The organism is Streptomyces sp. NPDC002926, assembly GCF_053591755.1.
In genome coordinates, this window is the sequence record NZ_JBSFUK010000001.1 from 55,886 (window position 1) to 113,556 (window position 57,671).

The 57,671-nt window shown below is 70.2% G+C and carries 46 protein-coding genes and 1 pseudogene (1 of these 47 cut by a window edge); 29 read left to right on the top strand and 18 right to left on the bottom strand.

The features are described 5' to 3' along the window. Window positions 1–134 precede the first annotated feature (134 nt). The 3 genes from ACWDZ6_RS00245 to dhaM all read right to left on the bottom strand — a co-directional run bounded on the left by ACWDZ6_RS00245 (window position 135) and on the right by dhaM (window position 1,358). The gene (locus ACWDZ6_RS00245; protein ID WP_451501044.1) at window positions 135–602 is read right to left on the bottom strand and encodes an ATP-binding protein; all 468 of its coding nucleotides are present in this window, start codon (window positions 600–602) and stop codon (window positions 135–137) included. 89 nt (window positions 603–691) lie between these two features. Beyond that, the gene (locus ACWDZ6_RS00250) at window positions 692–982 is read right to left on the bottom strand and encodes an HPr family phosphocarrier protein (RefSeq protein WP_451501045.1); all 291 of its coding nucleotides are present in this window, start codon (window positions 980–982) and stop codon (window positions 692–694) included. Beyond that, the gene (gene dhaM, locus ACWDZ6_RS00255) at window positions 966–1,358 is read right to left on the bottom strand and encodes a dihydroxyacetone kinase phosphoryl donor subunit DhaM (RefSeq protein ID WP_451501046.1); all 393 of its coding nucleotides are present in this window, start codon (window positions 1,356–1,358) and stop codon (window positions 966–968) included. The genes ACWDZ6_RS00250 and dhaM overlap by 17 nt, the downstream gene beginning before the upstream one ends. A gap of 60 nt (window positions 1,359–1,418) precedes the next feature. On the opposite strand from dhaM, the gene ACWDZ6_RS00260 reads away from it, so the two are divergent. From ACWDZ6_RS00260 to ACWDZ6_RS00300, 9 genes are all read left to right on the top strand, one after another. Beyond that, window positions 1,419–2,195, top strand: a complete 777-nt coding sequence (locus ACWDZ6_RS00260) for an IclR family transcriptional regulator (RefSeq protein WP_451501047.1) — start codon at window positions 1,419–1,421, stop codon at window positions 2,193–2,195. A 378-nt stretch (window positions 2,196–2,573) separates the two neighbouring features. Further along, on the top strand, window positions 2,574–3,350 hold the full coding sequence (locus ACWDZ6_RS00265) for an MIP/aquaporin family protein (RefSeq protein WP_451501048.1): 777 nt from the start codon (window positions 2,574–2,576) through the stop codon (window positions 3,348–3,350). Continuing rightward, a complete protein-coding gene (dhaK, locus tag ACWDZ6_RS00270) occupies window positions 3,347–4,345 on the top strand; it encodes a dihydroxyacetone kinase subunit DhaK (RefSeq protein WP_451501049.1) in 999 nt (332 codons plus the stop codon). Before ACWDZ6_RS00265 ends, dhaK (ACWDZ6_RS00270) begins: the two co-directional genes overlap by 4 nt. A 132-nt stretch (window positions 4,346–4,477) precedes the next feature. After that, window positions 4,478–5,119, top strand: a complete 642-nt coding sequence (dhaL, locus tag ACWDZ6_RS00275; RefSeq protein ID WP_451501050.1) for a dihydroxyacetone kinase subunit DhaL — start codon at window positions 4,478–4,480, stop codon at window positions 5,117–5,119. After that, the gene (locus ACWDZ6_RS00280) at window positions 5,116–6,801 is read left to right on the top strand and encodes a phosphoenolpyruvate--protein phosphotransferase (RefSeq protein WP_451501051.1); all 1,686 of its coding nucleotides are present in this window, start codon (window positions 5,116–5,118) and stop codon (window positions 6,799–6,801) included. The genes dhaL (ACWDZ6_RS00275) and ACWDZ6_RS00280 overlap by 4 nt, the downstream gene beginning before the upstream one ends. A 170-nt stretch (window positions 6,802–6,971) precedes the next feature. Next, complete coding sequence (gene dhaK / locus ACWDZ6_RS00285; RefSeq protein ID WP_451501052.1) at window positions 6,972–7,964, top strand: dihydroxyacetone kinase subunit DhaK; 993 nt, start codon at window positions 6,972–6,974, stop codon at window positions 7,962–7,964. Between the two features lie 46 nt (window positions 7,965–8,010). Continuing rightward, on the top strand, window positions 8,011–8,667 hold the full coding sequence (gene dhaL, locus ACWDZ6_RS00290) for a dihydroxyacetone kinase subunit DhaL (RefSeq protein ID WP_451501053.1): 657 nt from the start codon (window positions 8,011–8,013) through the stop codon (window positions 8,665–8,667). Between the two features lie 709 nt (window positions 8,668–9,376). After that, entirely contained in the window at window positions 9,377–11,491 is a 2,115-nt protein-coding gene (locus tag ACWDZ6_RS00295; RefSeq protein WP_451501054.1) for a sensor histidine kinase, read from the top strand. A gap of 147 nt (window positions 11,492–11,638) precedes the next feature. Beyond that, complete coding sequence (locus ACWDZ6_RS00300) at window positions 11,639–11,770, top strand: UTRA domain-containing protein (RefSeq protein WP_451501055.1); 132 nt, start codon at window positions 11,639–11,641, stop codon at window positions 11,768–11,770. Between the two features lie 166 nt (window positions 11,771–11,936). On the opposite strand, the gene ACWDZ6_RS00305 is transcribed toward ACWDZ6_RS00300, so the two are convergent. Both ACWDZ6_RS00305 and ACWDZ6_RS00310 read right to left on the bottom strand, forming a co-directional pair. Then, window positions 11,937–12,587, bottom strand: coding sequence for a response regulator transcription factor (locus ACWDZ6_RS00305; protein ID WP_326650025.1), 651 nt, complete (start codon window positions 12,585–12,587; stop codon window positions 11,937–11,939). Window positions 12,588–12,591: 4 nt separating this feature from the next. Continuing rightward, the gene (locus tag ACWDZ6_RS00310; RefSeq protein ID WP_451501056.1) at window positions 12,592–13,764 is read right to left on the bottom strand and encodes a sensor histidine kinase; all 1,173 of its coding nucleotides are present in this window, start codon (window positions 13,762–13,764) and stop codon (window positions 12,592–12,594) included. A 108-nt stretch (window positions 13,765–13,872) separates the two neighbouring features. Here ACWDZ6_RS00310 and ACWDZ6_RS00315 point away from each other — a divergent pair, with 108 nt between their 5' ends. The 7 genes from ACWDZ6_RS00315 (at window position 13,873) to ACWDZ6_RS00345 (ending at window position 24,682) form a co-directional block, all read left to right on the top strand. Beyond that, on the top strand, window positions 13,873–14,805 hold the full coding sequence (locus ACWDZ6_RS00315) for an ABC transporter ATP-binding protein (RefSeq protein WP_451501057.1): 933 nt from the start codon (window positions 13,873–13,875) through the stop codon (window positions 14,803–14,805). Next, window positions 14,802–15,551, top strand: coding sequence for an ABC transporter permease (locus ACWDZ6_RS00320; RefSeq protein ID WP_451501058.1), 750 nt, complete (start codon window positions 14,802–14,804; stop codon window positions 15,549–15,551). The genes ACWDZ6_RS00315 and ACWDZ6_RS00320 overlap by 4 nt, the downstream gene beginning before the upstream one ends. Window positions 15,552–16,019: 468 nt before the next feature. Next, complete coding sequence (locus ACWDZ6_RS00325) at window positions 16,020–17,507, top strand: UDP-N-acetylmuramoyl-L-alanyl-D-glutamate--2,6-diaminopimelate ligase (protein WP_451501059.1); 1,488 nt, start codon at window positions 16,020–16,022, stop codon at window positions 17,505–17,507. A 261-nt stretch (window positions 17,508–17,768) separates the two neighbouring features. Next, window positions 17,769–18,704, top strand: a complete 936-nt coding sequence (locus tag ACWDZ6_RS00330) for a serine hydrolase (RefSeq protein WP_366730721.1) — start codon at window positions 17,769–17,771, stop codon at window positions 18,702–18,704. A gap of 121 nt (window positions 18,705–18,825) precedes the next feature. Then, entirely contained in the window at window positions 18,826–22,539 is a 3,714-nt protein-coding gene (locus ACWDZ6_RS00335; RefSeq protein WP_451501060.1) for an ABC transporter ATP-binding protein, read from the top strand. Window positions 22,540–22,680: 141 nt separating this feature from the next. Further along, window positions 22,681–23,025, top strand: coding sequence for a hypothetical protein (locus tag ACWDZ6_RS00340; RefSeq protein WP_451501448.1), 345 nt, complete (start codon window positions 22,681–22,683; stop codon window positions 23,023–23,025). 223 nt (window positions 23,026–23,248) lie between these two features. After that, window positions 23,249–24,682 (top strand): S28 family serine protease, encoded by a 1,434-nt coding sequence (locus ACWDZ6_RS00345; RefSeq protein WP_366730719.1) that lies wholly within the window; start codon window positions 23,249–23,251, stop codon window positions 24,680–24,682. A gap of 43 nt (window positions 24,683–24,725) precedes the next feature. On the opposite strand, the gene ACWDZ6_RS00350 is transcribed toward ACWDZ6_RS00345, so the two are convergent. From ACWDZ6_RS00350 to ACWDZ6_RS00360, 3 genes are all read right to left on the bottom strand, one after another. Further along, a complete protein-coding gene (locus ACWDZ6_RS00350) occupies window positions 24,726–25,364 on the bottom strand; it encodes a hypothetical protein (protein ID WP_451501061.1) in 639 nt (212 codons plus the stop codon). A gap of 156 nt (window positions 25,365–25,520) precedes the next feature. Continuing rightward, window positions 25,521–27,341, bottom strand: coding sequence for a glycoside hydrolase family 3 protein (locus tag ACWDZ6_RS00355; RefSeq protein ID WP_451501062.1), 1,821 nt, complete (start codon window positions 27,339–27,341; stop codon window positions 25,521–25,523). Window positions 27,342–28,604: 1,263 nt separating this feature from the next. Further along, window positions 28,605–29,510 carry a LysR family transcriptional regulator gene (locus ACWDZ6_RS00360; protein WP_451501063.1) on the bottom strand — a complete coding sequence of 302 codons (906 nt, stop codon included), beginning with the start codon at window positions 29,508–29,510 and terminating at the stop codon, window positions 28,605–28,607. 112 nt (window positions 29,511–29,622) lie between these two features. On the opposite strand from ACWDZ6_RS00360, the gene ACWDZ6_RS00365 reads away from it, so the two are divergent. Continuing rightward, window positions 29,623–30,537 carry an EamA family transporter gene (locus ACWDZ6_RS00365; protein WP_451501064.1) on the top strand — a complete coding sequence of 305 codons (915 nt, stop codon included), beginning with the start codon at window positions 29,623–29,625 and terminating at the stop codon, window positions 30,535–30,537. Window positions 30,538–30,578: 41 nt separating this feature from the next. Here the strand turns inward: ACWDZ6_RS00365 and ACWDZ6_RS00370 are convergent, their stop codons facing one another. From ACWDZ6_RS00370 to ACWDZ6_RS00380, 3 genes are all read right to left on the bottom strand, one after another. Next, entirely contained in the window at window positions 30,579–31,352 is a 774-nt protein-coding gene (locus ACWDZ6_RS00370) for a sugar phosphate isomerase/epimerase family protein (RefSeq protein ID WP_451501065.1), read from the bottom strand. After that, complete coding sequence (locus tag ACWDZ6_RS00375) at window positions 31,349–32,284, bottom strand: bifunctional helix-turn-helix transcriptional regulator/GNAT family N-acetyltransferase (protein WP_451501066.1); 936 nt, start codon at window positions 32,282–32,284, stop codon at window positions 31,349–31,351. Before ACWDZ6_RS00375 ends, ACWDZ6_RS00370 begins: the two co-directional genes overlap by 4 nt. Window positions 32,285–32,365: 81 nt before the next feature. Then, on the bottom strand, window positions 32,366–32,527 hold the full coding sequence (locus ACWDZ6_RS00380; protein ID WP_326650010.1) for a hypothetical protein: 162 nt from the start codon (window positions 32,525–32,527) through the stop codon (window positions 32,366–32,368). 128 nt (window positions 32,528–32,655) lie between these two features. Here ACWDZ6_RS00380 and ACWDZ6_RS00385 point away from each other — a divergent pair, with 128 nt between their 5' ends. Further along, window positions 32,656–34,482 (top strand): tetratricopeptide repeat protein, encoded by a 1,827-nt coding sequence (locus ACWDZ6_RS00385; RefSeq protein WP_451501067.1) that lies wholly within the window; start codon window positions 32,656–32,658, stop codon window positions 34,480–34,482. A 153-nt stretch (window positions 34,483–34,635) separates the two neighbouring features. Here the strand turns inward: ACWDZ6_RS00385 and ACWDZ6_RS00390 are convergent, their stop codons facing one another. Then, window positions 34,636–35,700, bottom strand: coding sequence for a LacI family DNA-binding transcriptional regulator (locus ACWDZ6_RS00390; protein WP_451501068.1), 1,065 nt, complete (start codon window positions 35,698–35,700; stop codon window positions 34,636–34,638). Window positions 35,701–35,838: 138 nt separating this feature from the next. On the opposite strand from ACWDZ6_RS00390, the gene ACWDZ6_RS00395 reads away from it, so the two are divergent. From ACWDZ6_RS00395 to ACWDZ6_RS00415, 5 genes and pseudogenes are all read left to right on the top strand, one after another. Then, the gene (locus ACWDZ6_RS00395; protein WP_451501069.1) at window positions 35,839–36,990 is read left to right on the top strand and encodes a Gfo/Idh/MocA family protein; all 1,152 of its coding nucleotides are present in this window, start codon (window positions 35,839–35,841) and stop codon (window positions 36,988–36,990) included. Further along, window positions 36,987–38,129: a dihydrodipicolinate synthase family protein gene (locus ACWDZ6_RS00400; protein ID WP_451501070.1), complete on the top strand. Its 1,143-nt coding sequence runs from the start codon at window positions 36,987–36,989 to the stop codon at window positions 38,127–38,129. The genes ACWDZ6_RS00395 and ACWDZ6_RS00400 overlap by 4 nt, the downstream gene beginning before the upstream one ends. Window positions 38,130–38,263: 134 nt before the next feature. Beyond that, complete coding sequence (locus ACWDZ6_RS00405) at window positions 38,264–39,061, top strand: sugar phosphate isomerase/epimerase family protein (RefSeq protein WP_451501449.1); 798 nt, start codon at window positions 38,264–38,266, stop codon at window positions 39,059–39,061. Between the two features lie 1,136 nt (window positions 39,062–40,197). Continuing rightward, window positions 40,198–42,399 (top strand): annotated as a pseudogene (recD2, locus tag ACWDZ6_RS00410) (SF1B family DNA helicase RecD2); the annotation flags it as partial. Between the two features lie 234 nt (window positions 42,400–42,633). After that, on the top strand, window positions 42,634–43,923 hold the full coding sequence (locus ACWDZ6_RS00415) for a citrate synthase (RefSeq protein ID WP_366730709.1): 1,290 nt from the start codon (window positions 42,634–42,636) through the stop codon (window positions 43,921–43,923). A gap of 380 nt (window positions 43,924–44,303) precedes the next feature. Here the strand turns inward: ACWDZ6_RS00415 and ACWDZ6_RS00420 are convergent, their stop codons facing one another. From ACWDZ6_RS00420 to ACWDZ6_RS00430, 3 genes are all read right to left on the bottom strand, one after another. Continuing rightward, window positions 44,304–46,511 (bottom strand): heavy metal translocating P-type ATPase, encoded by a 2,208-nt coding sequence (locus tag ACWDZ6_RS00420; RefSeq protein ID WP_451501450.1) that lies wholly within the window; start codon window positions 46,509–46,511, stop codon window positions 44,304–44,306. A 141-nt stretch (window positions 46,512–46,652) separates the two neighbouring features. Further along, window positions 46,653–46,964 (bottom strand): heavy-metal-associated domain-containing protein, encoded by a 312-nt coding sequence (locus tag ACWDZ6_RS00425; protein ID WP_389175742.1) that lies wholly within the window; start codon window positions 46,962–46,964, stop codon window positions 46,653–46,655. Between the two features lie 110 nt (window positions 46,965–47,074). Beyond that, window positions 47,075–47,869, bottom strand: coding sequence for a TetR family transcriptional regulator (locus ACWDZ6_RS00430; RefSeq protein WP_451501071.1), 795 nt, complete (start codon window positions 47,867–47,869; stop codon window positions 47,075–47,077). A gap of 163 nt (window positions 47,870–48,032) precedes the next feature. Between ACWDZ6_RS00430 and ACWDZ6_RS00435 the strand changes: the two genes are divergently transcribed. Continuing rightward, a complete protein-coding gene (locus tag ACWDZ6_RS00435; protein ID WP_451501072.1) occupies window positions 48,033–50,396 on the top strand; it encodes an MMPL family transporter in 2,364 nt (787 codons plus the stop codon). Here the strand turns inward: ACWDZ6_RS00435 and ACWDZ6_RS00440 are convergent. The 3 genes from ACWDZ6_RS00440 to ACWDZ6_RS00450 all read right to left on the bottom strand — a co-directional run bounded on the left by ACWDZ6_RS00440 (window position 50,386) and on the right by ACWDZ6_RS00450 (window position 52,502). Further along, a complete protein-coding gene (locus tag ACWDZ6_RS00440) occupies window positions 50,386–50,970 on the bottom strand; it encodes a GNAT family N-acetyltransferase (protein ID WP_451501073.1) in 585 nt (194 codons plus the stop codon). The genes ACWDZ6_RS00435 and ACWDZ6_RS00440 overlap by 11 nt on opposite strands. Before the next feature lie 207 nt (window positions 50,971–51,177). After that, window positions 51,178–51,375 (bottom strand): helix-turn-helix transcriptional regulator, encoded by a 198-nt coding sequence (locus tag ACWDZ6_RS00445; RefSeq protein ID WP_326650000.1) that lies wholly within the window; start codon window positions 51,373–51,375, stop codon window positions 51,178–51,180. A gap of 215 nt (window positions 51,376–51,590) precedes the next feature. Then, on the bottom strand, window positions 51,591–52,502 hold the full coding sequence (locus ACWDZ6_RS00450; protein ID WP_451501074.1) for a sugar phosphate isomerase/epimerase family protein: 912 nt from the start codon (window positions 52,500–52,502) through the stop codon (window positions 51,591–51,593). 128 nt (window positions 52,503–52,630) lie between these two features. On the opposite strand from ACWDZ6_RS00450, the gene iolC reads away from it, so the two are divergent. The 5 genes in view from iolC to mmsA are tightly spaced (at most 16 nt apart) and all read left to right on the top strand, a layout consistent with a single transcriptional unit that may run on beyond the window. Further along, the gene (iolC, locus tag ACWDZ6_RS00455; protein ID WP_451501075.1) at window positions 52,631–53,755 is read left to right on the top strand and encodes a 5-dehydro-2-deoxygluconokinase; all 1,125 of its coding nucleotides are present in this window, start codon (window positions 52,631–52,633) and stop codon (window positions 53,753–53,755) included. Then, on the top strand, window positions 53,752–54,636 hold the full coding sequence (locus tag ACWDZ6_RS00460; RefSeq protein ID WP_451501076.1) for a Cgl0159 family (beta/alpha)8-fold protein: 885 nt from the start codon (window positions 53,752–53,754) through the stop codon (window positions 54,634–54,636). The genes iolC and ACWDZ6_RS00460 overlap by 4 nt, the downstream gene beginning before the upstream one ends. A gap of 16 nt (window positions 54,637–54,652) precedes the next feature. Continuing rightward, window positions 54,653–55,537: a 5-deoxy-glucuronate isomerase gene (gene iolB / locus ACWDZ6_RS00465; RefSeq protein WP_451501077.1), complete on the top strand. Its 885-nt coding sequence runs from the start codon at window positions 54,653–54,655 to the stop codon at window positions 55,535–55,537. After that, window positions 55,534–57,456 (top strand): 3D-(3,5/4)-trihydroxycyclohexane-1,2-dione acylhydrolase (decyclizing), encoded by a 1,923-nt coding sequence (iolD, locus tag ACWDZ6_RS00470; protein ID WP_451501078.1) that lies wholly within the window; start codon window positions 55,534–55,536, stop codon window positions 57,454–57,456. Before iolB ends, iolD begins: the two co-directional genes overlap by 4 nt. An 11-nt stretch (window positions 57,457–57,467) precedes the next feature. Beyond that, on the top strand, window positions 57,468–57,671 hold the 5' end (the start) of the coding sequence (gene mmsA / locus ACWDZ6_RS00475; RefSeq protein ID WP_451501079.1) for a CoA-acylating methylmalonate-semialdehyde dehydrogenase. It continues 1,296 nt past the right edge of the window; only the first 204 of its 1,500 coding nucleotides appear in the window; the start codon lies at window positions 57,468–57,470; its stop codon lies beyond the right edge, outside the window.

Consider the following 57,671-nt stretch of genomic DNA (forward strand, 5'->3'; position numbering starts at 1 on the left):
CGGCGACGAGGGTGAGACCCCGGCCGCCTTCATCGTCGGATGGGGCTGAACGAGGTTCGGGGCGACCTGACGTGGCACGTCGCGCGGCTGGCAGCTGGCAGCTGGCCGAGTTCGCCGTGCACCGCACCACGTCTTCAAGGGCTTGCAGTGGCAGCACTGCCAGTGTGGCCGGACGCCACGTGGAGCTCCGCCCATCGGGTCATCCTGTGGAGGTGGCGGGAAATGCCGTGTCGCATGGAAAGGGCTGCGATGATGCCGGTCCCGCGGCCGTGTTCCTCATTTTCCGCAGGGTGCGGGCTCTCGGGTGGTCGGCGCGGTCGCGGCCCAGCATCCACGACCTCGATACGGAGGGCGTGACGGCCGCCGCCCTCGGGCATCGACAGCCGCAGTACTGCTGGGGGCAGTGCGTGGGCAATCGCGTTGGTGATCAGTTCCGAGATCACCAGGATGGCGTCGTCTGCTGTCTCCGTGGGCAGGGCCCAGTGGCCCAGGATCCTGCGTGCGCGGTGGCGCACGGCGGAGACAGCCTCAGGGATGTGCGGCAGCGGGAGGATGTACTCGGTCCGCGGGTGCGGTGCCACGCTGGTGTCAGACGTGGTCATGGCCGGAGTGGTCATCCTCGACCACCTCCACTTGTCTCGGCTTCTCATATCGAAAGCGGCGGCTCGTTCGGTGCGGCGGCGTGGCCGGGTTATTCGGCGGTGGCGAGGATCTCGGCCAACGCCGTGACGGCCTGGTCTGCGTCGGGGCCTCCGGCGCGAATGGTCACGGTGCTTCCGGCGGTGGCACCCAGGCCCATCACCGCGAGGACGCCGGTGGGGTTGACGGTGCGTCCGTCGTGTTCCAGCTGTATTGCGCTGGTGTACTCGGCTGCGGCGCGGGCGAGTCGGCCTGCGGGGCGGGCGTGCAGGTTGGCGGGCAGGACGACGGCGATTTCATGGTTCACCGTGGTCGTGACGTTGGACTCAGAGCTTGGGGACATGACGGGCCTCCTTGGCGGCGTTGGCGACGGTCTTGAGATCGGCGCCGGATGCGGCGGTGACGACGGCTGCGACGGCGCCTTCGACGAAGGGTGCGTCGACGATCGTTACGTCGGTGCCGGGATGGTCTTCCAGGACGGTGCGGGCGGTGAGGACGGAGCTGCCGAGGTCGGGAAGGACGACGACGCCGGCTCCGCGGTCGGCGTGCCGGATCGCGGCGAGAACGAGGTCGTAGCTGGTGCCGATCCGGCCGTCGTCGGTCCCTCCGGCGGTGGCGAGGGGGACTGTGTCGGAGCCGATCTGCTCCACCAGCAGGCGAAGGCCTGCGGCGAGCTCGGCGCTGTGGGACACGAGTACGATGCCGACAAGGTTGCTCATGAACAACCACGGTATATCTCGGAACATTGTTCATCAATACTGAACGAGGAGAATTCTTCGATGGTGCAAGCGGTGCATCGGGCGGTGCAGATCTTGCGGGAGCTCGCATCCACTGGGCCCCGGCTGGGTGTGACCGAGCTGGCCGACCGCTTGGGCGTGGCCAAACCCACCGTCCATGCGCTGCTGCGCACGCTGGAGCGCGAGGGGCTGGTGGTGCAGGACCGGGACAGCTCCAAGTACCAGCTCGGCCCGGACCTGGTGCAGCTGGGCAACGCCTACTTGGACACCCAGGAGCTGCGGACCCGCTCACTGACCTGGGCGGACCAGCTCGCCACCCGGGCGAACGAGGCGGTGTGGGTGGCCGTGCTCACCGGCGACCATGTCCTGGTGGTGCACCACGCCTTCCGGCCGGAGGGTGCCGTGCAGATCCTCGAGGTCGGAGCCAGCATCCCGTGGAGTACCTGTGCCCTGGGCAAGGCCGTCGTGGCCTTCGCTCCGGCGGCCGAGCGTGAGCGGCTGCTCGCGGGCGACCGGTCAGTGCTCACCGGCGCCAGCATCACCGACCCGGAGGAGCTGGCCGGCCAGCTGAAGGAGATCCTCAGGACGGGGTACGCGATCGAGGATCAGGAGTCCGCCATCGGGGACGCGGGTATCGCATCGCCTGTCTTCGACCGCTCCGGCGAGGTGGTGGGTGCCATCGGCATTGTCGGCCCCGTCGAGCGGCTACTGGCCGAATCGGCACGTCAGGAGCTTGCGGTCGCGGTCCGGGAGACTGCCCGCAACCTCTCCCGTGACCTGGGTGCCTCTCGGGGGACCGCCCGCATCGCCGCCCCCTGACCTGCCCGCCCCGCACCCACCACGCGGGCGCCTGACCTGCACACTCCGCATCCATCTGCGGCTCGGCGGCGGGGCCCCCGGCGTCCCGCCACCTGCCCCTCCGCCCAAGGCCCCTCGGCACATCGCCGGGGGGCCTTCTTCGTGTCCGCGGTGCCCGATAGTCGCCGAACCTCTTGACAGGCGTGAAACGCGGGCTTAACTTCCGGAACAACGTTCATCCATAGTGAACGCCTTCCCGGATTCCGCTGGTTATCCGGTTCCCCTGAGCCGGCCGCCAGGTGCCCGACCCCTGACCACCTGGCGGCCACCTCCCTTCATAGCCCGCTCCACGCGGAGGAGGTGAGACGCCCAAGCTGCCGCTCGGCGCTGGGCGCCATCATGGAAGAAAACTCTTACTCACAGAAGCTTGTGGCCGAGATGCTGGGCACCGCGGTGCTGGTGTTCATCGGTGTCGGTTCGGTCCCCGCAACGCTCATCGTCGGTGGCGATGCCCCGTTCACCATGGCGCAGCTGGGAATGATCTCGCTGGCCTTTGCCACCGCTGTCATCGCGATGGTCTATGCGATCGGCCATATCTCCGGCTGCCAGATCAACCCGGCTATCACCCTGGCGCTGGCCGCCACGAAGAAGATGCCCTGGCGGGACGTCCCCGGCTACATCGCGGCCCAGGTGGCCGGTGCGGTGCTGGGGGCGCTTGCGATCGTCGGGGTGCTGGGGAAGAAGGCGGTCGATGTCGGCCTCGGTATCGCCGCCTACGGCACCGGTGTCGGCGCCGGCCAGGCCTTCTTCGCCGAAGCCATCGGCACGTTCATCCTCGCGTTCGTCGTCTTCGGGGCCATCGACCGGCGCGCGGCCGGCGGCTTCGCGGGCCTGGCCATCGGCCTCGGCGTGTTCGCGATCATCATTCCTGTGGCGCCCGCCACCGCGGCGTCCATCAACCCGGCCAGGACGCTCGGCCCGATGATCACCGGCGAGCTCTTCAACGGCACGGTCCACTGGGACCAGCTGCCCGTCTACCTGGCCGCCGAGGTGATCGGCGCCCTCGCCGCCGGCGTCCTCTACACCGCCCTCAACGCCCACCGCAAGGCCGCCGCCGTAACCGGGGCTGAGAGCCAGGTCGTTGAGCCCGCCACTGCCGAAGGAGCCCTGTCGTGAAGAAGCTCATCAACGCCCCCGAGGCGGTGCTGGATGAGGCCCTGGCCGGTATCGCCGCCGCCCACCCCGAACTGAAAGTCGACGCGGAGAACAAGGTGATCACCCGCGCGGGCGGCACCAGAGCGGGCAAGGTCGCACTCATCTCCGGCGGCGGTTCCGGGCACGAGCCGCTGCACGGCGGCTTCGTGGGACTCGGCATGCTGGACGCCGCCTGTCCTGGGGAGGTGTTCACCTCGCCCGTCCCGGGCCAGATGCTTGCCGCAGCCCAGGCCGTCAACGGCGGCTCCGGCGTGCTGTTCATCGTGAAGAACTACACCGGTGACGTCCTCAACTTCCAGATGGCCGCCGAACTGGCCGCCGAGGAAGGCATCACGGTGGAGACGGTGCTGGTCGACGACGACGTCGCCGTCCAGGACTCCACCTGGACCGCCGGGCGCCGGGGCACCGGCGCCACCGTCTTCGTCGAGAAGATCGCCGGGGCCCTCGCCGAGCAGGGTGCCGACCTCGCCGCCGTCGCCGAGATGGCCAAGCGGGTCAACGCCGCCTCCCGGTCCTTCGCCGTGGCACTGACCGCCTGTACCACCCCGGCCTCCGGCAAGCCGGGCTTCGACCTGCCCGAGGACGAGATGGAGGTCGGCGTCGGTATCCATGGCGAGCCCGGCCGCCGCAGGGAGAAGCTCCGGTCGGCCAAGGAGATCGTGGCCACTGCCCTGGACGCCATCCTCGCCGACCAGCCGCTCACCGCGGGGGACCAGACCATCGTCTTGGTCAACGGGCTGGGCGGCACGCCGCTTATCGAGTTGTATGTGGTCTTCAACGAGGTCGCGGCCGCCCTGGCGGACAAGGGCGTGGTCATCGCCCGCAATCTTGTTGGGAACTACGTGACCAGCCTGGATATGGCCGGTGTTTCCATCACCGTGTGCAAGGCCGACGCCGACATGCTGTCCCTGTGGGACGCACCTGTGAACACCCCAGCCGTGCGCTGGGGCGCCTGAACCGAGCCGGGGGCGGGGCCGCGCGATACGCGGGGGCCGGGCGGGAGCCTTCCCGATCCAGCTCACCCGACCGCCCCTCGCATCCGCCCCCGCCCCCGGCTCGCCCAACCGTGAACCCGCCACGCACCAACCATGAACGGAGATTCCGTGGACACCGACCTCGCCCGCACGTGGGTGCAGGCCATCGCCGCCACCGTCGACAAGCACAAGGACCACCTCACCCAGCTCGACTCGGCCATCGGCGACGCCGACCACGGCGTCAACATGAAACGCGGCTTCTCCGCCGTCACCGCGGCCCTGGCCGACTACGAGCCGGACACCGTCGGGGCCGTGTTGGTCAAGACGGGCACCACACTCATCTCCAGCGTCGGGGGCGCCTCCGGCCCGCTCTACGGCGGCGCCTTCCGCGCCATGGGCAAGGCCCTTGACGCACCCACCGCCGACACGCAGCAGTTCGCCACCGCACTCGCCGCCGGCCTGGAGAGTGTCCAGAAGCTCGGCGCGGCCGCACCCGGCGACAAGACCATGATCGACGCCTACGCTCCCGCACTGGCAGCCTTCCAGCAGCACGCGGGCGCCGGAGCCGACTTCGCCGCCGCGGCCGGGGCCGCCGCCGACGCTGCCGAGGAGGGTATGCGCGCGACCACTCCCATGCAGGCGCGCAAGGGCCGGGCCTCCTATCTCGGTGCTCGTAGCATCGGCCACCAGGACCCAGGGGCCACCTCCACCGCCCTGATCTTCCGCGCACTCGCCGAGACGGTGGTGGCCCGATGACCAACCGCCACACCTACGCCGGGCATACCGCCGCACCCGGCATAGCCCTGGGGTTCCTCCACCGCACCGACCGCTCGCCCAGCAGAACCGCGCTCCCCCACCGCACCGGTGGCGACGCCGCACAGCAGATCACCGACGCCTTCGACGCCGTCGCCGCCCGCCTGCTCGAGCTGTCCACCTCGCTGCGTGAACGGGGCAACGACGAAGAGGCCGACATCATGGAGGTCAACAGCTACATCGCGCAGGACCACGATCTGCGCGAGCAGGCGATCAAGCGAGCGCAGCAAGGGCAGCCGGTACCCGTCGCTGTCCGGCAGTCCATCGACACCTACGCCCGGACCATCGCCAGCCTGGATGACCCCACCCTCGCCGAACGCGCGGCAGACGTACGGCAGGTCGGCCGCCGCGTCCTGGCTCACCTTCACGGCGACACGAGCCCCGCACCCGACCAGCCCCTCGTCCTGGTCGCCCACGAGATCGGCGCGGCGGACCTGCTGGAACCCGGCCAGACAGTGACCGCCGCCATCTCCGTCACCGGCGGCCCCAACTCCCACGCCGCGATCGTCGCCCGCTCACAGGGCATCCCCCTCCTACTGGCCGTCGACCCCGCCCTGCTCGACCTACCGGACGGGCAGGAAATCCTCCTCGACACCGACCAGGCCACCGCCGTCGCTCACCCCAACGACGACGAACGCACCAGGGCCCTGCACGCAATGGAGACCGCCCGCACCCGCAGGCTCGCCCTCGCCGAAGAGCGCCACCTGCCTGCCCAGACACTCGACGAGCACTGCATCGTTCTGCGGGCCAACGTGGCGACGCCGGCCGAAGCCCGCGCGGCCCTGACCACGGGCGCCGACGGTGTCGGCCTGCTCCGCACCGAACTGCCCTTCCTCAACCACCCAGCCTGGCCCACCCGCAATCAGCACGCGGCCACCCTCGTCCCCGTCCTGCGCGCGCTCACCGGGCAGGTCGTCACGGCTCGCACTCTCGACTTCGCCGACGACAAACTGCCGCCGTTCCTGTCCCGCATCCAGGGCGCGCGGATCGGCCGCGGCCTGCCCCTCATGCTCGCCCAACCGGACGCTTTCGGCGATCAGTTCCGCAGCCTCCTCGGCGCGGGAGCCGACACTGACCTGCGCATCATGATCCCCATGGTCGCGAGCATCGACGAATTGCGTGCCTGCCGACGCCTTCTCCAGGCCGCAGCCGACGAAGCCGGTGTCCCGACGCCACCCCTGGGCATCATGGTGGAACTCCCCGAAGCCGTCGCCGCAGCCGACGACCTCGCCCGCGAAGCCGCCTTCCTCTCCATCGGCAGCAACGACCTCACCTGCCAGATCCTGGGCCTGGACCGGCGCGACCCCACCGCCACCCCCGCCATGGCGGCGCACCCCTCCGTCCTCGACGCCATCGCCCAAGTCGTCACCGCCGCCCACCGCCACAACCGCAAGGTATCCGTCTGCGGCGACGCTGCCGCAGACCCCCTCGTCACCCCCCTGCTCATCGGCCTCGGCTGCGACATCCTCTCCGTAGCACCAGCCGCCGTCGACGAAGTACGCGCCCGCATCCGCCGCCTGCGCCATGACACCTGCGCCTCCCTGGCGGCCATCGCCCTCACCCGCGAAACCCCCGAAGAGGTCTGGCGTCTCGTCGAGCAGTGCTGCCTGCCGTCGCTGCCCTGACTCGAGCCGCGCACATGGCGCGATCAGTCGAGCATGGGCAGGTCCGACCGGACCGGCCCATGAAAGGACCTGTGTGACGGGCAAGATGACGCCCTGACAAATCCTACTGATAAATACCATTTGATTGATTTCTGCTGATGTTCCTATCCAGTCGAGAAGGGGCCTGAACCGTGAAGAAGCTCATCAACTCGCCCGATGAGGTGCTTGCCGATGCTCTCGTCGGCGTGGCCGCCGCGCACCCCTCGCTGATGGTCGACACGTCCGACCGCTACATCATCCGCGCGGGCGGGCCGACCGCTGGGAAGGTCGGCCTGCTGTCAGGTGGCGGGGCCGGACACGAGCCGCTGCACGGCGGGTTCGTCGGGTACGGGATGCTGGATGCGGCCTGTCCCGGTGAGGTGTTCACCTCCCCCGTGCCGGACCAGATACTCGCCGCCACGCGGGCCGTTGACGGCGGGGCGGGGGTGCTGCACATCGTGAAGAACTACACCGGCGACGTGCTGAACTTCCAGATGGCCGCCGACTTGGCCGCCGACGACGGCGTCCGGGTGGAGGGCGTCGTGGTCAATGACGATGTCGCCGTGGAGAACAGTACGTGGACGGCGGGCCGGCGAGGTACCGGGGCGACCGTGTTCGTGGAGAAGATCGTCGGTGCGGCTGCCGAACTTGGCGCGGACCTGGCCTCGGCTGCGGCTTGGGGCCGGGAGGTCAACGGCCGGTCCCGTTCGTTCGGGGTGGCGCTCACGCCGTGCACGGTGCCCGCGGCGGGCAAGCCCGGTTTCGAGCTGGGCGAGGACGAGATCGAGCTGGGCGTCGGCATCCACGGCGAGCCCGGTCGCGCCCGCGGCAGGCTCGTCTCCGCCAAGGAGATCGTCGCTGTCGCGTTGGACGCCATCCACGCCGACATGCCGCTCTCAGGCGAAGTGCTCGTGATGGTCAACGGCCTGGGTGGCACCCCGCTTCTTGAGCTGTACGTGGTGTATGCCGCGGTTGCCGAGTGGCTCGCCGACCATGGCGTGTGGATCACCCGCAACCTGGTCGGCAACTACATCACCAGCCTGGACATGGCCGGTTGCACGATCACGGTGTGCCGGCTCACGCCGCAGCTCACCTATCTGTGGGATGCCCCCGTCGAGACCCCCGCACTGCGCTGGGGACGCTGAACGGCCTCGGACACCACGACGGACACCACGAGGGAGAAGGACGACAATGGACGCGAGCATGTTCCGGGCCTGGATCCATGGGGCGGCCCGACTGGTAACCGAGAACGCCGATCATCTGACCCGCCTCGACTCCGCTGTCGGCGACGCCGACCACGGCATCAACATGCGCCGTGGCCTGCAGGCGGCGGTGGCGATGCTGGACGAAACCGACCCGTCCACCCCCGGTGCGGTGCTCGCCACCGTCGGCCGGGCACTGATCAGCAAGACCGGCGGCGCCTCGGGACCGCTGTACGGCACCGGTTTCCGGCAGGCCGCGGGGACCTTGGGCGAGGAACCCGACGTGTCTGCGGCACAACTCGGGGCGGCGTTGGCAGCTGCCCTCACCGGCATCCAGCGGATCGGCGCGGCACTCGAGGGTGACAAGACGATGATCGACGCCCTCGGCCCGGCCGTGACCGCCTACCATGCCGTCATCGACACCGGCGGCGACCTGAGCAACGCCACCCGCGCGGCATACGACGCCGCCGTGCGGGGCCTGAAGCAGACCGTCGGCATGCAGGCCCGGAAGGGCCGCGCGAGCTATCTCGGCGCCCGCACCATCGGTCACGAGGACCCCGGCGCGGCGTCGACCGTGCTCATTCTGTCTGCCCTTGCGACTGTCACCGCGGCAAGCGAGCGGCCAGGCGCAGGGACGGCGTCATGAACGTGGTGTCCGACCGGTGGGCCGACACGAGAGTGTCTCCCGGCACGGCCCTCATGGCGTCGTGGCGGGTCGAGCGACCGTGACCCGCTGGTATCTGGTCCTCGACCGCCCCCCGCTCGTACATGGCGATGAGGACACGCCGCGGCAACTCGGGATCGGTCGGTCAGGCGCTGGGCCGGCGCGGACAGTAACCCCTCTTGCATGTCCGGTTGGCCCACGGCGCCGAAGGCGGCCTCGCCGCCGGCACGGCCGAACTCGCCGGCGATGCCAGGCTCTAGCCGCTGACAGGCACAGATGACGGACGGCTGGGCACCGATCGCCACAGCGACCCCACCGAAGAAGTGGTTGCGATCTTGAACAGCTCCGAGACCGACGCGTAGTCAGCTGCCCCAGGCACCTGCCAGGGGGCGCACGAGGCCATGGCCTCTTCCAGCAACGTCACGACAAGCGCACTAGCGCGATGAGGGGAGCGTCCGCGATGCGCGCGCGCCCCTGAATCGCACACGTTCAATGGCGAGGAGAGGGTGCGAGGGCAGTGCAAACACAATCCACGGCGAATCGCCACGGCACGGAACCGGTGCAGACGCCCCAGGCGAGAGGCAACGGTTCCGACAACGGCAATACCGATCCGGGCCCCGCGCGTGCAGGTGGAGGGCGTCGCCCGTACAGGGGCAGCAACCATGCGGAGTTCGCCCCGAGTAACTGGAGTGTGCGTACCCAGCTGGTGGCTGTGGTGCTCATCCCGATCATCGTCACGCTCGTACTCGGCGGTCTGCGGATCGGCTCGGCCGTGCAGAACGCACAGGACGTCAACAACGTCCGCCAGCTCGTTCGTACCGTCGACAAGGGCACGGGGCTGTTGGAGGAGCTTGAGGACGAACGCGATCTCACCGCGCTCTACGTTGCGGCCGGGCGTACGGGCGACACGAGCCGGCTGGACACTCAGCGCTCCCAGGTCGACGCGGCGCTTGCCCGGGTCCGTACCGAGGTCGCCCATGTCCACCGCGGGACGAACCCCGTCCTGGCCAACCGGCTCGCGGTGCTCGACGCCTCTGGCGGGAAGGTGGCGTCACTGCGCGACACGGTAGCCCGCTCGAAAATGCGCTTGCTGCCCGTGGTCAACGCATACACGGAGTTGATCACCGAGCTCACCGACGCCCTTGACCTTCTCACGCCGGACATCGCCCACCGGACCCTTGCCGTGAGGGCCGGTGCGCTCGGGACCTTCGCACAGGCCACGGAGGCAGCCTCCCGGCAACGCGCGCTGCTCGGCGGGGTGCTGACCCAGGCACACTTCGATTCGAGCGAGGCCCAGGGCCTGACCCTCGCCGGCCGGCAGCAACAGGCGTTGATCGGCGAGTTCCGGTCCGATGCGCCGCCGGCCCAGCGTCAGTTCTACGAGCGCACCGTCACCGAAAGGGACGTCAACAAGGTTGAGATGCTCCAGAAGCAGGTGCTCGCCCGGCATGGCACCAGCCGCCTCCGCCTCGACGCCGGCGAGTGGTTCGACACCATGACGAGCAAGCTCGAGCTGATGCGTCTGGTCGAGAAGCGGCTCGTCGGATCGGTCGAGGACGAGAGCTCGCGCGAGCAGCACCAGGCCGAGCGCTCAGTGTTCATCACCTCGCTCGTCGTGCTGCTGATCCTCCTGCTCACGTTCGGTGTGACGCACGTCGTCATGCAGTCGATTGTCGGCCCGCTGCACACCCTGCGCGCCTCCGCGCTCGACATCACGGAACGCCGCCTGCCCGAGGTGGTCCGGCTGCTGCGGGGCTCCAGCGACACGCAACTGGAGGCCATCAAGGTCGAGCCCACGGGCATCAACTCGACCGACGAGATCGGCGGTGTCGCCCACGCGTTCGACGAAGTCCATCGCGACTCCGTACGGCTGACGTTCGAGCAAGCGCAACTGCGAGGCCGCATCAACGCGATGTTCGTCAACCTCTCGCAGCGCAGCCAGTACCTCGTGGAACGGCAGCTGGAGCTGATCGACCATCTGGAGAACGGCGAGCAGGACCCCGACCTGCTCGCCAGCCTCTTCAAGATCGACCATCTCGCCACCCGCATGCGCCGCAATGGGGAGAACCTACTCGTCCTCGCGGGCGAGAAGGCGGGCCGCCGCTGGAGCGCCCCGGTCCGGCTCGTGGACGTCCTCCGGGCCGCCACCAGTGAGATCGAGCAGTATCAGCGTGTGCAGCTACGCGGACTGGTAACCGCGGACGTCGACGGCCGGGCAGTGAACGACATCGTTCACCTCATCGCAGAGCTGCTGGAGAACGCGGCCACGTTCTCCTCTCCGGACACCGAGGTGCTCGTCACGAGCCAGCTGCTGTCCGGCGGCGGCGCGAAGGTCGAAATCCAGGACAGCGGCATCGGCATGACCGCAAAGGACCTTGAGGAGGCCAACGACAGGCTCCTGAACCCGCCGGTCGTCGACGTCTCGGTGGCGCGGCGCATGGGTATGTTCGTCATCGGCCGGCTCTCCGGCCGCCACGGCATCCGCGTCCACCTCCGCAGGTCATCGCACCACGGCATCACAGCAGTGGTCACGCTGCCCCAGAAGTTGGTCCGGGAACACGGAGATCACATGGATCCTCCCGGACTGTCAGCCAGGTACAACTCGGAAGGACGCCTCACCGGCTGGCGCAACTACGAGACGACCGAGCAACTCAACGACAGCGCGCTGGCCAAACGCGCGTACCGGACACGCCGTCACGGCGCCCGCTCGGCCAGCAAGGAGAAAGGGCTATCGCGACCCTCTCCGCGCCATGGGGATCCCCCGGGACGGAGTTCGGAGGATGCTGGGTCGGGATCCCACCGCTGAAGGCAGAGGGCGTACCCCAGGCTCCGCATGCCGGAACGGAGACCGAAACGCGGCACCGCGTCCTGGACACGTCCATGTCCAGTGACGGTCTCAACTTCGAGAACTTCGACAGGCACCGACGGCCCACTGCGGACGAAGCGGACCGACTTGGCGTGGCAGCGCACTCCGGTCGCCCTCATCTGCCGCACGGCCTTTGCCGAAAGAGGGCGAGCGGTCGAGCTGAACGACATGGTGCTGGACGCGTCCGCCTACATCCTGGAGTACGACTTCGAGGCGTGAGGTATGCCGAACACTCCCGTGGAAGCGATGTGGCATCGAACGGCGGCGGCAGTACGTCGAGCTGTGGGTCGCGGCGGTACGGCAACCGCATCCGGAGGGCAACCGGGTGGGCCGCCGCCACACCCGCCAGGCCTTGGTCGGCACCCCGGTCACCGCTGCCCCACCGTCAAGCCGGAGCCACAAACCCCGACTCGTACGCGGCGATCACCGCCTGCGTGCGGTCCCGCGCGCCCAGCTTCGACAACACCGCGCTGACATGGGACTTGACCGTCTCGGTGCCGACCACGAGCTGACCGGCGATCTCCGCGTTCGACAGTCCCCGCGCCATCAGCCTCAGCACCGCCGCCTCCCGTTCGGTCAGCGCCGCACGCTCCATCGCCGCGCGGGCGGTCCGGCTGCCGTATTCCGTTGCCAGGGAGCGCACCGCCGCGGGAAAGAGGAGCGACTCGCCCTCCGCGACCAGTCGCACCGCGTGCACGATCTCCGCGGGGCGCGCCCGCTTGAGGAGAAAGCCGTCGGCGCCCGCCCGCAGGGCGTCGTAGACGTACTCGTCGTTCTCGAAGGTCGTGATGACAAGGATCTTGGGCGGGTCGTCGACGGTGCGCAGTACGGCGCGGGTGGCTTCGATGCCGTCGAGGAGCGGCATGCGGACGTCCATCGCCACCACATCGGGCCGCAGTTGCCGCACCAGGGGGATCACGGCGGCGCCGTCCGCCGCCTCGCCGACCACCTCGATGTCCGGCTGGGCCTCGAGCACGGCTCGTAGCCCCGCCCGTACGAGAGGTTCGTCGTCGACAAGCAGCACAGTGATCGGCACCCGGTCAGCGTAGGCCGTCCAGCGGAAGCCCCACGTGCACCCTCCATTCACCGTTGAACGGACCGGTGTCGGCCTTCCCGCCGAGCAGCGCAGCACGTTCGCGTATGCCGCGCAGTCCGCTGCCGCGGGCGGCCGAAGTGACCGGTCCCGAAAGGGGGTTGGTCACCTCCAGCTCGAGCCGGCCGTCGGTGACGGTGATCCGTACGCGCGTCGTCACCGGACCCGCGTGCCGGAGCACATTGGTGAGCGCCTCCTGCACGATGCGGTAGCCCTCCCGGGAGACAGGGCCCGGGACCTGTTCCACCGGGCCCGTCACCGCGGAGTCGACCGTGGCGCCGGAGGCGCGCGCCGACTCCAGCAACCGGTCCGCGTCGGTGAGTGTCGGACGCCGGCTCACGGGTTGTCCGGATTCCCGCAGCACCAGCAGTACGCGCTCCAGGTCCTCCAGCGCCGCGCGGCCGGTCTCCTCGATGGCGTTCAGCGCCCGGTCGGTGAACTCCGCACTGCCCGCCGCCCTGGCCGCACCCGCCTGCACCACCGCCACCGTCAGTGCGTGCCCGATGGAGTCGTGCAGCTCCCTGGCGATCCGGTTCCGTTCCAGCAGTTGTTCGGTGCGCTCCTCCAGGGCGGCGAGCAGCGCCGCGGCCGACGGGCCGAGCAGTCGCCGCGCAATGGCCGTGATCAGCTCCCCGAGTCCCACAACGACCGCCAGCAGAGCGACGATCGGCAGCGGCACCAGCAGCGCGTACCACCAGTGATGTCCCGGTACGTCGACCAGCTCGCCCCCGCCCGTGCCGCCGCCCGCCGCGGCCATGGCCAGATCCACGGACAGCCCGAGCAGGCCCGCCGTGAGATATCCGGTGAGCAGGCCCAGCGCCAGCCGGATCTCCATCCACAGAGCCGTGCGCCACCGGTCGGCCCAGGTGCCGGACGACTCGGCGGCGATACCCGAAGCCGACTCCGCGTATCCGTGCGGGGAAAGCAGCAGCCGTGCCTGAAGTCCCTCGGCCAGCCGCACCGCCGGAATGAGTCCCAGCAACCCCAGCAGCACGACCGGTACATAGGGCCGCTCGGTGTCGACGAACAGCCACATGCCCCAGACGATCACGCCGATGAAGAGGTGGAGCCAGCGGGTGTACGTCACCGATCGGGTCAGCGGGCGCAGGAAGCGGTGCATTCGGTCATCGTGCCAGCGCCCCGGTCCCCCGCGGCTCCCCCGCACGGGGGAGCCGGTCCCCACCGGCGGGGGAGGCCCCGGTCACCGTCCGGCGGCCACGCTGGAGCCATGACCAGCATCGACGTCACAGACCTGACCAAGGAGTACGGAACGATCCGGGCCGTGGACCGGCTGACATTCAGCGTGCGGCCCGGCCGGGTCACCGGCTTCCTCGGCCCCAACGGTGCGGGCAAGTCCACCACCATGCGTCTTGTCCTCGCCCTGGACCGGCCCACCTCCGGCACCGCCACCATCGGCGGACGGGCATACGCCGCGATCGAGGAGCCGCTGCGCCACGTCGGCGCCCTGCTCGACGCACAGGCCGCGCCGGGCTCCCGTACCGCCCGTGACCATCTGCGCATCCTCGCCGCCGCCAACCGGATCCCGGCCGGCCGCGTGGACGCCGTGCTCGAGCAGGCCGGGATCGCGAGCGTCGCCGGCCGGCGGATCAAGACGTTCTCGCTCGGCATGCGCCAGCGCCTCGGGATCGCCGCTGCCCTGCTCGGCGACCCCGCGGTACTGATGCTCGACGAGCCGTCCAACGGACTCGACCCCGAGGGCATCATCTGGATTCGCGAACTGATGCGGCAACTGGCCCGCGAGGGCAGGGCCGTTCTCGTCTCGAGCCACCTGATGAACGAGACCGCTTCCTTCGCCGACCATCTCGTCGTCCTCGGCAGGGGCCGGCTGCTTGCCGACACCGGCATGCAGGATTTCATCGACGCCCGGACCACTCCGAGGGTGCGGCTGCGCACCACCGAGAACGAGCGGCTGCACAGGGCCCTGACGGGCAAGGGCTTCACTCCCGTCGAGGACGAGGACGGCCGCTGGACCGTGGAAGGCGCCCGGGTGACGGACATCGGGCCGCTCGCCGCTCACGAAGGCATCCCGATCCTTGAACTCGCCGATGAAGAGGCCACTTTGGAAGAGGCCTATCTCGCGCTCACCGCGGACGAGACCGAATTCGACGCACCCCGTCCGGCCGTGGCCCAGGAGGTATGACCGTGTCCATCACCCCCGTTCTCCACTCCGAGTGGCTCAAGATCCGCTCCGCACGTTCCCTCGGCGCGACGCTCGGGTCCGTCTTCCTCGCCACCGTCGCCTTCTCGCTGCTGATGTGCGCGACGCTCGGCACCGAGGAAACCGGCAAACCCGACTTCGACCCGCTCCGCTCGTCGTTCTTCGGCCTCAACTTCGGTCAGGTCGCGGCCATCTGCTTCGGCGCGCTGGCTGTCGCGGGGGAGTACAGGAGCGGTGCCGTCCGCATCTCGCTGGCCGCCGTCCCGCGCAGGGGTGTCTTCTACGCGGCCAAGCTCGCTGTCATCGGCGGCCTGGCGCTCCTCGTGGGACTCGCCACGAGTCTTACCTGTTTCCTGGCCGGCCAGGAGTTCCTCGGTGACCGGGGCGTGGGCCTCGGGGACCCGGGCGCCCTGCGCGTCGTCGCCGGCTGCGGGATCTATCTGGCGCTGATCACTCTGTTCTCGGCCGGACTTGCGGCAGTGCTGCGCAGCGGGCCCGCGGTCATGGGCATCCTCATCCCGTTCCTGCTCATGCTGTCGTTCGTGATCGGGGACATCTCGCAGGACGGCGGCATCGTCGAGTTCCTGCCCGACCGGGCGGGCCAGCAGGTGCTGCTGCAGGAGTCCACCGGCATGCTCGGGCCGTGGAGCGGGCTCGGGGTCCTCGGACTCTGGGTCGCCGCGGCGCTCTGGGCGGGCTGGCAGTCGCTGCACCGCCGGGACGCCTGAGGGGCGGTCCTCCGGGCCTCACCGGGCCGCACCGGGCAGCGGGGTCGCACCCCGGCCGACGTCACGGAGCGCCATGGTCGGGGCACACCGTCCATGCAGGCGCGGGGCGAAGCAGGGCGAAGCGAGGCGGACTCCGGGACGCCCTGTGGGACGTACACTCCCACCATGGGTTGCACGCACGCGGTGAGAGAGGGCCTTCGACAGGCACCTCGCGCGCTGTGCACCACCGGCCCCGGGGCCCGCTGCCGCGCTTTGCACGGCCACGGCTGACCGGCTCGGGCCCTCTCCCTCCTTCCGCCCCGCGCGTGGAGCTTTCTCCACGGAGCCGGGGCCTCTTTCCTGTTTCCGGAACACCGCTCCACTGATCTGTCTGCTGAGCACCACCCCCGCGACTCCTCGGCGTGCCGTCGGCGTCGCCCTCGGCGACGGCCGGACCACCGGCTCAGTCGCACCCTCGAGAGGACCCCTGTGAAGTTGAGCGAGTTGCTGGCCGGGCACGACCATGAGGTTCTCCTGGGTGATCCGGAGACGAGGATCACCGCCGGGACGTGCTTCGACGCCCACCGCGTCTCGCCGGGTTCGCTGTTCATCGCGGTGCCCGGTCACTGCGAGGGCGGCCCCGAGCTCGTCGGTCCCGCTCTGGCACGTGGCGCGGTCGCGGTGCTCGTCGACGACGCGGCGCCCGAGCTCCCGGCGGCGGTGTGGGCGTCGGCCGACGGAGTGTGTGTCGTACGGGTGCCGGACACGCGGAAGGCGGCTGCGGTGGTCACCTCCCGCTACTACGGCGAGCCCGGGCGGTCGATGGACATGGTGGCCGTCACCGGCACCAACGGGAAGACGTCCGTGTCGTACATGGTCGAGTCCGTGCTCCGGATCGCCGAGGGCGCACGGGTGGGAGTCATCGGGACGGCCGGCAGCCGCATCGGCGACGAACTGATCCCGATGCCGAGATCGGCGCTGAGCACGCCGGAGTCGCCGGACTTCCAGTACCTGCTGGGGTGCATGCGCGACCGCGAGGTGAGCACCGTGGTCCTGGAGGCCACGTCCATGGGCCTGTTGAACCACCGGGTGGACAGCGCGTTCCTCGACGTGGGGATCTTCACCAACCTCACGCAGGACCATCTGGACGACCACGGCACCATGGAGAACTACCGGGACGCCAAGCTGCGCCTGTTCCAGGGGCTGTGCCGGCGCGCTGTGGTCAACGCGGACGACCCTGTCGGTGACGGGATCCGGGCGATGATGCCTGGCGCGGTCACCACGTACGCGCTCGACGCGGAGGCCGACTACCGGGCGACCGACCTCAGCATGGACGCCCGCGGTACCCGCTTCACCCTCCACCACGCCGGACGCGAGTACAGTGCCGCGATCCCCGTCCCCGGGCGGTTCTCGGTGTCCAACGCGCTGGCCGCCGTGGCGGCCTGCCATCTCCTGGGGCATGACCTGGCAGGACTGGTCACCGCACTCGACCTGATGCCCCCGGTCCCGGGGCGCTTCGAACGCTTCGAGACCCCCCGCGGTACCTCGGTGATCGTGGACTACGCGCACTCTCCCGACTCCCTGGACAAGGTGCTCACCGCCATCCGGGACTTCGCCACCGGCCGGGTCATCACGGTCTTCGGCTGCGGAGGCGACCGGGACGTCACCAAGCGCGCGCGGATGGGGGAGATCGCCGGGACTCTCTCCGACCTGTGCGTCCTGACCTCGGACAACCCGCGGAACGAAGACCCCGAGAAGATCCTGGACCAGATCACACCGGGTCTCACGGCGACCGGCACCAAGTTCGAGCGGTTCGCCGACCGCCGCCAGGCGATCGCCTTCGCGCTGTCCGCCGCGGAACGGGACGACATCGTCCTGGTCGCGGGGAAGGGCAGCGAGCCTTACCAGATCGTCGGCGAACAGCTGCTCCCCTTCAGCGACATGGCGACGGTGCGCGAACTCGCGGCCGCGGGGTAGTACGCGGCGCGGGACAGTACGCCGGTCACCGCGCGCGGTGACCGGCTGCATCTCCTGTCCTCCGGTGACGACAACCGGAACGCCGCCAGACCACCCGTCTGAACCGGCCGACGGCGCGGGTGCCGGCGCAGCCCCACCACTGAGACGTACGACACCACTGAGACGTACGACCTCGTACAACTTTTCGGCGGCTCGTGAGTCATGTGTGGCGGGTGCGCCGGAGAGCGCGCCCGCCACAGCACAAGGGGACGGGAAGCCTCTATGACTCACCACCGAATATCCCGCCGCGCGCGGGCCGCCGCGGCGGTCCTGGCCGCGGGGATGTTTGTGCCGCTGGCCGCGGGCGCGACGCCCGCGGCCGCCGCCACGCCGACGGTCGCCTGCACCTCCAAGAAGGCGGGCCTCGCCGACAAGCTCCGCCTGGACATCACCGCGGCGCTCAAGGGCCGGAAGTCGACGACCGCAGTGCTCGTCAACGACCGGGTCAGCAAGACCAGCTGCGTACTGCGGCCGGACCAGAAGTTCGACTCGGCCAGCGTCGTGAAGGCGACCGTGCTCGCGGCACTGCTCCTGGACACGCAGATACAGAAGCGCGGATTCACCCAGCGCGAGTTCACGCTGGCCAACGACATGATCACCAAGTCGGACAACGCGGCCACCAGCGCCCTGTGGAAGCAGCTCGGCCTGACGAAGATCAAGAGGTTTCTCACGGCTGCGGGCATGACGCAGACCGTTCCCGGCGCCGACGGCTACTGGGGGCTCACCCAGATCACCGCCCGCGACGAGCAGAAGCTGCTGGCCACGCTGACCGTGCCGAACACCGTACTCACCGACGCCTCGCGGTCGTACGAGCTCAAGCTGATGCGCAATGTGATCGCCTCGCAGCGCTGGGGCACGCCCGCCGGAGCCCCCTCCACCGTCACCGTCCAGCTCAAGAACGGCTGGCTGTCGCGGGCCACGCACGGCTGGCGCGTCCACAGCATCGGCGCCTTCACCGGCAACGGCCACGACTACACGATCACCGTCCTGACGCAGGACAACGCGACCATGAACGACGGCGTGAACACCATCCAGGCCGTCGCCCGCGCGATCCACCTGGACCTCAACCCGACCGCGGACGCGCGCACGGCTGTCACGCCGCCGGCCGTCCCGCGCGAGGCGTTCCCGGCCGTGCCCGAGAAGGGCCCCGCGTCCTAGGACCGGGCCGCGAACGGTCCTAGGACGAAAGACCGTAGTTTGTTGCGGCGGGATGAAATCCGCTGCTCGCCGCGTTGGTGCCTTCCGGTAGACCAGAACTGGATCTCACGGGAGGCACCACGTGGCGGCGGAGCAGGGGTGGGCGCGGCGGCTGTCCGGTTACGCCTGGCGGTACCGGCGCAATGTGGTGCTCGCACTGGGGTCCTCGCTCGCCGGCATGGCCGTCATGGCCCTCGTCCCGCTGATCACCAAGGTCGTCATCGACGATGTCATCGGCGACCATTCGAAGCCCCTCGGCGTCTGGACCGGGCTGCTGATAGCCGCCGCGCTCGTCGTCTACGCCTTCACCTATGTCCGCCGCTACTACGGCGGACGCCTCGCCCTCGACGTCCAGCACGATCTGCGGACCGAGATGTACGGGACGATCACCCGCCTCGACGGCCGGCGCCAGGACGAGCTGTCCACCGGCCAGGTCGTGGGCCGCGCCACCAGCGACCTTCAGCTCATCCAGGGCCTGCTCTTCATGCTCCCGATGACCATCGGGAACATCCTGCTCTTCCTGATCTCGCTGGTGATCATGGCGTGGCTGTCGCTGCCGCTCACCCTGATCGCCCTTGCCGTCGCTCCCGCCCTCTGGTTCATCGCCAAGCGCAGCCGTACCAAACTGCACCCCGCCACCTGGTACGCGCAGAGCCAGGCGGCCGCCGTCGCGGGCGTCGTCGACGGCGCCGTCTCCGGCGTACGCGTGGTCAAGGGCTTCGGCCAGGAGGACCAGGAGACCGGCAAGCTGCGTGAGGTCGGACGCAAGCTCTTCGCGGGCCGGCTGCGCACCATCCGGCTGAACTCGAAGTACACCCCGGCCCTCCAGGCGGTCCCCGCGCTCGGCCAGGTCGCGATGCTGGCGCTCGGCGGCTGGCTGGCCACCCGTGGCCAGATCACGCTCGGTACCTTCGTCGCCTTTTCCGCCTATCTCGCACAGCTCGTCGGCCCGGTCCGGATGCTCGCCGTGGTGCTGACCGTCGGACAGCAGGCGCGGGCCGGTGTGGAGCGCGTACTGGAGCTGATCGACACCGAACCGACGATGCAGGACGGTACGAAGGAGCTTCCCGCGGACGCGCCCGCGACCGTCGAGTTCGACGACGTCACCTTCGGCTACGACGAAGGGCGTCCGGTTCTCGACGGCTTCTCGCTGGAGATCCAGCCGGGCGAGACCGTCGCCGTCGTCGGCTCCTCCGGCAGCGGCAAGTCCACCGTCTCGCTGCTGCTGCCCCGTTTCTACGACGTCACGCACGGCGCCGTCCTCGTCGGCGGCCACGATGTGCGCGAACTGACCCTCGACTCGCTGCGCGCCGCCATCGGACTCGTACCGGAGGACAGCTTCCTCTTCTCCGAGACCGTGCGCACGAACATCGCGTACGGAAAGCCTGACGCGACCGACGAGGAGATCGGGACCGCGGCGCGCGCCGCACAGGCCGACCGTTTCATCGCCGAGCTCCCGGACGGCTACGACACCAAGGTCGGCGAGCACGGGCTCACCCTCTCCGGCGGTCAGCGCCAGCGCATCGCGCTCGCCCGCGCGATACTCACCGACCCGCGGCTGCTCCTTCTCGACGACGCCACCTCCGCCGTCGACGCCCGCGTCGAGCACGAGATCCACGAGGCGCTCAAACAGGTCATGGCGGGCCGTACGACCTTGCTGATCGCCCACCGCCGCTCGACCCTCGGACTCGCGGACCGCATCGCCGTGCTGGACGGCGGCCGGCTCGCCGACATCGGCACGCACGAGGAGCTGACACAGCGCTCGGCCCTGTACCGGCGGCTGCTGACCGACCCGGACGAGCTCGGTGGCGTATCGCCGGGACACCGCCCGCCGCTGGATGCGGAACCGCCGGAGGACCACACCGTACGGGACGAGCTCGACGCCGAGTTCGACGTCGAGCGCGGCCTCACGCCCAGGCTCTGGGTACGGGAGGAGAACGCCGGGGAGTCCGCGGCCCCCGGTGCCACGCCCGAACTCCTGGCCCAGGTCGAGGCACTGCCGCCGGCCACCGACACCCCCGACATCGACGAGGCACACGCCGTCCGCCCCGAGCAGGCGTACGGGCTGCGCCGGCTGCTGAGCGGTTTCGGGCTGCCGCTGCTGGTCAGCCTGGTACTGGTCGCGGTCGACGCGGGCATGAGCCTGGTGCTTCCGATACTGATCCGGCACGGCATCGACCAGGGCGTCACCCAGCTCGCGCTCGGCGCGGTCTGGGCGGCCTCCGCGCTCGCGCTGGTGACGGTCGTCGTGCAGTGGACCGCGCAGACCGGCGAGACCCGGATGACGGGCCGCACCGGCGAACGCGTCCTCTACTCCCTGCGCCTGAAGATCTTCGCCCAGCTCCAGCGGCTCGGGCTCGACTACTACGAGCGCGAGTTGACCGGCCGGATCATGACCCGGATGACGACGGACGTGGACGCCCTGTCCACGTTCCTGCAGACCGGCCTCGTCACCGCGTTCGTCTCGGTCGTCACCTTCTTCGGCATCATGGTCGCGCTTGTCTTCCTCGACCTGCAGCTGGCGCTGGTGGTCTTCGCGACCCTGCCGGTCCTGATCGTCGGCACCTTCTTCTTCCGCCGCAAGAGCGTGCAGGCGTACGAGCTGGCCCGTGAGCGCATCAGTGTCGTCAACGGCGACCTGCAGGAGTCCGTGTCCGGGCTGCGGATCGTCCAGGCGTTCCGGCGCGAGCGCGACGGCGGGGAGCGGTTCGCCGCCCGCAGCGACAGTTACCGCCGGGCCCGGGTGCGCGGCCAGTGGCTGATCTCCGTCTACTTCCCCTTCGTGCAGCTGCTCTCGTCGGTGGCCGCGGCATCCGTGCTGATCGTGGGCGCGGGCCGGGTCCAGGCGGGCACCCTCACCGCCGGCGCGCTGGTGGCGTACCTCCTCTACATCGATCTGTTCTTCGCGCCCGTGCAGCAGCTGTCCCAGGTCTTCGACGGCTACCAGCAGGCCACGGTCTCCCTCGGCCGCATCCAGGAACTGCTGCAGGAGCCGACCTCGACCGCCGCGGCGAAGGAACCCCTGAAGGTGCTGTCGCTGCGCGGTGAGATCGCCTTCGAGAACGTCGACTTCGCGTACGGCTCCGCCGACGCGCCCGAGGAGGCTCTCACCGGCATCGACCTGCGTATCCCGGCCGGCCAGACCGTCGCCTTCGTCGGCGAAACCGGCGCGGGCAAGTCGACACTGGTGAAGCTCGTCGCACGGTTCTACGACCCGACGAGCGGCAGGGTCACGGCCGACGGCACGGACCTGCGAGCCCTCGACCTCACCGCGTACCGGCACCGGCTCGGCGTCGTCCCGCAGGAGGCGTACCTCTTCGCGGGCACGGTCCGGGACGCCATAGCGTACGGCCGTCCCGGCGCGAGCGATGCCGAGGTGGAGGCCGCGGCCCGGGCCGTCGGCGCCCACGACATGATCGCCACCCTCGACGGCGGCTACCTCCACGAGGTCTCCGAGCGTGGCCGCAACCTCTCGGCGGGCCAGCGCCAGCTGATCGCCCTGGCCCGTGCCGAGCTCGTCGACCCTGACATCCTGCTGCTCGACGAGGCGACCGCGGCCCTGGACCTGGCCACCGAGTCCCAGGTCAATCAGGCGACGGACCGTCTCACCGGACGCCGCACCACCCTGGTCGTCGCGCACCGGCTGACCACCGCCGCCCGCGCGGACCGGGTGATAGTGATGGACGGCGGCCGGGCGGTCGAGGACGGCACCCATGACGAACTGCTGGCGCTGGGCGGCACCTACGCGACGCTGTGGCGGACCTTCATAGGGGAGGACGAGCCCGCGGCGGTGTAACGGACTCACGGGCCCCGCAACCATTCCGAGCTCATGTGCGTCGTACGCATGTACGGGACCGTGGCGAGGGAGACAAGAGTGTTGACTGGGGCGGGGAACAGTAGGCTCGGGCGGCTGCTCGCGCAGTGCCTCGCCGTGCTCATGACGGTTGTGGCTCTCACTCTGGCGGGCCCCGGCGCCCAGCGCGCCGACGCCGCCGTCTCCCCGTGTGCCGGACGGCCGCAGAAGACCGTCAAGTTCGCCACCGGCGAGCTGCGCATATACAAGAACCGGCACTATGCCTGCGCCGTCACCATCGCCGGCAGGCCCGGCGCGAGGCGGGCCATGTCGGTCTCCCTCCAGGCGCGCGGCGGCCGCGCCGCCGTGGACAAGGGCCTCTTCACCCGCCAGGCGGGGCCCGTCACCGTGCACGCACTCAACCGCTGTGTACGGGCCACCGGCGCCATCGCCGGCACCTCCCGTTCGACCGGCTGGGTCCTCTGCTGACGGGTCATCACGCGGGCTGCGGACGCCCTCGCGCCCGCCGCTGACGGACCGTCGTGCCCGCCGCTGACGGACCATCGTGCCGACCGCTGACGGACCCTCGCGCCCGCCGCTGACGGACCATCGCGCCGACCGCTCACCGACAGCGCGCCCAACTGGGGCTGGCGGGCCGGGCATTGCCACCGCTAGGTTCACCGCGACCACAGGTGAATCAAGGGGAGGGTGAATGCGCAAGGCGCTCAGATGGCTGCTGTCGCTCGTGGTGCTCATTGGCACCATGAGCGCGGCCGGTGCGACGGCCGGGGCGGCTACCGCCGCAGAGCCGACGGCCGGCACGGACATCAAGGACCGGATCCTGGCGATACCGGGCATGAGTCTCATCGAGGAGAAGCCGTACCCGGGTTACCGGTACTTCGTCCTCAACTTCACACAGCCGGTCGATCACCGGCACCCGGACAAGGGCACCTTCAAGCAGCGGATCACCCTGCTGCACAAGGACACCAACCGTCCCACTGTCTTCTTCACCTCCGGCTACAACGTGAGCACCACGCCGCGCCGCAGTGAGCCGACAGCCATCATCGACGGCAACCAGGTGTCCCTGGAGTACCGTTTCTTCACGCCGTCCCGGCCCGACCCGGCCAACTGGTCCAAGCTGGACATCTGGCAGGCCGCCAGCGACCAGCACCGTGTCTTCACGGCGCTGAAGAAGATCTACGCCAAGAACTGGCTCACCACCGGCGGCTCCAAGGGCGGTATGACCGCCACCTACTTCGAGCGCTTCTACCCTGCCGACATGGACGGCGTCGTCGCCTATGTCGCGCCCAACGACGTGGTGAACAAAGAGGACTCGGCGTACGACCGGTTCTTCGAGCAGGTCGGCACCAAGGAGTGCCGCGACAAGCTGAACGCGGTGCAGCGCGAGGCGCTGGTGCGCCGTGCGCCGCTGGAGGCCAAGTACCGGGCCGCCGCGGCCACCGAGGGCTACACATTCAAGACGATCGGCAGCCTCGACAGGGCGTACGAGGCCGTGGTGCTCGACTACGTCTGGGGCTTCTGGCAGTACAGCCTGCTCGCCGACTGCGAGTCGATCCCGGTCGCTGCCACCGCCACCGATCAGGAGATCTACGACTCCGTCGACGCGATCTCCGGCTTCTCCTTCTACACGGACCAGGGCCTGGAGACGTACACGCCGTACTACTACCAGGCAGGCACCGAGCTGGGCTCGCCCGACATCAAGCAGCCCCATCTCAAGGGGCTGAGCCGGTATGGGTACCAGCCGCCGCGGAACTTTGTCCCGCGTGACATCCCGATGCGTTTCAAGCCGTGGGTGATGAGGGACGTCGACACGTGGGTCAGGCACAACGCCCACCACATGATGTTCGTCTACGGCGAGAACGACCCGTGGGGCGGCGAGCGGTTCCGTCTCGGCAAGGGCGCGCGCGACAGCTATGTGTACACCGCGCCCGGCGCCAACCACGGCGCCAATGTCGCGGGCCTCGTGCCGGACCAGAAGGCGGCCGCCACCGCCGCGATCCTGAAGTGGGCGGGCGTCGCACCGGCCGCTGTCCAGGAGGACCCGGCCAAGGCGAAGCCGCTGACCAGGTATGACGCGAAGCTCGACAAGCGGGACATCGAGCGGGAGCCGGCGCTGAGGCCGTAACCGCGCCTCTGCCGGCGTGGGCTGTGCCCGCCGTGTGTGGTCCTCACACGCGGCGGGCGCAGCCCACCGGTCTTTCTCCGCCCAACTGCACGTAGAGCGCCGTCGACGGCGGGCACTGCGACCTGTGGACCACCGCGGACGCCACCTTGAACTCCGGGGCCCGCGTGCCGGATCCGTCGCACGCCGTCTCCTTCACCTGACCGTTGCTCGCGTTGCGGACGCAGTCGCCGACGACGGTGTGCGGACCGCCGCCCCCGCCGGGGTCGCCGGGATGCGGTGGCTCCAGATTGCGCATACAGGCGTAGCCCTGTCCCACCTCGCCGTCGCCGTCCTCGTCGGTCGCCGGGCGGCTCTCGGAGATGTGCAGCACGAAGTCGGTGGCGACCGGGCAGGCGGGGCCGGCCGAAGGCCTCCCGCCGTACCGGGCGATCACCCGGGCCGCCGCCTTCTCGCTGGTGCAGGGGACTTCACGGAAGTCGCGGCCGCGTGAGCCGCAGTCGCCGGGGCCCAGAAAGACCAGGCCGTATCCGTACGGTGTGACGGTGGGGCTGCCGGCGCCGCCGGCCGGACCTGTGCCTCCCGTGGCCTGCCGGCAGGCGGCAGTGAGCGCCACCGCCAGTACCAGGACCAGTATCGGCGCCAGAGTTTTCACCGTCCCCGCGGACCGCCGCTTCGTGCTCATCTGCCACCCCCACCCCACCGGCCCTCCGTGCTCCCGGCCGGTCCCCGTCCAGCGTGACCCGCCGAGGCGGGCGCACGCCAGACGCACGGGGCGCTTCGGGACAATTGGGGGGAGCGCGACGGGGGTGCGCGGCCGTCCGTGTGCGACAGTCGTACGTCAGTCGTACGTCAGCCCGTATCCGATCGGGTAGAGCACGCGGGACGGATCGTCCGCCCGCTGCACCGGCACGGGCAGCCGTCCCCCGGGATCGGCCCGCCCCGCGATCACCCGTGCCGCGGCCCGCAGTTCGACATCGGTCCAGGAGTACGCGGCGAGCGCGGCACGGGCGCCGCCGAGCTGGGCGATGTCGTACGGATTGCGGATGGCGAGGACGACGACCGGGACGCCCGTCGCGATGAGCCTGGCCACCAGGGTGCGCTGGCTGCTGGTCGCCGAGACGTTGTACGTACCGACGATCACGGCGTCCTTGCCGCCGGCCGCCGCCACCGCCTCGTCGATCTTCGCCGCGGTCGGGGTGATACCGGTGGACAGCGCGGTGGCACTGAAGCCCAGTTCGGTGAAGGAGTTCGCCAGGACGGTGGTCGGTGGTCCGGTCGTGCCGGTGGGCGAGGCGGGGTCGGCGCCGACGATCAGGAGGTTGCCGTGTCCACGCCCGCTCAGTGGTAGCAGCCCGCCCTCGTTGACGAGGAGGGTGGTCGTCCGCTCGGCGATCCGGTCGGCGGCGGCGAGGTGCGCGCGGGTGCCGACGGTACGGTCCACCCCCCGGTGGGAGACGAACGGTTGGCGGAACAGCCCCAGCTTCTCCTTGAGCAGGAGGATGCGGAGGATCGATTCCTCGATGCGTGCCACGCTGATCTCGCCGCTCTTGACGGCGCTGAGGACGCCGTTCCAGGCGACGGCCAGATCCGGCGGATTGAGCAGCTGGTCGACGCCGGCCGCGAGCGCGAGCACCGGCACCCGGTGGTCGCCGTACTTGTCCCGTACGCCCTGCATATTGAGTGCGTCGGTGACGACCACGCCGTCGTAGCCGAGCTCTTCGCGCAGAATGCCGGTGAGGATGGGGCGGGAGAGCGTGGCCGGGTCGTTGCTCGGGTCCAGCGCCGGGAACTGGATGTGCGCCGTCATGATCGAGTCGATGCCGGCGGCGATCGCCGCCCGGAACGGCGGAGCGTCCGTCTCCTCCCACTGCGCGCGGGTGTGCGTGATGACAGGGATGCCCGTATGACTGTCGACGGTGGTGTCGCCGTGCCCCGGGAAGTGCTTCGACGTCGCTGCGATGCCGGAGCTCTGGTAGCCGCGGACCTGTGCGGCGACCAGACCGGCGACGGCGCGCGGGTCGGCGCCGAAGGACCGTACGCCGATGACCGGGTTGGCGGGGTTGATATTGACGTCGGCGACCGGAGCGTAGTTCTGGACGATGCCCACGGCGGCCAGTTCGGCACCCGCGATCTGTGCGGCGGTACGGGCGGCGGACCGTGATCCGCCCGCGCCCAGCGCCATCGCACCCGGCATCAGGGTGGCGGGCCTGCCCAAGCGAGCCACGATGCCGTGTTCCTGGTCGGTGGAGATCAGCAGCGGTACGGGTGTGGGCTGCGCGAGCCCGGCCCGCTGGATGCCGTTGGACAGGTCGGCGATCTGGTGCGGGTCACGGGTGTTGTGCGCCCAGATGAAGTAGATGATGCCGCCGACGTGGTACTTGGCGACCAGCTCGGCGGCGGAACGTACGCCCATCTCCGCGATGTTCAGCTCGATGTCGGCCTGGTCGGGGGCGGTGGCGGAGTGCCCGTACACCCGCATCACGAAGAGCTGGCCGATCTTCTCCTCGAGGCTCATCCGGGCGATGAGCCGCTTGAGGTGGTAGGTGGGGCGGGTGGGGGCGGCGACGACGGTACTCGCCGCCAGGGCGGTCGTGGCGCTTGCGGCGGTCGCGGCGGTCGCGGTGAGGAGAGTTCGTCTGGAAAGGCTCCGGTCGTGCATGGGTGCTCCTTCCGGCCTTGCTCGACAAGGGAGTTGAAGGAAACTTCCAAGGATTCACGGATAGCCGGAAAGTTACTGCCAGGTCAAGGGTGTGGCAACAGAAAGGACGCGCGGCGCGCGAAAGGTCACCGGGACGGGGGTCCGCCACCGGCGCTGTCGGAGGGGGCGCACCGGTGGCGGTGTGCTGCCGGCCGCAGGCGGCTGGAGAGGGGTGGTCGGCGATCGCAGCCAGCGAGGGCCGATACCGCTCTGCGGAGACTCACCAGCAGTACGGCCCGTTAGACGGGCGGGGGTGGGTAGGGGTTCCGGCGAATCGGTGATTCGGCGGAAATGGTGCGGGGGTTCCTTGCGGGGGGTGCGGGTCCCTGGCGGGTGCGTGGGCGTGACTGGCGCCGGGGGCGCGGGTTCCTTGCGGGGTGCGGGGCTTGGGGGCGGGTGCCTTGCGGGGTGCGGGTTTTGGGTGCTTGGGCGTGTCCGGTCTTGGCCGGTGGCCGTCCGGGGTCCGCTCCGGGGCTCGTGTCCGGGACTGCTTTCCTCACCGCGCTTCGCGCGAGTTGCGACGCTTTACGTCCCGGACACGACCCCTGCGCGTCCCCCTGCCAGGGGGGGGCGCTGAGCCCTCGGGTGCCCGCACCTGAGCGGTGTGAGGGGCCGCGACCCGGAGCCGCCGCCCGAACGTCCGGCCGCGGGCGGTCTTTGGCCGGTGGCTGTCCGGGGACTGCTTTCCTCACCGCGCTTCGCGCGGTGTTGCGACGCCGACCCCTGCGGGTCCCCCTGCCAGGGGGTAAGGGCGGGTCCCTCGGGTGCCCGCACCTGAGCGGTGTGAGGGGCCGCGACCCGGAGCCGCCGGAACGTCCCGCCGCGGGCGGTCTTGGGCCGGTGGCTGTCCGGGGGACCGCGCTTCGCGCGAGTTGCGACGCCGACCCCTGCGCGTCCCCCTGCCAGGGGGCGAGGGCGGGTCCCTCGGGTGCCCGCACCCGGTGGTGTGAGGGGCTGCGACCCGAAGTCGGTGGCCGTAGGTGGGTGAGGCCGCGCTGCCGGGCGGCTCGCGGCGGAGCCGCCGGAACGTCCCGTTGTGGCGTCGTGAAGCCAACTTCTGGCCTGCGGCGGGGCGCAGTCGGCGCACTCCGCGAGGTTGATGGCCCCAGACCGCCGCACCTGGGGCGTGGGGGCGCCGGCCCCCACGAATCCCTCCCCCAGGGGGCCTGGGGGCGACGCCCACAGTTTCGGGAAGGGGCGGGGTGGGGGAAGCTCCACGCCCCGTCACCGCGTCGCGACCGCCCAGTGCCGCTGGAGCGTCTCCACCGTTGCCGTGATCGCGGGGCGACGCGCCGCGCCCGTGCGCCACAGGGCGTACAGGCGGCGCTTCGGCACCGGGTCCAGGCTGACCGCCCGCACCCCCGCCGGCAGCGCTCCGCGGCCGAGGCGCGGGATCATCGCGATGCCAAGGCCTGCCGCGACCAGTGCGAGCTGGGTGTGGTATTCCTCGGCCCGGTGGGCCAGATCGGGCTCGCAGCCCGACGCCCGCAGCGTACGGACCAGCCAGTCGTGGCAGACCGTGCCGGGCGGCTGGCAGATCCAGCGCTCGCCGGCCAGCTCCTCGCGGCGTACGGACGCGCGCCCCGCCAGCGCATGCTCCTCCGGCACCAGCAGATCGCACAGGTCATCGCCGATCACCGCCTGCTCCACCCCTTCCGGCGCGGGCAGTGGTGCGATGTCCCAGTCGTGTGCGACAGCGACGTCGATCATGCCGCGGGCCACCAGGTCGATGGAGAGATGCGGGTCGACCTCGGTCATCCGGGCGTCGAGTCCGGGGTGCTCGCGGCCCAGTTCGGCGAGCACCCCCGGCAGCAGACCGCGGGCGGCGGTGGCGAAGGCGCCGATGGCGAGCCGCCCCGTCGGCAGCCCCCTGCGCTCCTCCAGTGTGGTCTCCGCGCGCTCGACGATCGCGAGCAACTCCTGTGCGGTGGACGCCAGATGACGTGCGTCGTCGGTGAGCGCCACTCCCCGGCCCTGCCGTTCCAGCAGAGTCGTGCGCGTCTCCCGCTCCAACTTGGTGATCTGCTGCGACACGGCGGACGGGGTGTACCCGAGGGCGATCGCCGCGGCGGCCACGGAACCGTGCACGGATACGGCGTGCAGCGCGCGCAGTCGTCCCAGATCGAGCATGACTGCTCTCCCTTTCGTCGGAGCCTCAGCAGGCATTCGTAAGCAACGCTCAATTCCACCATGAAGAAACCCTCGCTGGTGCTAAAGGGTCGAGGGCGGTGATCCTCGATCCATGCGTCCCGTACACATGGCACTCGCCGTCCTGGTCACCGCGGTCTGGGGAGTGAACTTCGTCGTCATCGAGCTCGGGCTCGGCCACTTCCCGCCCCTGCTCTTCTCCGCGCTCCGGTTCCTGGTCGCGGCGTTGCCGGCGGTCTTCTTCGTGGGACGCCCGAAGGTCGCCTGGAAATGGGTCGTCGGCGTCGGACTGGCCCTGGGTGTCGCCAAGTTCGGGCTGCTCTTCATCGGGATGGACCGGGGTATGCCGGCCGGCCTGTCCTCGCTCGTCCTGCAGATCCAGGCCGTCTTCACGGCGGTCTTCGCCGCCGTCGTCCTCGGTGAACGCCCGGGCAGGACAAACGTGCTGGGTATGAGCGTCGCCCTGTCCGGTATCGCCGTCGCGGCGGTCGACGAAGGTGCTTCGGGACCCGTCCTCGCCTTCGTGCTCGTCATCGCGGCCGCCGCCTGCTGGGGCGTGTCCAATGTGCTGACCCGCAAAGCGTCCCCGCCGGACGCGCTGAACTTCATGATCTGGGTGTCCACCGTGCCCGTACTGCCGCTCCTCGCGCTCTCGCTGCTCTTCGAAGGCCCGACGGCCGATCTGGACGCGCTGCGTTCGCTGGACTGGAGCGGGGCGGGAACCATCGTCTACGTCGCCTGGGGCGCCACGGTCTTCGGCTTCGGAGCCTGGGGCTTCCTGCTGCGTCGCTACCCCGCCTCCTCCGTCGCGCCCTTCTCGCTGCTGGTGCCGGTCTTCGGCATGTCCTCCGCGGCGCTGCTGCTGGACGAGTCGGTGAGCCCGCTGCGCTGGGGCGCGGCGGTCCTGCTGGTCGGCGGGGTGGCGCTGACCTCGCTGGGCGGCCGCCGTGCCCCTGCCACCCCGCGGGCGGACCTGCCGGAGCGGACCCGTGCGCTGGAGCCCTCCTGAAGCGCGAGCCTCGCCCGCGGGAGCCGACCCGACGAGCCGCGTCAGGCCAGGTTCTCCAGATACTCCCGACCGGGCGCCAGCAGCCGCGGCAGTTCCGCCGCCTGCGGATACCAGCGCTTCTCGTACTCCCAGCACAGCCATGTCTCTTCGGTGAGCGTCGCCAGGCATTCGGCGAGCGGCAGCACGCCGGTGCCGAGCGCGATCGGCGTGTGGTCCGCCGCCGAGGCGACGTCCTTGACCTGCACATAGCCGAGGAACGGGGCGACCGCGGCATGCGTCGTGGCCGGATCCTCGCCGGCGAGCCAGGGGTGCAGTACGTCCCAGAGCGCGCCCGCGTGCTTATGCCCGACCGGCCCCAGGACGCGGGACACGGCGGCGCCGGTGCGGTGCGAGTCGTGGGTCTCCAGCAGGATCCGTACGCCCAGGCCCGCCGCGGTCTCCGCGGCCGCGCCCAGTCGGCGGGCGGCGGTGGCGTCGGCAACGGCGGGGTCCTGGTCGCCGCCGCCGGGGAAGACGCGTACATACGGTGCTCCCAAGTCCCTCGCCAGCCGGAGCAGTTCGTCGATCTCCTCGCCCACCCGCTCGTCGTCCGCCGCCGCGACGCGCGCGTATCCGCAGACGGTCAGGATCTCCACGCCCGCCCGCTCGAACTCCCCGGCCACGACGGCCCGTTCCCGCACGGAGATGCCGGGATGTACCGGCTCCTCGGGGTGGGCGCGCAGCTCCACCCCCTGGTATCCGGTGTCGGCGGCGAGCCGCACCACGTCGGGGATCGGCATGCCGGGGACACCGAGCGTCGAGAACGCATACCTCACTTGATCGTTCCTTCCTGAAGGGGCAGCCGCCAGTCCTGGCCGACCAGATCCGCACCGTAGGAACGGTGCGGCTTCTCGGCGACGAGGGTGAACCCCTCCCGCTGGTAGATCCGGCGGGCCCCGGCCAGTACGTCATTGGTCCACAGCACCAGTTCCCGGTACCCCACGTCGCGCGCGAAGTCCACGACGCGGCGGACCAGCTGATCGCCGAGGCCATGACCACGGGCCTCCGGCTCGACGAGCAGGAGCCGCAGCCGGGCGGTGGCGGGCGCGTCGTCCCGTACGCACATGACCGAGCCCACCGGACGCCCGTCCAGCTCGGCGATCCACACCCGCTCCAGATGGGGATCGTGGTCCTGTGCGAAGTCCGCGACGATCCGGGCGACGAGGCCCTCGAAGTCGGCGTTCCAGCCGTACTCGGTGGCGTACAGCGCGCCGTGCCGCTGCACGATCCAGCCGAGGTCGCCGGGACCCGGATCGCGCAGCACCGGGCCGTCGCGGTACGCGGGCCGGCCGCGGCCGAGGATCTCGCGTACGGTCCGCATCGCCACGGCCAGCCGCGGCCGCTCGTCCGACGGCACCTTGGAGAGCATCGCCCCGACGGCCTCCCGCGACCGCTCGTCGAGGAGGGCCGCGGCCTCTCGCCCGCGGGTGGTGAGGGTTATCCGCTGCCGCCGCGGATCGAGATCGGAAGGCGCCCGCACGACCAGCCCGTCCCGCTCGAACTTGGCCAGCAGCCGACTCAAGTAGCCCGCGTCGAGCGAGAGTTCGGCGCGCAGGTCGGCGGCGTCGGTACGGGGGCTGTGGGCGAGTTCGTACAGCACACGCGATTCGGTCAGCGTGTACGGGGTGTAGAGGTGCTTGCTGTAGTCGAGCGCGCCGATGAGGTTGGTGTAGAAACGGTTGAAGGCGCGGATTTCATGGATCGGCATGAGCTGCTCCGAGCTTTTCCCTTGACTGAGTCAACGGTACGGCGGGGTCCCGGCCCCCGCAAGGGCTGAGCTGCCCCTTCGCTATTCGCGGTCGCGCCGGCCGCGCCAGCTGGTGAACAGACCCACGCCCACCCCCGTCACGGCGGCGAAGGCCTCCGGCCCGGTGGCGATATAGACGACCGTCGCCAGGGCGATCAGGCACAGGAGCGCGATCAGGTCGAGAGTGCTGTTGTTGTTCGTCATGGATCCAGTGCACGGGGCCGCCCGGCCGTCCCCACCACGGGACGAACGAACCCGCAGAGAGGCGTACATGCGGCGGTGTTCGGGCAAGTACGTCGTCGTCCGGTGGCGCGGACCCTAGCCTGTTGCCTGTGGCACAGGGAGACGACGAACTCACTCAGGCGCTGGCCGAACTCGCCCACGACCTCACCGTTCTGCGGATCGAGCACGGCAATCCCTCCCTCCGGGTGATCGAGCGCCACGCGCCGCCGAGCCGTCCGCTGTCGGCGTCCGCGGTCAGCGAGGTGCTCACCGGCAAGCGGCTGCCGGGCCTCGACTTCCTGATGGCCCTGGTGCAGACCCTGATGGCTCACGACGGCCGCCGACGCTCCGTCACGCGACAGGATCCGGAGCTCGAGGTGTGGCGCTCGCGCTGGCGAGAACTCCAGCTGTTGCAGACCACGAGCAAGCGTGCCCAGGGCAGTTCGCCGGCCGAGGCCGAGGCCGAGGCCGACGGGACGGAGCAGCAGCCGGACCGGGCGGAGCAGCGGGACCGGGCGGACCCGCCGGAGCGGGCAGAGCGGCCAGTAGCGGGTGGAGAGACCGTGAGCGACCCACGAGAAGTGCGCATCTTCGTTGCCATGCCGGGGTCCACGATGGGCGAAGCGGCTGCCTGGTCGAGCATCCCGGAGATCAGGAGACGCCTCCTGGAACCCGTCGCCGAGCGCATCGGCGAACACCTGGGGCGCCGCACCGCACTCGTCATCGAGAAGGAGAAGACGGCGACCGGTGCCATCCACCGTTCCATGTTCTCCGAGGCGTTCGACGCCGATGTCTACATCGCCGACCTCAGCGGTGCCAACGCCAACGTCTATCTGGAGCTCGGGGTCCGCTGGGCGCTGCGGGACGGTGTCACCATCCCCATCTGCCAGAACGTGGGCGACGTCAGATTCAACGCCTCCTCGAGCCGGGTCATCCCGTACGGTCCGATGCCGGACGAGCTGGAGGAGTCGATCCGCCAGATCACCGAGGCGGCCGTGGGCGGACTGAGGAGCCCGTCGCGGGTGGACAGCCCGGTCCGCGACGGCGCGGCCTTCATGCTCATCACGCGGGCCGAACACGACTCCCTCCAGGAGGAGATCCGCAGCCTCCGTGAGCAACAGGGTGAGGATCTGATCGGGGCTGCCCTGAAGAGTCCTTCGCGGGCCCGCCGTATCGAACTGCTTCAGCAGGCGGTCTCCCGCAACCCGGCCGGCTGGCGGGCCCACTTCGAGCTGGGCGTGGCGCTGCGCAAGGAGGGGCGGTACGAGGAGGCCGAGGCGCCTTTGAAGGTGTCCGCCCAGCTGAAGGAGGACTTCGCTCCGGCCTGGCGGGAGATCGGTCTCACGCTGAGCAAGAGAGGTACGTCGGACGAGGCGGCCGTCGAGGCGTTCGACCGGGCCGTCGCGCTGGACGACCAGGACTCCGAGACCTGGGCGACGCTCGGCGGCCTCCACCGCAGGCTCGCCCGGAAGGGCGGCGGACAAGGGGCCTTCGACACCGCCCTGTTGGAGCGCTCACTCTCCTGCTACCAGAAGGCAAGCAGACTCAGCGGAAACAGCACCTATCCGCTGATGAACGTGGCAAGGATCGAACTCCTCCTGGCGGGGTTGCGCAGGACGGACACCGCCCCCGCGCTCCGACGCTTCGGACAGTTGGAACACCTGGCGCTCTTCGCGGTGCAGGACACCGGATCGAACGACTCGTGGCCGCTGTTCGACCTGGCGGACACACTGCTGCTGACCGGTCGTGGGGCGGAGGGGCTGGCAGCGCTGCGCAAGGGCGTCGCGCTGGTCCCGCAGGAAGAGCGCGACGCCGTTCTGAGCTCGGTGATCGAACCCCTCCAGGACGTTCTGTCGGTCGACGGCCTGCTGGCGCCCGACGCGGCCGACGCGGTGCGCCGGGCTGTCGAGGAGTGCTCGCTCGCCATCGATCAGTAGCCCGCGCCTCAACCGCTCCGGCGCCGGCTCCGGTCGCGATGGTGCCGCGCTCGCTCATCCGGCTCCCGCGCTGGTCGCCATGGTGCCGCGCTCCCTCATCCGGCTGCGGCGCCGGTCGCGACGGTGCCGCGCTCCCTCACCCGGCTCCCGCGCTCACCTTTTCCCGGGCGGGGCCGTCGACGCCCGTGCCATCAGCTCCGCGCCGATCGTCGCGATGCCCCCAGGCGGCGGCGCCTCCTTGCCCATCGCCAGCCGGCCCGCCCGCGCCCCCGCCTCGTACAGCGGCAGTCGTACGGTCGTCAGCGCGGGCACCGCGTCCACCGAGAACGGGAGGTCGTCGAAGCCGGCCACCGAGATGTCCTCCGGGATGCGCAGGCCCTGGTCGCGCAGGGCCGCGCAGGCGCCCAGTGCGACCGTGTCGTTGGCGGCCACGATCGCCGTCAACCCCGGTTCGCGGCGGAGCAGTTCGAGTGCCGCGTCATAGCCGGAGCGGCGGGCGTACGGACCGTGCACGGTGAGCCGGTCTTGGTTCTCGTCGAGTCCCGCGGCGGCCAGCGCGGCCCGGTGGCCCTCCAGGCGGTGGCGCGTCGTGGTGCGCTCCGCGGGCCCCGCGACGTATCCGATCGTGCGGTGACCCAGCGCGAGCAGATGCTCGGTGAGCCGCCGTCCGCCGCCCCGGTTGTCGAAGGCGAGCGCGGCGGCGATGGCGTCGCTGCCGGGCAGCGGCGGCCGCCCGCAGAGCACCACGATGGTGCCGGCGTCCGCGAGCCTCGCCAGTTTCGAGGTCATCGCCGCGATGTGGCCCGGGTCCTCCAGCGCGCCGCCGGTCAGCACCACGGCCGCGGCCCGCTGCCGCTGGAGCAGGGTGAGATAGGTCAGCTCGCGCTCCGGTGAACCCCCGGTGTTGCAGACGACGGCCAGCTTCTCGCCGCCGGCCCGTCCGGCCCCTTCCTGGCTGCCGATCTCGCTCTGGGCGGCTCCGGCCATGATCCCGAAGAACGGGTCGGCGATGTCGTTGACGAGGATGCCGACCAGGTCGGAGGTGGCCGCGGCGAGCGAGCTCGCGGGGCCGTTCAGTACGTAGTCGAGCTCGTCGACCGCGCGCAGCACCCGTTCCCGCGTGGACGCGGCGACCGGGTAGTTGCCGTTCAGCACACGGGAGACGGTGGCCGGGGACACCCGGGCGCGGGCCGCCACATCCGCCAGGGTGACTGTCATCGCTTTCCTCCGCGGGAGATGGAACCGAGCCCTTGTCCGGGCCACTGTCGGCAGGCTAGCTTCATACCGTGTAGAAAGCGCTTGCTACTGTCAAATCGAGGGAATTCGGAACCATCGAGGGGACATGGAGGCAACTTCGTGACACTCAGGACAGTGCGGATCGCCATGAACGGCGTCACGGGCCGGATGGGATACCGCCAGCATCTGGTGCGCTCCCTCCTCGCGATCCGCGAACAGGGCGGCCTCGACCTCCGGGACGGCGATCTGCTCTGGCCCGAGCCGGTCCTCGTCGGCCGCCGCGCGCACGCGCTGCGTGAGATCGCCGAACGGCACGGCCTCTCGCACTGGTCGACCGACCTCGACGCCGTACTCGCCGACGACAGCGTCGACATCTACTTCGACGCGCAGCTCACCTCCGCCCGCGTCGCCTCGGTCAAGCGGGCCATCGCCGCCGGCAAGCACATCTACACCGAGAAGCCGACCGCGACCGACCTGGCCGGCGCACTGGAGCTGGCCCGCCTCGCCGAGGCCGCCGGCGTCAGACACGGCGTCGTACAGGACAAGATCTTCCTGCCGGGGCTGCTGAAACTGAAGCGGCTGGTGGACGGCGGCTTCTTCGGCGAGATTCTGTCCCTGCGCGGCGAGTTCGGATACTGGGTCTTCGAGGGCGACTGGCAGGGGGCGCAGCGCCCGAGCTGGAACTACCGCAGCGAGGACGGCGGCGGCATCGTCGTCGACATGTTCCCGCACTGGGAGTACGTACTGCACGAGCTGTTCGGCCGGGTGACGAGTGTGACGGCGCAGGTCGCCACGCATGTCCCGCAGCGCTGGGACGAGCGCGGCAAGCCGTACGCCGCGACCGCCGACGACTCCGCGTACGGCATCTTCCGGCTGGAGGGCGGGGCCGTCGCCCAGATCAACTCCTCCTGGGCGGTACGCGTGAACCGCGACGAACTGGTGGAGTTCCAGGTGGACGGCACCCACGGCTCGGCTGTCGCGGGCCTGCGCCGCTGCCGCGTCCAGCACCGCTCCGCCACCCCGAAGCCTGTGTGGAACCCCGACCTGCCCGCGACCGAATCCTTCCGTGACCAGTGGCAGGAGGTGCCGGACAACACGGAGTTCGAGAACGGCTTCAAGGCGCAGTGGGAGCTGTTTCTGCGCCATGTCGCCCTCGGTGAGCCGTACCACTGGGACCTGCTGGCGGGCGCCCGTGGTGTGCAGCTCGCCGAGCTGGGCCTGAAGTCCTCGGCCGAGGGCCGCCGGTTCGACGTACCGGAGCTGTCGCTGTGACGATCAGGCTCCTGCACGGGGTGTACGAACCCCGCACCGAACCGGCCGTGTTCGCCGCGGGAGACACGCCGCTCACCTCTCGCACAGTCTTCTCGGCAGCGCATGTCGTCGCCGACCCGTACGCCGATACGTCGTGGGGGTCGCCCGCCGCCGTGGACTGGGACGCGACGCTCGCCTTCCGCCGCCATCTGTGGGCGCACGGACTCGGCGTGGCGGAGGCGATGGACACGGCGCAGCGCGGGATGGGCCTGGACTGGGCGGGCGCGGCGGAGCTGATCCGGCGCTCGGCGGCGGAGGCGAAGGCGGTGGGCGGCGCGATCGCGTGCGGTGCCGGCACGGATCAGCTGACGGGGCCCGCCGACCTGATGGCGGTCCGCGCCGCGTACGAGGAACAGCTCGCGCTCGTCGAGGAGACGGGCGCGCGGGCGATCCTGATGGCATCCCGTGCCCTGGCCGCGGCGGCCCGTACTCCGGACGACTACCTGGACCTCTACTCCCATCTGCTGCGCCAGGTGTCCGAGCCGGTGATCCTGCACTGGCTGGGGCCGATGTTCGACCCGGCGCTCGGGGGCTACTGGGGCTCCCCCGACCTGGACGCGGCCACCTCGGTCCTCCTTGACGTCATTCACGCCCATCCGGACAAGATCGACGGCATCAAGATCTCGCTGCTGGACGCCCGGCGCGAGATCGACCTGCGCCGGCGACTCCCCGAAGGTGTGCGGTGCTATACCGGCGACGACTTCAACTACCCCGAACTGATCGCGGGCGACGACCGCGGCTTCAGCCATGCGCTGCTCGGGATCTTCGACCCGCTGGGCCCGTTGGCGGCGCACGCGGTACGGGCGCTCGACACAGGTGATGTCTGCGGCTTCCGTGAACGCCTCGACCCGACGGTCGGGTTGTCCCGCCATCTCTTCCAGCCGCCGACGCGCTTCTACAAGACGGGTGTGGTGCTGCTGGCCTGGCTGGCCGGACACCAGTCGCACTTCACGATGGTGGGCGGCCTGCAGTCGGCGCGCTCGCTGCCGCACCTCTGCCGGGCCTACGAACTGGCGGACGGGCTCGGCCTGTTCCCGGACCCGGTGCTGGCCCAGTCCCGTATGAAATCCCTGCTGAACATGTACGGAGTCGCCCAGTGACCGGTGAGAGTGTACGGAGTCGCCCAGCGACCGGTGAGTATGTACGGAGTCGCCCAGTGACCGGTGAACATGGACGGAGCCGCCCAGTGACCGGTCCGGATGCCGTCGACCTGACGCGCTTCAGCATCAACCAGATGACGGTGAAGCAGCTCACCCTCCCCGAACTCGTCGACTCCTGTGCGGTGTTCGGCATTCCGGGGATGGGGCTGTGGCGCGAACCGGTGCGGGCGTACGGGGTCGAGGCGGCGGCGAAGCTCGTACGGGACGCGGGGCTGGCGGTCACAAGTCTGTGCCGTGGCGGCTTTCTCACGGCGATCGAGGCGGCTGAGCGGGCGCGCGCGCTGGACGACAACCGCGCGGCGATCGACGAGGCGGCGACGCTCGGCACGGACACGCTGGTCCTGGTCTCGGGCGGACTTCCGCCGGGCAGCCGGGACTTGGCGGCGGCGCGGTCACGTATCGCGGACGCGCTCGCCGTGCTGGCTCCTTACGCGGGGGAGCGGGGCGTACGGCTGGCGATCGAGCCGCTGCACCCGATGTACGCGGCGGACCGGTGCGTGGTCTCCACGCTGACGCAGGCGCTGGACCTCGCCGAGCGTTTCCCGGCGTCGCAGGTGGGCGTGGTGGTGGACACGTACCACATCTGGTGGGACGACACGGCCCCGGCGGCGGTGGCGCGGGCGGGCTCGTCGGGCCGGATCCACGCATTCCAACTGGCGGACTGGACGACGCCGTTGCCGGCGGGGGTGCTGGACGGGCGGGGCCAGATCGGGGACGGGGCGATCGACCTGCGGGAGTGGCGGGAACGGGTGGACGGGGCGGGGTACGGGGGCGCGATCGAGGTGGAGCTGTTCAACGGGGGGCTGTGGGCGCGGGACGGGGTGGAGGTACTGGGGGAAACGGTGATGCGGTACGGGGAGCATGTGCTGTAGGGGAGTGGGTGCCTGGCGGGGTGGGTGCTCGCGGGGCGGTCCCTTGCGGGTGCCGTGGTCCCGGTGTGGGTTCCCTGCCGGGTGCGTGGGCGTGCTCGGTCTCCGGAGGGTGCGGGTCCCTGGCGGGTGCGTGGGCGTGACCGGCGCCGGGGGCGGGTTCCTTGCGGGGTGGGGGGCTTGGGTGCGGGTTCCTTGCGGGGTGCGGGTTTTGGGTGCTTGGGCGTGGCCGGTCTTGGCCGGTGGTCGTCCGGGGTCCGCTCCGGGGCTCGTGTCCGGGACTGCTTTCCTCACCGCGCTTCGCGCGAGTTGCGACGCTTTACGTCCCGGACACGACCCCTGCGCGTCCCCCTGCCAGGGGCGGGCGCTGAGCCCTCGGGTGCCCGCACCTGAGCGGTGTGAGGGGCCGCGACCCGGAGCCGCCGGAACGTCCCGCCGCGGGCGGTCTTGGGACGGTGGCTGTCCGGGGACTGCTTTCCTCACAGCGCTGCGCGCGAGTTGCGACGCCGACCCCTGCGCGTCCCCCTGCCAAGGGCGGGCGCTGGGCCCTCGGGTGCCCGCACCCGGTGATGTGAGGGGGCTGAGGCCACGCTGCCGGGCGGCTCGCGGTGCTGCCGCCGGAACGTCCCGTTGTGGCGGCGTGAAGTTGCCGCGCTGGGCGCGTGGGGCAGCAACCCCAACCTCTGGCCTGCGGCGGAGCGCAGCCGGCGCACCGCGGCGCGGAGCTGCCGATCCGGGGGCGTGGGGGCGCCGGCCCCCACGAACCCTCCCCCAGGGGGCCTGGGGGCATCGCCCACAGTTTCGGGAAGGGGCGGGGTGGGGGAACTCCACGCCCCGCACCCCCGGGGCACCCGCACCCCACGCTGGGCCGGAACGCCCAGGATGAGACCGCTTTGTCGGCTTCCGGAACTCCGGAAAAATAACTGCCCGAAGTCGTACAACCCTTTCCGCGTGACGCGGGTCTACCTGTCATCAAAGCTCCCGGGGAGGGATCTGGGGGGATCAGGGAGCTTTGACGGAGGGGGAGTGCGAGGGGCCCGGTCGATCGGCCGGGCCCCCTTGACTGGCCGGGGCCCGCGACGGGCCCGAGTTGTCCACAGGCCCTCCGCATTGTCGGACCCCGGCGGTAGCGTCGGATCATGTCCAATCCAGCAGTGCTCGAAGGCGTCCTCGAGCGGATCACCTATGCCAACGAGGAGAACGGCTACACGGTCGCCCGGGTCGACACGGGACGCGGCAGTGATCTCCTCACGGTGGTCGGCTCGCTGCTCGGCGCGCAGCCGGGCGAGTCGCTGCGTATGGAGGGCCGTTGGGGCTCCCACCCCCAGTACGGCAAGCAGTTCACCGTGGAGAACTACACGACCGTCCTGCCGGCCACGATCCAGGGCATCCGCCGCTATCTCGGCTCGGGCCTGATCAAGGGAATCGGCCCCAAGATCGCCGAGCGCATCGTCGAGCACTTCGGCATCGACACGCTCGACATCATCGAGCAGCAGCCCGAGAAGCTCATCGAGGTCCCCGGACTCGGCCCGAAGCGGACGAAGTTGATCGGCGTGGCCTGGGAGGAGCAGAAGGCCATCAAGGAGGTCATGGTCTTCCTGCAGGGGGTCGGCGTCTCCACGTCCATCGCGGTGCGCATCTACAAGAAGTACGAGGACGCCTCGATCTCGGTCGTGAAGAACCAGCCGTACCGCCTCGCCGCCGACGTCTGGGGCATCGGCTTCCTCACCGCCGACAAGATCGCGCAGGCGGTCGGCATACCGCACGACAGCCCGGAGCGGGTCAAGGCGGGGCTGCAGTACGCCCTGTCGCAGTCCACCGACCAAGGGCACTGTTTCCTGCCCGAGGAGCAGTTGATCAGCGACGCGGTGAAGCTGCTCCAGGTGGACACCGGCCTTGTCATCGAGTGTCTCGCCGAGCTCGCGGGCGAGGAGGAAGGGGTCGTACGGGAGAAGGTGCCGGCGCCGGATGGCGGCGAGCCGGTCGCCGCGGTGTATCTGGTGCCCTTCCACCGGGCCGAGATCTCCCTCTCCGCCCAGCTGCGTCGGCTGTTGGGAGCCGCCGAGGACCGGATGCCCGGCTTCCAGGACGTCGTCTGGGACAAGGCGCTGGCCTGGCTCGTGGAGCGTACGGGCGCGGAGCTCGCGCCCGAGCAGGAGGCGGCGGTCAGGCTCGCGCTCACCAAGAAGGTCGCCGTGCTGACCGGCGGTCCCGGCTGCGGCAAGTCGTTCACGGTCCGCTCCATCGTGGAGCTGGCCCGGGCCAGGAAGGCGAAGGTGGTGCTGGCCGCACCGACCGGACGCGCGGCCAAACGGCTCGCCGAACTCACCGGCGCCGAGGCGTCCACCGTGCACCGGCTGCTCGAACTCAGGCCCGGCGGCGACGCGGCGTACGACAGGGACCGGCCGCTCGACGCGGATCTGGTGGTGGTCGACGAGGCGTCCATGCTCGATCTGCTCCTCGCCAACAAGCTGGTCAAGGCCGTTTCCCCCGGCGCCCATCTGCTGCTGGTGGGGGATGTGGACCAGCTGCCCAGCGTCGGCGCCGGCGAGGTGCTGCGCGACCTGCTCGCCGACGGCGGGCCCGTACCGAACGTCCGGCTGACCCGGATCTTCCGCCAGGCCCAGCAGTCGGGTGTCGTCACCAACGCCCACCGCATCAACTCCGGTGTCCAGCCCATCACTTCGGGTCTCTCCGACTTCTTCCTCTTTGTGGAGGACGAGACGGAGGACGCGGGAAAGCTCACGGTGGACGTGGCGGCCCGCCGCATCCCCGCCAGGTTCGGCCTGGATCCGCGGCGCGATGTGCAGGTGCTGGCGCCCATGCACCGCGGCCCGGCGGGCGCCGGCACGCTCAACGGTCTGCTCCAGCAGGCGATTACGCCCGCCAGGCCCGACCTTCCGGAGAAGCGCCTGGGCGGCCGTGTCTTCCGCGTCGGCGACAAGGTCACCCAGATTCGCAACAATTACGAGAAGGGAAAGAACGGCGTCTTCAACGGCACGGTCGGCGTGGTCACCTCGCTCCAGCTGGACGACCAGCGGCTGACGGTGCTGACGGACGAGGACGAGGAGATTCCGTACGACTTCGACGAGCTGGACGAGCTGGCCCATGCCTACGCCGTGACCATCCACCGCTCACAGGGCAGCGAATACCCGGCGGTCGTGATCCCGGTCACGACCGGGGCCTGGATGATGCTCCAGCGGAACCTCCTCTATACCGCCGTCACCCGGGCCAAGAAACTCGTCGTGCTGGTCGGCTCCCGTAAGGCGATCGGGCAGGCGGTGCGCACTGTTTCCGCAGGCAGACGCTTTACCGCGCTCGACCACCGGCTGACCGGCGGCTGAGCGGGATTCGCTGCGCCGGCCGGGTGTGACACCTGGGGCCCGTGGGGTGGCGAACGGCACCCCTGGCTTCCGGAAGCGGGGCGAAGGGGGCAAGATGAGCAGGTTGGCGGCACTGAGTGCCGCCAATAGGCCCAATGGTCGACCCCGAGTGCACTCTCCTGAGCCAAATGGGGGATGGTAGAGACAGTCAGGGCACCTCGAAGAAGAGGCACTACGTCGGTGAGGGATGACGTGAGCGACAACTCTGTAGTACTGCGGTACGCGGACGGTGAACACACCTACCCGGTGGTCGAGAGCACCGTCGGCGACAAGGGCTTCGACATCGGGAAGCTCCGAGCCCAGACCGGTCTGGTGACCCTGGACAGTGGATACGGCAATACAGCCGCCTACAAATCCGCGATCACCTACCTCGACGGCGAGCAGGGCATCCTGCGATACCGCGGCTACCCGATCGAGCAGCTGGCCGAGCGTTCCACCTTCCTCGAGGTGGCGTACCTGCTGATCAACGGCGAGCTTCCGACAGTCGACGAGCTGTCGGCCTTCAAGAGCGAGATCACCCAGCACACGCTGCTGCACGAGGACGTCAAGCGGTTCTACGGCGGATTCCCGCGGGACGCCCATCCGATGGCGATGCTGTCCTCCGTGGTCAGCGCGCTGTCCACGTTCTATCAGGACAGCCACAATCCGTTCGACGAGAAGCAGCGTCATCTCTCCACGGTCCGGCTGCTCGCCAAGCTGCCGACGATCGCGGCGTACGCCTACAAGAAGTCGATCGGCCATCCCTTCGTCTACCCGCGCAATGACCTCGGGTACGTGGAGAACTTCCTGCGGATGACCTTCTCGGTCCCCGCGCAGGAGTACGACCTGGACCCGGTTGTGGTGTCGGCGCTCGACAAGCTGCTGATTCTGCACGCGGACCACGAGCAGAACTGTTCGACCTCCACCGTGCGTCTGGTCGGTTCCTCGCAGGCGAACATGTTCGCCTCGATCTCCGCCGGCATCAGCGCCCTGTGGGGCCCGCTGCACGGTGGCGCCAACCAGTCGGTGCTGGAGATGCTCGAGGGCATCCAGACCAACGGCGGCGACGTCGACTCCTTCATCCGCAAGGTGAAGGACAAGGAGGACGGCGTCCGCCTGATGGGCTTCGGCCACCGCGTCTACAAGAGCTTCGACCCCCGGGCGAAGATCATCAAGGCGGCGGCGCACGATGTCCTCTCGGCACTCGGCAAGTCCGACGAGCTGCTCGACATCGCGCTCAAGCTGGAGGAGCACGCGCTCTCCGACGACTACTTCGTCTCGCGCAACCTCTACCCGAACGTGGACTTCTACACCGGCCTGATCTACCGGGCGATGGGCTTCCCGACCGAGATGTTCACCGTGCTCTTCGCCATCGGCCGGCTGCCCGGCTGGATCGCCCAGTGGCACGAGATGATCAAGGAGCCGGGGTCCCGTATCGGCCGCCCGCGCCAGATCTACACCGGCGAGGTCCTGCGCGACTTCGTGCCGGTCGAGGCTCGCTGACACCCGTACGTATGCGTGTCCGCGCCCGGTAACCGGCGCGGACAGCGGAAAGCGCCCCGCTGCCGATCCCCCCACGGGTCGGCGGGCGGGGCGCTTCCCATTTCCCCGGAGCGGATTCCCCCCACGGGATCCGGCCGGGCGTCTGCTGACCGCAGAAGCTCCTCACGCGGTCTGCCGGGGTACGTACGGGAGGGCCGCTCAAAGCTCCCCGGGCACGTGCCCCGGCCAACGCTTGCCTGGGACGTCCCCCAAGACATCCCATGAACGTCCCCCAAGACGTTCTCGGCATCGCCCATTTAGACTCGCGAGGAGCCGCAATGGTTACCCCTAAATATCTGTGATCTAGGTCTCCTTGTGAAGGTCTTGTGACCTATTTGTAGTCACGTGAAGGAGCGCAGCCGCAGGCTGTTGGTCACCACAAATACGGACGAAAAGGCCATGGCAAATCCCGCGATCATGGGGTTGAGCAGGCCGAATGCCGCCAGCGGCAGCGCGGCGACGTTGTAGCCGAAAGCCCAGAAAAGATTGCCCTTGATGGTGGTCAGAGTCCGGCGTGCGAGACGGATCGCGTCGGCTGCCACCCTCAGGTCCCCGCGTACGAGGGTCAGGTCGCCGGCCTCGATCGCCGCGTCCGTGCCCGTGCCCATCGCCAGGCCCAGGTCCGCGGTGGCCAGCGCGGCCGCGTCGTTCACGCCGTCGCCGACCATGGCGACGCTGCGGCCCTCGGCCTGGAGGCGCCTGACCACGTCCACCTTGTCCTCGGGCATGACCTCGGCGTACACCTCGTCGATACCGACCTCGGCCGCGACCGACTCGGCGACTGCCCTGTTGTCGCCGGTCAGCAGCACCGGGGTGAGGCCAAGGGCCCGCAGCCGTGCGACCGCCTCGGCGCTGGTGTCCTTGACCGCGTCGGCGACGGTGAGAACGCCGAGCGCCTTGCCGTCCAGCGCGGCGAAGACCGCCGTACGTCCCTGAGCCGCGGCCGAGGCGAGCTCGTCGGGCAGCTCGACGCCCGCCTCCGTGAGCAGTTGCGCCCGCCCGACGAGCACCTCGTGTCCTTCGACGACCCCGCGTACGCCGAGGCCCGGGACGTTCTCGAAACTTTCGGCGGCGGGGAGCGTGCCGACCCGCTCCTCGGCGCCCGCCGCGACGGCGCGGGCGATGGGATGCTCCGAGGCGTGCTCCAGTGCGCCCGCGAAGCGCAGCAGCTGATGCTCCTCGGCGGTTTCGGCGACGTACACCCGCTGGAGGCGCATCCGGCCGGTGGTGACCGTCCCCGTCTTGTCCAGGACGACCGTGTCGACCTTGCGGGTGGACTCCAGGACCTCCGGGCCCTTGATCAGGATTCCGAGCTGGGCGCCGCGTCCTGTACCGACCATGAGAGCGGTCGGCGTGGCGAGCCCCAGGGCACACGGGCAGGCGATGATCAGTACGGCGACAGCGGCGGTGAAGGCCGCGGTCACATCGTCCGTGGTGAGCAGCCAGGCCACCAGCGTGCCGAGCGCGATCAGCAGTACGACGGGGACGAAGACGGCCGATATCCGGTCGGCGATGCGCTGCACCTCGGCCTTGCCGTTCTGGGCGTCCTCCACCAGCTGGGCCATCCGGGCGAGCTGGGTGTCGGCGCCGATCCGGGTGGCCTCCACCACCAGTCGGCCGGCGGTGTTGACGCAGCCGCCGGCGACCGGCTCGCCCGCGGTCACATCCACCGGCACGGACTCGCCGGTGAGCATGGAGGCGTCCACGGCGGACGTGCCCTCGACGGCGATGCCGTCGGTGGCGATCTTCTCTCCGGGACGTACGACGAAACGGTCGCCGACGGCGAGCCGGCCGACCGGAATACGTGTCTCCGTGCCGCCGCGCAGTACGGCGACATCCTTGGCGCCCAGCTCCAGCAGGGCGCGCAGGGCGGCGCCCGCCTTCCGCTTGGAGCGTGCCTCCAGATAGCGGCCGAGAAGGATGAAGGTCACCACGCCCGCGGCGACCTCGAGATAGATCGTCGATGTGCTGTCGGCGCGCGTGACCGTGAGTTCGAAGCCGTGGCGCATGCCGGGCATGCCCGCGTCCCCGAGGAAGAGCGCCCACAGCGACCAGCCGAAGGCCGCGAGCGTGCCGACGGAGACCAGAGTGTCCATGGTGGCCGCGCCGTGCCGGAGGTTGGTCCAGGTGGCCCGGTGGAAGGGCAGCGCGCCCCAGACGACGACGGGGGCGGCGAGGGTGAGCGAGAGCCACTGCCAGTTGTCGAGCTGGAGGGCGGGGATCATCGCCATGAGGACGACGGGCGCCGCGAGCACGGCGGAGACGATCAGGCGCCGGCGGAGGGAGGCCGCCTCAGGGTCGGGTCGCGCCCCGGAGTCCACGGCCCGCCGCGCCCCGGAATCAACGGCGGGGTCCGGCTCGGGTTCGTGCGGCGGGGGAGGCTCGGCCGAGTAGCCGGTCTTCACCACGGTGGCGATGAGATCGGTGACCTCCATGTCGTGCGGATAGGAGATCTTCGCCTTCTCGGTCGCGTAGTTGACGGTGGCGCTGACGCCGTCCATGCGGTTCAGCTTCCTCTCGACGCGAGCCGCGCAGGAAGCGCAGGTCATCCCGCCGATGGTGAGCTCGACCTGGGGTGTATCCACTTCGGAACTCCAGAAAACGGGGCCGGGCCGTACGGGACCAGTGTCGGACTGGTCGGGTACGACCCGGCGGGAGGGCGCTGCGGGTGCGGAGGTGAGTACGCGAACTCAGACCTGGCCGACGAGCTCGTACCCGGCCTCGTCGACGGCCTCGCGCACCATGGCGTCGTCGAGCGGGGCCTCGGAGATCACGGTCACCTGACCGGTGGAGGCGACCGCCTTCACCGATACGACGCCCGGCAGCTCGGAGATCTCGCTGGAGACGGCGCCTTCGCAGTGACCGCAGGTCATGCCGGTGACCTGGTAGACGGTGGTGACGCCGCCGATCTGCACGTCGGCCGAGCCGGTGCCACAGGCGCCGCCGCCGCAGCAGCCGGTCGTCCGGGCGGTCTCGGTCCCGGTCTTCGTCTCGGCGGTCATGGCGTTCTCCTCTTCGGGGGTGCAACACGTACGAGGTCATGGTGTGCCGGAGGGCCGCGGGAATCCCGAGGCTTCCTGATACACACCTCAGACTGTACCCCTAGGGGGTATTAATGCGAATGCGGACCCCGTCGCGCGCCGTGCTGCTCATCAGTCCACTCCTCGGTCCGCTGTCCAGCCTGCTGCCCCGCCGGGCAGACGCCGACGATGGGGGCCAGATAGCGGAACATGACTTTCTTGAGCTCTGTGATGTACGCCTGTCGCTCCTCGCCCTCGTGGGCGAGGACCAGGTCGAGGCCCGCCTTGAAGATGGCGAAGATCATGGTCGCTGTGCGGGCGAGCTCGGCGGGCGGGGCCTCGGGGAGGAAGCTCGCGACGATCTGCTCGATCCGGGTGATCAGCGCCGCGTGCAGGGCGTTGAACTCCTGGGTGATCTGGCCGGGGACGTCGGGACCGTGTACCAGGGCGGCGAAGGCCGGGTTCTCGTGGTTGAAGGCGAAGAGCGGGTCGAGGACCGCGTCCAGCAGCTGGTCGAGCGGGAGGTCGAGGTTGGCGGCCGCCAGGGCCGTGCCGTGGGACTCGCGCCACCGCTGGAGGAGCCGGCCGCCGAGCTCGACGGCGATGGCCTCCTTGTTCGGGAAGAACTGGTAGAGCGTGCCGGGGGAGACGCCGGCCTCGCGGGCGATGGCGTTGGTGCTGGCCCCGGTGTAGCCGGTGGTGCAGAAGACGTTCGCGGCGGCGTCGAGGAGCTGGGCGATACGGCGCTCCCCGCGGGCCTGGCGGCGGCGCGGCTTGGCGCCCCCCGTGGTCGCGGCCGGCTCCCGGGTCGCGGGCTCCGTGGTCGTGGACTCCCGGGTTGCGGGTTCCGTGGGCGCGGCTGGCTCCGGGGTCGTGGGCTCCGGCACGTTGAATACCCAGCTTCCTGGCGGCGGTTGACAAACGCGAGTAGTCGCTCGCATTCTTGATTAATGCGAGCGGTAGCTCGTGTTTGCCAGTCTATGGCAATGGTCGACCCATGCTGCCTGCCGGGGAGCCTGCGCATGGGCCAGGTGAAGGGGACACCGCACCATGTCCGAAGTCAACAGCCCGCCGCCGGTGGGGGGATGGACCCGGTTCGTGACCGCGCGGCCGCGACTCTCGCTGCTGGCTGCCCTGGTCCTCACCGCACTTGCCGTGTTCGCCGGCAGCGGGGTCGCCGACCGCATGGGCAGCGGTGGCTGGCAGGACCCGAGCGCCGAGTCGACGTATGCGAAAGAGGCGCTGGAGCGGGAGTTTCCCGCCTCCCAGCCGAATCTCCTGCTGCTCGTGGACAGCGGGCGCGCGAATGTGGACGCTCCGGCGGTCGCCGCTGAGGGGCGCCGGCTCAGCGAGCGGCTCGCCGCCGAGAAGGGCGTCACGGGCGTCGGTTCGTACTGGCAGACAGGCTCGCCCGCGTTGCGCGCCGAGGACGGGCGGCAGGCGCTGATCGCGGCCCGTGTCGAGGGCGACGAAAAGACCTCGGCCCAGGTACTGGAGCGAATAGCTCCCCACTACCGGGGTGCGCGGGGTCCGGTGGAAGTCTCGGTGGGCGGCCCGATCGGCGTACAGCACGAGATGACGACGATCATCCAGGAAGACCTGCTGCGGGCCGAGATGATCGCGCTGCCCGTGACGCTGGTGCTGCTGGTGATGGTCTTCGGCAGCGCGATCGCGGCGCTGCTGCCGCTGGGCGTCGGCATCATCGCCATCCTGGGCACGAATGCCGTGCTGCGCGGCATCACGGAATTCGCCGATGTCTCGGTCTTCGCGCAGAACCTCACCACGGCCCTGGGGCTCGGACTCGCCATCGACTACGCCCTGTTCATCGTGCGCAGGTTCCGGGAGGAGCTGGCCGCGGGTGCCGAGGTGCGGGAGGCGGTGGGCATCACCCTGCGCACCGCGGGCCGCACGGTTCTCTTCTCCGCGCTGACCGTTGCCGTGTCGCTGGCCGCGATGCTGGTCTTCCCGCAGTACTTCCTGCGCTCCTTCGCCTACGCCGGGATCGCGGTGGTGCTGCTGGCCGCGGGCGCCGCGCTGATCCTGCTGCCTGCCGCGCTGATGCTGCTGGGCCACCGGGTCAACGCGCTGGATCTGCGCCGCCTCCTGCGACGTGGGCGGAACAAGAGCACGCCGACCGGCGAGCCCGGGGCGAACGATGCCCGGGAGACCGGGTCCGGGGAGGCCGGCGCGGGGTGGACCCGCCTCGCGGGTCTGGTGATGCGCCGCGCCCCGCTCTTCGCCCTCGCCACCGTCGCCGGTCTGGTGCTGCTCGGGCTGCCCTTCCTGGGCGTGAAGTTCGGTACCCCGGACGACCGTCAGCTGCCCTCGACCGCCGAGTCCCATGTGGTGCAGCAGCAGATACGGGACGGCTTCCCCGGCAGCCCGGCCGGCGGACTCGAGGTGTACGCCGAGGCGACCCCGGGCGCCCGGGCCGCCGGATCCACCGGGGTGGCGGCGACCCCCGCTGCCGCGTACGCCGAGTATCGCGGCCGCATCGCCGCCCTCCCGGGCGTGCTGCGGGTCGACGGGCCCATCACCTCGGGCTCCTCCGCCTACTTCACGGTGCAGCCCAAGGGCGAGGCGGTGGGGGAGGGAGCCCAGCAGCTCGTCCATGACCTGCGCGCGGTACCGGCCCCGTTCGAGACCTCGGTCACCGGAAGAGCCGCCGTGCTGGAGGATTCCAAGGGCGCCATCGCGGACCGGCTGCCGTTGGCGCTGGGGATCATCGTCGTGGTGACTCTGCTACTGGTCTTCCTGCTCACCGGCAGCGTGCTCATCCCGATCCAGGCAGTCGTGCTCAATGCCCTGAGCCTGACGGCGATGTTCGGGGCTGTGGTCTGGGTCTTCCAGGACGGCAACCTCTCCGGGCTGCTCTCCTTCACATCCACCGGAGACATCGAGACCACGCTGCCTGTCCTGATGTTCTGCATCGCGTTCGGGCTCTCCATGGACTATGGCGTCTTTCTGCTCTCCCGGATCAAGGAGGAGTACGACCACACCGGCGACCATGAACACGCGGTGAGATTCGGGCTTCAGCGCACCGGCGGACTGATCACCGCGGCAGCCGTGATCCTCGCGGTGGTGATGGTGGGCATCGGCACCTCACGGGTGACCAACACCAAGATGCTCGGACTCGGAATCGCGCTGGCCGTGCTGATGGACGCCATGGTGGTGCGGAGTCTGCTGGTCCCCTCGGTGATGAAGCTGATGGGCGCCTCGACCTGGTGGGCCCCCGGGCCGCTGCGCCGCTTCCATGAACGGTTCGGGGTGAGCGAGGGGGAGATATCGCAGCCCGTGCCGCGGCCGGAACCCGAGCCCGATCCAGCACTGGATCCCGATTCGGAACCGGAACCGGAACCGGATTCGGAACCGGATTCGGATCCCGACGCGGTACGGGACAGGGTCAAGGCCTGACGCCGCGGTGGGCCGACCACTCCCGGGCCAGAATCGACATGCAGGTGGCGTCGATCCACTCGCCCTCGTGGAGCAGCGCCTCGCGCTCGGTCCCCTCCGCCACAAAGCCGGCCTTCTCGTAGGCCCGGATCGCTCGCGGGTTGAAGTTGAAGACGCCCAAAGCGATCCGGTTGAGGCCCAGTTGCTCGAAGCCGTGCCCGACCACCAGTCGGGTGGCCTCGGTGCCCATGCCGCGATTGCGTCCCTTCGGGCCGATCAGGGTGCGGAAGCGGCAGCTGCGGTTGTGCGCGTCCCACTCATGGAGGACGACTTCACCCACGATTTCGCCGCCGGCCCGGTCCACCACGGCGAGGTCGAGCCGGTCGTCCTGGTCGCTGCGCGTCCCGTACCAGGCGCGCAGCCGCTCCAGGTCCGGCTCACCCCCGGCGGCCGACCCGGTGAAGAGGATCACCTCGGGATCGCCCAGGATCGCGGCCATGGCGGGCGCATCCGCGCCGGTGAAAGGACGCAGAATCACCTTCTCGCCAACGAGGGTGGGCTTGACGGAGAAGGTTGTGGTCGGCTGCTGAGTCACCCGGGGATTGTCGGGACATGCCCCTGGAGGGAGCAACCGATTAAGAGAGGACCGCGATGACGGAAGCCGTGGATGGCGAAGTCCGAGGAGCTGGTGATGCTCCTCGGAGACCCGCGAACGGCCCGGGCCCCGCGCGCACGCGGCGCGGGGGCCCGGTGGCTCCGGATCTGCGGTTCTCGGTCCGTGGGCTCTCAGCCCTTTTGACGTTCAGTCCATGCGACCCCTGTTCCCGGGGCGATTGGCCACCCAGACGCGGATCGTGTCCGCGTGCCAGTAGGGCTTGCCGGCCTCCACATGGTCGGGCGGCGGGAGAAGGCCGTGCTTGCGGTACGAACGGACCGTGTCCGGCTGCACCTGGATGTGCGCGGCGATCTCCTTGTAGGACCAGAGTTTTCTGTCCGCCATGGTGGTGCCACCTCCCTGCGTGCGCGGCAGCCGCGGCGCGGGGGGCCGTCGGGTGAGCTGCGGCGCGGACGCTGGTGATCACTGAGCCTGTGCCCGTTGAACGACGCCGAGTGAGAGGCGGAATGGGCCTGTTGATCGCCTGTGACAGAAGCCCCGCGTAATGAAGACATGCGTGATGAGAAGTCGACAACCGTGACAGAAGTGGTGCGTGAGTGTCAGGCGCCGCAGGAGCGCAGGAAACCGCGCGTCCGCTCGGCGATCGGGAAGGGCTTGTCCGGCGGGCACGGATACATGTCCTGCTCGACGATGGCGAAGAGGTCGACATCGAGTGCCTGGGCCGCGGTCAGTACGGGCTCCAGCGCGGGCACACCGGACGGCGGTTCGCACATCACGCCCCGGCCGACGGCAGGTCCGAACGGCACCTCGTCCGTGACCACTTCGGCCAGGATCTCGGGGTCCACCTGCTTGAGGTGCAGATAGCCGATCCGCTCCCCGTAGGTCTCGATCAGCTTGACGCTGTCGCCGCCGCAGTAGGCGTAGTGCCCGGTGTCCAGGCAGAGCGAGACGAGGTCCGGGTCGGTGGCGTCGAGGAAACGGCTGACGTTCTTCTCGCTGTCGATATGAGTGTCCGCGTGCGGGTGGACGACGATCTTCAGCCCGTAGCGCTCGCGCACCTCGCGGCCCAACCGCTCTGTCTGGGTAGTGAGATCGCGCCACTGCTCCGGGGTGAGGGTGTGGTCCTCCAGTACCCGGCCGGTCTTGTCGTCGCGCCAGAAGGAGGGGATGACGACCAGATGGTCCGCGCCCATGGCCCGGGTGAGTGCCGCGATGTCCGAGACATGGGCCCAGGTCTTCTCCCAGACCGCCGGTCCGTGGTGCAGCCCGGTGAAGACCGTGCCGGCCGAGACCTTCAGCCCGCGCCGCGCGGTCTCCGCGGTGAGGCGGGCGGGATCGCTCGGGAGATAGCCGTACGGGCCGAGCTCGATCCACTCGTACCCGGCGTCGGAGACCTCGTCGAGGAAGCGCTGCCAGGGGACCTGCTGAGGATCGTCGGGGAACCACACCCCCCAGGAGTCGGGGGCCGAGCCGACCCGGATGCGGTTCAGGGCGGGGGCTGAGGAGGTCATGCGGGTCAGCTTTCCGGCCGTCGAAGAAAGGTGTCAAGGCTTCGTCCGAATGTAAGGACAAAATGTTGACAGGGTTCAGTAGGGAGCACTACACCTGGGGACAGCCGGCTCGAACCGAAGGGACGCGTATGCCTCAGCCGTACGACGTGATCACGATGGGCCGGATCGGCGTGGACCTCTATCCGCTGCGGACCGGGGTCCCGTTGGCGCAGGTCGACACGTTCGGGAAGTTTCTCGGCGGCTCGGCCACGAATGTCGCGGTGGGTGCCGCCCGGCTCGGCCGGCGGACGGCGGTGATCACCCGCACCGGGCAGGACGCCTTCGGTGACTATCTCCACCAGGCACTGGGGGAGTTCGGGGTCGACGACCGCTGGGTGACTCCGGTGGCCGCGTATCCGACCCCGGTCACCTTCTGCGAGATCTTCCCTCCGGACAACTTCCCGCTCTACTTCTACCGGCAGCCGAAAGCACCCGACCTCGAGATCCACCAGCACGAGCTGGACCTGGCGGCGATCCGCGATGCGAGGGTCTTCTGGATGACCGGCACGGGCCTGTGCGCGGAGCCGAGCCGCACCGCGACGCTGGCCGCGCTCGCCCACCGCGCCAAGTCCGGCACCACGGTCTTCGACCTGGACTGGCGGCCCATGTTCTGGGGAGATCCGGGCGAGGCGCGGCCGTACTACACGCAGGCTCTCGCACACGCCACTGTCGCCGTCGGCAATCTCGAGGAGTGCGAGATCGCCACCGGTGAGCGCGAGCCGTACGCCGCCGCGCGTGCGCTCCTTGCCGCCGGGGTCGAACTCGCCGTCGTCAAACAGGGCCCCAAGGGCGTCCTCGCCGTTCACCGCGACGGGACACAGACCGAGGTCCCACCCGTCCCCGTCGAGGTGGTCAACGGTCTGGGCGCGGGCGACGCGTTCGGCGGTGCGCTCTGCCACGGGCTGCTGTCGGGCTGGGGGTTGGAGCGCGTCATGCGGTACGCCAACGCGGCCGGAGCCATCGTTGCCGCCCGCCTCGCCTGCTCCACCGCGATGCCGTACGCCGCGGAGGTCGACCAGGTCCTCGCCGGCGCCCCGGTCCCGCCCGGACCATCGATCCCGCCAGGAGCCCCCGTTCCGCCCGGACCATCGATCCCGCCAGGAGCCCCCGTGCCGCCCGGACCATCGACCCCGTCCGGAGCCCCGCTCCCGCCCATCGGCGAGGCGCCCCCGCACTCCGGCACCCCTCTCGTCCCGCCCGGAGCCGCCTCGTGAGCCGCGTCGACATCGCCGAGCTCGTCGGGATCCGCACCCGGCACCCCGAGGCCGTCGCCGAGGCCGCCACCCGGCGGCGCAGGCGTCCCCGGCTCATCGGCGAGAGCGGCCGGCTGATGATCATCGCCGCCGATCACCCCGCCCGTGGGGCCCTCGCCGTCGGTGACCGGCACCTCGCCATGGCCAACCGCCTCGACCTGCTGGAGCGGCTCTGCCTCGCCCTCTCCCGCCCCGGTGTCGACGGCGTCCTCGCCACCGCCGACATCCTCGACGACCTGCTCCTCCTCGGCGCCCTCGAGGACAAGGTCGTGATGGGCTCGATGAACCGCGGAGGCCTCGCGGGCGCGGCCTTCGAGCTCGACGACCGGTTCACCGGCCACCGCGCCCAGGACCTGGACCGGCTCGGTTTCGACGCGGGCAAGCTCCTCCTCCGTATCGACTACGACGACCCGGCCTCGCTCGACACACTGCATGCCACCGCCCGCGCCGTCGACGAGATGGCCGAACGTCGGCTTCCCGTCTTCATCGAACCGTTCATATGTCACCGCATCGACGGCCGCCTCCACAACGATCTCGGCGCGGAAGCCGTCACCCGGTCGATCGCCATCGCCTCCGGTCTGGCCGGCACCTCCGCGTACACCTGGCTGAAGGTCCCCGTGACCGACGACCCCGAAGACATGGCGGCCGTGATGGAGACCTCGACCCTCCCGGCGGTCCTCCTCGGCGGCGAGATCGGGGACGACCAGCACGGGGCATACGAGAAATGGCGTGGAGCACTGCAACTGCCCACCGTCCAGGGACTGGTGGTGGGACGCTCGCTGCTCTATCCGGTCGACGGGGACGTCGCGGGGGCGGTCGATACTGCCGTCGGACTGCTGTAGGGGGTACGGAGAAGGCATGAGCGACGAAAAGCTGCAGGAGCTGTACGTACCGGCGGGGGCCGCGGCGCGTGGTCCCTACGCCCTGCGCATCGACCCCGAGCAGGCCGGCTGGGGGTACTCCAGCCTGCGTGTACTGGAACTGGCGCCCGGCGCCTCGCACACCCTCGCCGCCGGGGACAGCGAGTGGATCGTGCTGCCGCTCACCGGCGGTTGCACAGTGCACACGCAAGGCGAGACCTTTGAACTGCTGGGCAGGGAAAGCGTGTTCGGCGGAGTGACGGACTTCGCCTATGTGCCGCGCGATGCCCATGCACAGATCGCCTCCGGTGCGGGAGGCCGCTTCGCCCTGGCAGGAGCGAAGTGCGAGCGCCGACTCCCCGCTCGCTATGGCCCCGCGCCGGAGGTACCGGTTGAGCTGCGCGGCTCGGGCAGCTGCTCGCGCCAGGTGAACAACTTCGCCGCGGCAGACACCTTCCTTTGCGACAAGCTCATCGCGGTCGAGGTGCTCACACCCGGCGGCAACTGGTCCTCGTACCCGCCGCACAAGCACGACGAGCACCGCCCCGGCGTCGAGTCCGAGCTCGAGGAGATCTACTACTTCGAGATCGACCGCGGCGGTATGGGCTACCACCGGGTCTCCCCGTCGAGGCCCGGCGGTACGGACGTCCTCGCCGAGGTCCGTACGGGTGACGCCGTCCTCATCCCCGACGGCTGGCACGGCCCGTCCATCGCCGCGCCCGGCCGGGACATGTACTACCTCAATGTGATGGCGGGCCCCGGCAGTACACGGGAGTGGCTGATCCGCGACCACCCCGACCACGGCTGGATCCGCGACACCTGGCCGGAGCAGGCCGTCGACCCCCGGCTGCCGATGTACGAGGCCGAGGAGGGCCAGCAATGAGTTCGGGAACGAATACGCGCCGACTCACCGTCGCCCAGGCGCTCGTCGCCTTCCTCGCCCGCCAGTACACCGAGCGCGACGGCCGCCGCCACCGACTGATCAACGCCACCTGGGGCATCTTCGGGCACGGCAATGTGGCCGGCCTCGGCCAGGCGCTGCTCGAGTCCGGCACCACCGTGCTTCCCGGGGAGACACTCCCCGGACCCCCCATGCCGTACATCCAGGGCCGCAACGAACAAGCCATGGTGCACGCCGCCGTCGGCTACGCCCGTCAGTCCCGGCGTCTCTCCGCCCACGCCGTCACCACCTCCATCGGCCCCGGCGCGACCAACCTCGTCACCGGCGCCGCGCTCGCCACCGTGAACCGGCTTCCTGTCCTCCTGCTGCCCGGCGACGTGTTCGCGACCCGCCCCGCCGACCCGGTCCTCCAGCAGCTCGAAGTCCCGTACGCGGGCGATGTGTCGGTCAACGACGCCCTGCGCCCCGTCTCCCGCTACTTCGACCGTGTCACCCGTCCCGAGGCGTTGATTCCGGCGGCGCTGCAGGCGATGCGAGTGCTCTCCGACCCGGCCGAGACCGGCGCGGTCACGCTCGCGCTGCCGCAGGATGTGCAGGCCGAGGCGTACGACTGGCCGGAGGACTTCTTCGCCGAGCGCGTCTGGCAGGTGTGCCGCCCGAGGCCCGACCTGGACGCGCTGGACGCGGCGCGCCGCGCGGTGAGTGGCGCCCGCCGCCCCTTGATCGTCGCGGGCGGCGGCGTCCACCACAGCGAGGCCGAACAGGCCCTGCGGGCCTTCGCCGACGCGACCGGCATCCCGGTCGCCTCCACCCAGGCCGGCAAGGGCTCGCTCCCCTACGACCACTCCTGCGACGTCGGCGGCATCGGCCACACCGGCACCGCGACCGCCGACGAGCTGGCCCGTACCGCCGATCTGGTGATCGGTGTCGGCACCCGCTGGTCCGACTTCACCACCGCATCAGCGACCCTCTTCCAGAACCCTGGCGTCCGTTTCCTGAACATCAACATCACCTCCTTCGACGCCCACAAGATGGCCGGTCTCTCCCTGGTCGCGGACGCCCGGACCGCCCTGGACGAGCTCACCGGCGCGCTGGGCACGCGTATGCGCGTCGAGCCCGCGTACGAGACGGAGTACGCCGACGACAAGGAGCGCTGGGAGTACCGCGTCGGTGCCGCGTACGAGGCCGACGACCCGGATGTCCGCCCCACGCAGCCGCAGGTGCTCGGCGCACTGGACGCTCTTGTCACGGGAGACGACATCGTGATCAACGCCGCGGGTTCCCTCCCCGGCGACCTCCACAAGCTGTGGCGCGCCCGTTCGTCCGACCAGTACCACGTCGAGTACGGCTACTCCTGCATGGGCTACGAGATCCCGGCGGCCATCGGCGTCGCGATGGCCGCGCCGGGCCGGCCCGTCTGGGCGCTCGTCGGCGACGGTACGTATCTGATGAATCCCACTGAAATCGTTACTGCCGTGCAGGAGAACATCCCTATCAAGGTCGTCATCCTGCAGAACCACGGATACGCCTCGATCGGCGGTCTGTCCGAGTCGGTCGGCGCGGAGCGCTTCGGCACCGCCTACCGCTACCGGGCCCCCGACCGTACGTACACCGGGGCTCCGCTCCCGGTCGACCTGGCCGCGAACGCCGCCTCGCTCGGAATGCGTGTGATCCGGGCCAAGACGGTGCGTGACCTGCACGAAGCGCTCGCCGTGGCCCGCGAGGCGGACGTTCCCACATGTGTCTACGTCGAGACCGAAACGGCAGACACTGTGTCGGGCGCGCCTCCGGCGCAGGCGTGGTGGGATGTTCCGGTGGCCGAGACCGCGACCCGCCCGTCGGCGGTCGAGGCCCGGAAGGAGTACGACCGGCAGGTCACCGCCCGACGCCGCCATCTCTGAAGGAGCACGAAATGAAGACCGTCAACCACTGGATCGGTGGCAAGACCGTCGAGGGTGCGTCAGGCAACTGGGGCCCGGTCACCGACCCGGCGACCGGCGCCGTCACCACCCAGGTCGCCCTGGCCTCGGTGGAGGAGGTCGACGCGGCCGTCACGGCGGCGCGGTCGGCGTACGCGACCTGGGGCACGTCCTCGCTCGCGCAGCGCACCGGGATC

Bases quoted from the DNA above. Each gene is read 5' to 3' on its own strand.
- ACWDZ6_RS00360 (WP_451501063.1), bottom strand. From the start codon at position 29,510: ATGCTCGATCTGGGACGACTGCGCGCGCTGCACGCCGTATCCGTGCAC.
- ACWDZ6_RS00245 (WP_451501044.1), bottom strand. From the start codon at position 602: ATGACCACGTCTGACACCAGCGTGGCACCGCACCCGCGGACCGAGTAC.
- iolD (WP_451501078.1), top strand. From the start codon at position 55,534: ATGAGTTCGGGAACGAATACGCGCCGACTCACCGTCGCCCAGGCGCTC.
- iolB (WP_451501077.1), top strand. From the start codon at position 54,653: ATGAGCGACGAAAAGCTGCAGGAGCTGTACGTACCGGCGGGGGCCGCG.
- ACWDZ6_RS00330 (WP_366730721.1), top strand. From the start codon at position 17,769: ATGACTCACCACCGAATATCCCGCCGCGCGCGGGCCGCCGCGGCGGTC.
- ACWDZ6_RS00365 (WP_451501064.1), top strand. From the start codon at position 29,623: ATGCGTCCCGTACACATGGCACTCGCCGTCCTGGTCACCGCGGTCTGG.
- ACWDZ6_RS00350 (WP_451501061.1), bottom strand. From the start codon at position 25,364: ATGAGCACGAAGCGGCGGTCCGCGGGGACGGTGAAAACTCTGGCGCCG.
- ACWDZ6_RS00310 (WP_451501056.1), bottom strand. From the start codon at position 13,764: ATGCACCGCTTCCTGCGCCCGCTGACCCGATCGGTGACGTACACCCGC.
- ACWDZ6_RS00405 (WP_451501449.1), top strand. From the start codon at position 38,264: ATGACGGTGAAGCAGCTCACCCTCCCCGAACTCGTCGACTCCTGTGCG.
- ACWDZ6_RS00280 (WP_451501051.1), top strand. From the start codon at position 5,116: ATGACCAACCGCCACACCTACGCCGGGCATACCGCCGCACCCGGCATA.
- ACWDZ6_RS00425 (WP_389175742.1), bottom strand. From the start codon at position 46,964: ATGACCGCCGAGACGAAGACCGGGACCGAGACCGCCCGGACGACCGGC.
- dhaL (WP_451501053.1), top strand. From the start codon at position 8,011: ATGGACGCGAGCATGTTCCGGGCCTGGATCCATGGGGCGGCCCGACTG.
- ACWDZ6_RS00260 (WP_451501047.1), top strand. From the start codon at position 1,419: ATGGTGCAAGCGGTGCATCGGGCGGTGCAGATCTTGCGGGAGCTCGCA.
- ACWDZ6_RS00265 (WP_451501048.1), top strand. From the start codon at position 2,574: ATGGAAGAAAACTCTTACTCACAGAAGCTTGTGGCCGAGATGCTGGGC.
- ACWDZ6_RS00320 (WP_451501058.1), top strand. From the start codon at position 14,802: ATGACCGTGTCCATCACCCCCGTTCTCCACTCCGAGTGGCTCAAGATC.
- ACWDZ6_RS00250 (WP_451501045.1), bottom strand. From the start codon at position 982: ATGTCCCCAAGCTCTGAGTCCAACGTCACGACCACGGTGAACCATGAA.
- dhaM (WP_451501046.1), bottom strand. From the start codon at position 1,358: ATGAGCAACCTTGTCGGCATCGTACTCGTGTCCCACAGCGCCGAGCTC.
- ACWDZ6_RS00355 (WP_451501062.1), bottom strand. From the start codon at position 27,341: ATGCACGACCGGAGCCTTTCCAGACGAACTCTCCTCACCGCGACCGCC.
- ACWDZ6_RS00450 (WP_451501074.1), bottom strand. From the start codon at position 52,502: ATGACCTCCTCAGCCCCCGCCCTGAACCGCATCCGGGTCGGCTCGGCC.
- ACWDZ6_RS00435 (WP_451501072.1), top strand. From the start codon at position 48,033: ATGTCCGAAGTCAACAGCCCGCCGCCGGTGGGGGGATGGACCCGGTTC.
- dhaL (WP_451501050.1), top strand. From the start codon at position 4,478: ATGAACGGAGATTCCGTGGACACCGACCTCGCCCGCACGTGGGTGCAG.
- ACWDZ6_RS00420 (WP_451501450.1), bottom strand. From the start codon at position 46,511: ATGACCTGCGCTTCCTGCGCGGCTCGCGTCGAGAGGAAGCTGAACCGC.
- ACWDZ6_RS00390 (WP_451501068.1), bottom strand. From the start codon at position 35,700: ATGACAGTCACCCTGGCGGATGTGGCGGCCCGCGCCCGGGTGTCCCCG.
- ACWDZ6_RS00345 (WP_366730719.1), top strand. From the start codon at position 23,249: ATGCGCAAGGCGCTCAGATGGCTGCTGTCGCTCGTGGTGCTCATTGGC.
- iolC (WP_451501075.1), top strand. From the start codon at position 52,631: ATGCCTCAGCCGTACGACGTGATCACGATGGGCCGGATCGGCGTGGAC.
- ACWDZ6_RS00445 (WP_326650000.1), bottom strand. From the start codon at position 51,375: ATGGCGGACAGAAAACTCTGGTCCTACAAGGAGATCGCCGCGCACATC.
- ACWDZ6_RS00375 (WP_451501066.1), bottom strand. From the start codon at position 32,284: ATGCCGATCCATGAAATCCGCGCCTTCAACCGTTTCTACACCAACCTC.
- ACWDZ6_RS00315 (WP_451501057.1), top strand. From the start codon at position 13,873: ATGACCAGCATCGACGTCACAGACCTGACCAAGGAGTACGGAACGATC.
- ACWDZ6_RS00380 (WP_326650010.1), bottom strand. From the start codon at position 32,527: ATGACGAACAACAACAGCACTCTCGACCTGATCGCGCTCCTGTGCCTG.
- ACWDZ6_RS00340 (WP_451501448.1), top strand. From the start codon at position 22,681: ATGACGGTTGTGGCTCTCACTCTGGCGGGCCCCGGCGCCCAGCGCGCC.